Below are 53,239 nucleotides of genomic sequence, written 5' to 3'. Positions count from 1 at the left end.
GGGAGGGCGCCCACCGGATCGACCGGCACCTGACGCTGGAGCCGGCCCCCGGCCACACCCCGGGCTCGTCCGTGCTGCGGCTGGAGTCGGGGGGCGATCGGGCGGTGTTCGTCGGCGATCTCGTGCACAGCCCGGTGCAGATCCTCGCCCCGTCCTGCAACAGCTGCTTCTGCGTCGACCCGGCGCAGGCGGCGGCGAGCCGTCGCCGGATTCTCGAACAGGCCGCCGAGCGACGGGAGTTGGTGGTGCCGGCGCACTTCGGCGGGGCCGGGGTGGTGGAGGTCCGGCGGACGGCGGGCGGCGGGTTCGGGATCGAGCGGTGGGCGGCCGCGTTCGCCTGAGCGCGCCGTGGGCGACCGGCGGGGGTGGAGAAAGTTCTACTTCGCGGACGCCAGGGAATGCCAGTGTGCCGGGCGGCCCCCGTTCCTAGCGTTGGTGCTGTGTTCGCGCGGGGTGCGCGACCGGGGCGGGGCGGAGGCCGGCGATGCAGACGCAGGTGCGGGGGCGGACGGACGGGCAGCACGGGGTGGCTGTCCGGCTGGAGGCGGTGGGCAAGGTCTACGGGCGGGGCGACGGCGAGGTGGTGGCGCTGCGCGAGTTGAGCCTGGCGTTCGGGACGGGGAGCTTCACGGCGGTGATGGGCCCGTCGGGGTCGGGGAAGAGCACGTTCCTGCACTGCGCGGCGGGGTTGGTGCAGCCGACCTCGGGCCGGGTGCTGGTCGGGGGGACCGAGCTCGCGGGCCTGGACGAGGTGCGGTTGACGAAGCTGCGGCGGGACCGAATCGGCTTCGTGTTCCAGTCGTTCAACCTGCTTCCGGCGCTCACGGTGCTGCAGAACATCGAACTGCCGCTGCAGTTGGCGGGCCGCCGGCCGAACCGGAAGCAGCTGCTGGCGGTGGTCGAACGGGTCGGGCTGTCGGGCCGGTTGGACCATCTGCCGGGCCAGTTGTCGGGCGGCCAGCAGCAGCGGGTGGCGATCGCGCGGGCGCTGGTGACCAGGCCGGCGGTGGTGTTCGCGGACGAGCCGACGGGCGCGCTGGACACCCGGACGGCGGCGGCCGTGCTGGGGCTGCTGCGCGAGTCGGTGGACGCCGGCGGGCAGACCCTGGTGATGGTCACGCACGATCCGGTGGCCGCCTCCTGGGCGGACCGGGTGGTCTTCCTCGCGGACGGCCGCTTCGTCGGCGAGCTGCACCGGCCGAGCGCCGAGGCGGTGGCGGCGCGGATGACCCGGTTGGGTGCTTGGGAGGGCGAGGACGCGGCGCGGTCGGGGGGTGCCCGATGACGTGGGTGCTGGCGTTGCGCACGTTGAGGTTCCGCAGGGCGGCGTTCGCGGCGACGTTCGTGGCGATGTTCCTGGGCGCGGCGATCGTGATGGCGTGCGGGGGGCTGCTGGAGACCGGTGTCCGGATGTCCGCGCCGCCGCACCGCCTGGCGGGGTCGCCGATCGTGGTGGCTGGACAACAGACGTACGGTTCGGGGGCGTTGAGCGAGCGGCGGCGGCTGGACGCGGGGCTGGCGGCGGAGGTCGGGGCCGTCCCGGGCGTGGGGGCTGTGATCGGTGACCTGTCGTTCCCGGCGACGGTGCTCGACCAGGGCGGCCGGGCGCTCGACTCCGGTACGGGCGGCCACAGTTGGGGCAGCGCGGGGCTGACGCCGTTCGCGCTGACGGAGGGCGCGGCGCCGGGGGCCGGGCAGCTGGTGCTGGACGGGCGGCTGGCGGCCGAGGCGCGGGTGTCGGTCGGTTCGGGCGTGCGGGTGGTGGTGCGCGGTGCGGCGCGGACGTTCACGGTCGCCGGTCTGGCCCGGCCGGAGCGCCCGTCCGACGTCCGGCCGGGCCTGTTCTTCGCCGACGCCGAGGCGAACGAACTGGCGGACGCCGAAGGGCGGTTGGACGCCCTGGGGGTGGTGCCGAAGGACGGCGTGGAGGTCGCGGAGCTGGCCCGGGCGGTGCGCGGGGCGGTCGGCGACCGGGCGGAGGTGCTGACGGGCGAGCGGCGCGGGTCGGCGGAGTTGCCGGGGGTGCTGGCGGGCCGCGAGACGGTGACCGTCCTGGCGGCGATCTTCGGCAGCTGGGCGGTGCTGATCGTGATGTTCGGGGTGGCGTCCACGCTGGGGCTGTCGTTGCAGCAGCGGGCGCGGGAGATGGCGCTGCTGCGGGCGATCGGCGCCACCTCGCGGCAGGTGCGCCGGATGATCGTCGGGGAGACGGCGGTACTGGCGGTGCTGGCGACCGTACTGGCGGTCGCGCCGGGGTTCGCGGTGGGGAGGCTGCTGTTCGGGCAGTTGGCCGGGCACGGGGTGGTGTCGGAGCAGATCGTCTTCCGGCAGGGCTGGATCCCGGTCTCGGTCGGGGCGTTCGCGGCGGTGGCGGCCGCGGTCGGGGCGGCGCTGTTCGCGGGTCGCCGATCGGCCCGGACGGAGCCGGTGGCGGCGCTGGCCGAGAGTGCGGTGCAGTCCCGGTGGCTGACCGCGTCCCGGCTGGTGCTGGCGCTGTTCTTCCTGGTCAACGGCGTGACGCTGGCCGTGGTGACGGCGACGGTGATGGTGGACGGCCCGACCTTGGCGAGCACGGCGGGCCCGGCCTCGGTGCTGTTCGCGATCGGGCTGGCGCTGCTCGCCCCGGGGATCACGCGGGCCGTGGTGCGGGCGGTCGGCCGGCCGGTCCGGGCGGTGGCCGGGCTGTCCGGGTACCTGGCGGTGCGCAACGCGACCACCCAGCACGTCCGGACGGCGGGTGCGGTGGCGCCGATCGTGCTGCTGGTCGGGATCGCCACTGGCACGCTGTACATGCAGTCCACCGAGGACGCGGTGTCGGCCCGCAGCCGGGCGCACGGCGTGTCGGCGGAGTTCGCGCTGGACTCCTCGACGGGCGGCTTCGCGCCGGGCGCACTCGGCGCGGTCCGCGCGCTCCCCGGTGTGGCGAGCGCCTCCGAGCTGGTCGCCTCAAGCGGCTTCGTGGACGCCGCCGGCGGGGAGGGCGTGGAGCTGCGCGGCGTGTCGGCCGAGGGCGTCCGGCAGACCGTCGCGCTGGACGGCCTGGCCGGGGAGATCGGCGAGCTGCGGGGCGACGCGGTGGCGCTGTCGGAGCGGCAGGCGGCGAGCTTCGGCGTGCGGATCGGCGACACCCTGCCGATGCACTTCGGCGACGGCGCGGCGGCCGCGCCGAAGGTGGTGGCCACCTACGCCGGCAGCCCGCAGCAGGAGTACCTGCTGCTGCCCGCCGACGTGCTGGCCCCGCACACCACCGCCGGGCTGCCGACCCGCATCCTGGTCCGCGCCGCCGACCGGGCGGGCGATCAACTCCACGGAATGCTCGAAGAGTTGGCGGCAACCATGCCCGGCACCGCGGTCGTCGACGGCCCGACCTCGGCCGGGGCGGACAGCCGGATCCAGCAGATCCTGGTCTCCTCGAACTACACCGTCGTCGCGATGATCGTCGGCTACGCGGCCATCACCGTGGTCAACTCCCTGGTGGCGGTGACCCGCAGGCGGCAGGGCGAGTTCGGCCTCCAGCGGCTGACGGGCGCCACCCGGGCGCAGGTGCTGGGCATGCTGGGCGTCGAGGGCCTGCTGGTGGCCCTGGTCGCGACCGTGCTGGGCACGCTCGCGGCGGCGGCCACGATCGTCCCGTACAGCCTGGTGAAGGCCGACTCGGTGCTGCCGCGCGGGCCGCTCTGGCTCTACCCGGGGATCGTCGGCGGCGCGCTGGCGCTGGTCCTCGGCGCGACGCTGCTGCCGTCCTGGCGGGGGATGCGGATGCCGCCGGTCGAGACGGCCCGGCTGGGCGGCTGACGCCGCATCGGTCTCCGGCAACGGATCTTGACGGCATGACACTCGAAGGAACCACCCGTTAGCCTGGCCGAAGGTGCGCGCACGCGCGCCGGCCGGGCTCGCGGGGCCGCTGCTGCCAGGGATGGACGATCGCTCAGGTGCTTCGCTTGCCGCTCCCCCTCCGGCCCGCCGATCTGCGCCGGGCCGGCGCCGACCTGCTGGTCGGGGTGCTGATCGCGCTCGGCGCGATGCTCTCGGTCTGCCTGTTCCTGGTCACCGCGTACTTCGTGATCCTGTTCGTGATCGGCATCGGCGCGCTGATGCTGCCGATCGTCACCGCCTGGGTCCGCCGGCTGTGCGACGCCAACCGGCGGGCGGCGGCCCGGGTGGGCGTGCCGGTGGAGGTGCCCTACCGGCCCGCGCCGGCCGAGTTCGAGCGGGACATCGTCGGCTGGATGCGGCGCTGCAAGTGGATCCTGACCGATCCGGCCAGCTGGCGGGACCTGCTGTGGCTGCTGCTGAACTCGGTGGTCGGGATGATCGGGTTCCTGTCGGCGGCGGTGCTCTACTACGTCCTGGAGGGCCTGGCCCTGGCGTTCGGCCTGTGGCAGCCGGTGCTGCGGGCGCAGGGCGCCGGGCGGGAGTACTTCCTCGTCCCGATCGACAGCCCGTTGACGGCCGGGTGGGCCCTGGTGGCGGCGGCGGCGCTGTTCGTCGGCTGGGTCCGGTACGGCCGGGTCTTCCTCGTCGTGCACGCGCACTTCACCCGGCTGCTGCTCGGCCCCACCGAACGCTCCCGGCTGCTCCTGCGGGTGCGGCACCTGGCCGAGACCCGCTCCGGGGCGCTGGACGCGGCGGCCGCCGAGCTGCGCCGGATCGAACGCGACCTGCACGACGGCGCGCAGGCCCGGATGGTGGGCCTCGGCCTGACCCTGGGCGCGCTCGAACGCCACCTCGACAGCGACCCGGAGGAGGCCCGCCGCCTGCTGCGCGACGCCCGCGCCTCGTCCGTCACCGCGCTGCGCGAACTGCGCGACCTGGTGCGCGGCATCCACCCGCCGGTCCTCGCCGAACGCGGCCTGGCGGACGCGCTGCGGGCCCTCGGCCTGGCCAGCCCGCTGCGCGTCGAGGTGACGGTCGAGCTGCCGGGCGAGGTGCCGCCGCCGCTGGCGTCCGCGCTGTACTTCGCGGTGTCCGAGCTGCTCGCCAACGCGCTCAAGTACTCCGGCGCCGACCGGGTCGAGGTCGCCGTCCGGCACGACGGCGCCGTGCTGCACGCCCGGGTCGTCGACGACGGCCGCGGCGGCGCCGACCCCGCCGGGGGCACCGGCCTGCACGGCATCCGCCGGCGGCTGGCCACCTTCGACGGCGCCGTCGACATCACCAGCCCGCCGGGCGGCCCGACCGCCATCACGATGGAGATACCGTGCGCGTTGTCCTCGCCGAAGACCTCTTCCTGCTGAGGCAGGGGCTGATCCAACTCCTGGACGCCTACGGCTTCGAGACCGTCGCCGCCGTCGACAACGGCCCCGACCTGCTGGCGGCCGCCGCCGCGCACCGGCCCGACATCCTGCTGGTCGACGTCCGGCTGCCGCCCACCTTCACCACCGAGGGCCTGCGGGCCGCGCTCCAGGCCCGCCGCGAGATGCCCGGCCTGCCGATCCTGGTGCTCTCCCAGCACGTCGAGCAGATGTACGCTCGCGAGCTGCTCGCCGACGGCACCGGCGGCATCGGCTACCTGCTCAAGGACAGCGTCTTCGACAACGAGCAGTTCATCGGCGCCGTCCGCCGGGTCGCCGCCGGCGGCACGGCGATGGACCCGGCCGTGGTCTCCCAGCTGATGGTCAGCCACTCCCGCGACGAGCCGTTGGGCACGCTCAGCGCCCGCGAGCGCGAGGTGCTGGAGCTGATGGCGGAGGGCTGCTCCAACACCGCCATCGCGCAACGGCTGTTCGTCACCGAGGGCGCGGCGGCGAAGCACATCTCGAACATCTTCGTGAAGCTGCACCTGCCGCCGGACAGCGACAGCAACCGCCGGGTGCTGGCCGTGCTCGCCTACCTCAACGCGTAGGGCCTGTCCGGCCGATCTTGCCCTGCGCCGACCGGATGGGAACCGCCCGGTGCGCGGCCGCGCGCCGTTGTCGGGGCCGCGCGGCTGCGGCACGCTCGGACGTGGCACGTCGTCGACGACTGCTCGACCTGGAGGTGGGCCCCGCATGGAACCCGACGCCCGGCAGACCGCTCCCGCGATGCATCCCGCAGTGCGGGAGACGTACGGACCCGCCAACCTCGGCGCGGAGAAGATCTTCGCCGGAGGATTCATCAACTTCGGCTACTGGCAGGGCATCGACTTGACCGGCCCGCTCGACGAGAACGACCGGATCCGCAGCCAGCAGGACCTCTACCGGCACGTCCTGGACGCCGCCCGGCTGCCGGAGCGCGCACGGATCCTGGAGGTCGGCTGCGGCCTCGGGACGGGCTGCGCGCTGGCGCTGGCCGAACGCGACGCCGCCGCCGTGACCGGCCTGGACATCCACCCCGCCCAGCTGGAGCGGGCCCGGAACGCGCACGCCGGGACACTGGAGCGCGAGCCCGGGCGGCTGCGGTTCGTCCTCGGCGCGGCCGAGCAGATCCCGTTGGAGGACGGGCAGTTCGACACCGTCCTGAGCGTCGAGGCCGCCCAGCACTTCCCCGACCTGGCCGCCTTCGGCGCCGAGACCTTCCGGGTCCTGCGCCCCGGCGGGCGGGTCGCGATCGCGAGCTTCTTCACCCCCGACGACTCCCCCGGCCGTCCCGAGGAACTCGCCGCCCTGCTGGACACCTTCGCGGAGGGCCTCGACATCGCCCGCCCCGTCGGCGCGCTCACCGACGCCTTGGGGGCGGCCGGGCTGACCGGCCTGCGCGTCGAGTCGCTCGGAGCCGAGGTCTGGCCCGGCTGGGACCGGTGGCTCAGCCGGTGGTGGGCATCCGACTCCTGGCCGCGGAACTTCCTCCGCGCGTACGAACGACGCCTGCTGGACTACTACTTGGTGACCGCGGAGCGTCCGCAGCGGTAGCCGCCGGGGGCCTCGCCGTCACGGGTTGGCGGCGAGCAGGGCGTGCCCGAGGGGCGTCAGGGCGTGCTGGACGCGGCGGCCCTGCCGCTCGGTGCCGATCAGGCCGGCGGCGCGCAGCGCGTTGGTGTGCGGCGAGACGGAGGGCGGCGCGATGCCGAGTTCGGCCGCCAACTCCGTGGTGCTGCACGGGCCTTGGGCGATGGCCCGGAGCACCCGGGCGCGGGCCGGTCCGAGCAGCGGCCGCAGGCCGTCGCCCGCGCCGGCGGGGCGCTCGGCCGGGAGGACGGGGTGCAGGAGCGCCGTGGGCCGGTCGGGCCGGTGCAGCACAGCGCACTTGTCGAGGAACAGGTTGGGGTGCAGTCGCAGGCCCCGGCCGGCGAGGCGGTGGCGGACCGGCGGGCCGGGGTGCTCGACGGCGAGGGTGCCGGTGTCGCGCCAGGCGAGGCGCGGGTGCAGGCGGTCCAGCATCGCCGCCGGGCCGTCCGTGACGACGGTCCGGGCGTGCCGGCGGGCGTCGGCGTCGAGGGTGCGCCGGAGGTCCGGCCAGTCGGGCGCCAGGCACTCCCGGTGAAGCGCGGCGGCGGCGTCCAGCACGGGCCGCAGCGCCCGGGTCCCTTCGTCGCGCAGGCGCTGCACCACGCGCGGGCCGGTGCGGCCGTAGCAGCGGTCGAGTTCGGCGTGCAGGCGGTCGTCGGGGGTACTGAGCACGCTGTCCAGCTCGTCGTGGAAGCCGCGCAGGTAGGCGGTGCCGTCGGCGAACAGGAAGTCGGGGACGCCGCGCGGGCTGGCGGCGAGCAGGTCGAGGAGCGGCGCGGCACGGCGCGGGATGCGGGTGCGGATTCCGCGCCACCAGCGGCCCTTGGCGCCGGTGCGGCGGTGGTCGGAGACGGCGAGGGAGCCGATCAGGAGCTGTTCGAGCGGCGAGATGCCGAATCCGGCGCGGGCCAGGTCGGGGACGTCGAGGACGAGTTCGATCACGGGCGTCTCCCCCGAGGAGGCTCCGGCGGGCATTTTGTCGCTATGAGGCCCGGGGCCTCACAGCTCGCCCGGGGCCGGTCGGCGCTGCGACCGTTCAGCCGTGCTGATACACGATCATATGGCGAACTATGCGGCGGTTCCCGGCGGTTACCTGCACTACCGGACGGCCGGCGAGGGCCGCGACGTGGTGCTGTGCAACGCGGGCGCGGCGGACCTGAGGATGTGGGAGTCGACGCTGCCGTGGCTGGCCCGGGCGGCGCGGGTGACGACGTTCGACTACCGCGACACCGGCCTGTCGTCGGCGGGGACGGAGCCGTACAGCGAGATCGAGGACATCGCGGCGGTGTTCGACGCGGCGGCGGTGACGGACGCGCTGCTGGTGGGCGTCTCGGACGGGGCGCGGCGGGCGCTGGCGTTCGCGCACCGGCACCCGGGGCGGGTCCGCCGGGTGGTGGCGGTGGGCGGCACGTTCGGGGCGTTCCCGGACCCGACGCCGGAGGAGGCCGCGTCCCGGGCCCCGATGCCGGCGCTGTTCGACCGGATCGCGCGGGTCAGGGCGGCGGAGGGGCTGCACGCCGCGGCGGCGGTGGACGTCGACGCCTGGGGTTCGGCGCTCGGACCGGACCAGCGGCGGCTGATGATCGGGCTGGAGGTGGCGAACACGCACTGGGTCACGCTGCCCGACGCGGACTACCGCGGCTACGAGCTCGACCCGCCGGTCGCCCGGCGGTTCTCCGAACTCCCGGTGCCCGTCAGCGTGTTGGTCGGCGGCCACGACCTGGCGAGCACCCGGCTGTGGGCCCGGCGGCTGGCCGAGCAGGCGCCGGACGCGGAGCTGACGCTGCTCCCGGAGGCGGACCACTACCCGATGCTGTCCGCACCGGCCGCGTTCGAGCGGTTCCTGCGTCCCCTGCTCTGAGGTTCAGGCTCCGGCGGCCCAGGTCGGCGCCCAGGTGCCGGGCGCGTCGTGGACGGCCCCGGTGGCGGCCAGGTGGGCGCGCAGGGCGGCCAGTGCCGAGTGCGGGTTGTCGCGGTGCCAGACCAGGGAGTGCGGGTAGACCGGGGTCGGGTCGGTGAGCGGGATGCGGCGCAGGCCGTGGCTGGCCGGCCAGACCAGCCGGGTGCCGTCGCTCAGGAAGGTGGCCAGCGCCGGGGTGTCGGCGACGGTGTCGAGCAGGGCGTCGGAGCCGAAGTTGGGCCCGGTGGCCTCGACGGTGAGGCCGAACTCGGCGACCAGGTCGTCGTAGTAGGCCGCCCACTCGGAGCCGGGCAGGATGCCGGGCATCCAGATCCGGTGCCCGACCAGGTCGCGCGGCGTGAGCGAGCGGGCCCCGGCCAGGGCGTGGTCGGGGCCGGTGAGCAGTTCGAGCTTCTCGTCGACGACGCGGACCGAGCACAGGTCGTCGGGCAGCGGCCGGCCCGGGGCGGCGACGGCGCGGAAGGTGGCGTCGACGGCCCCGGAGCGGACGGCGCTCAGCGCCTCGTCGATGTCGAGCAGCTTCAGCACGTCCAGTTCGAGGTCGGGACGGGCCCGGTGGAAGCCGCGCAGCAGGCCGGACGCCGCGCCGCGCAGGTTGATCACGTCCACCCGCAGCGGGCGGCCGGTGGCCTGCACGGAGGCGGTGGCGCGTTCGGCGGCCCGCAGCAGCTCGCGGGCGTGCGGCAGGAACGCCCGGCCGTCGATGGTGGGCTCGACGCCGCGCGGGGTGCGGGTGAACAGCCGCACCCCGAGGTCGCGTTCGAGGGCGGCGACGCGCTTGGAGACGGCCTGCTGGGTGATCGCCAGGTCGGTGGCGGCCTTCTGGAACTGGCCCGCCTCGGCGACGGCGAGGCAGGTGCGTACGGCTTCGAGGTCCATGCCTCGTCACCTTAGTGAACAACCACGGGTTGTGCAGTTGGCATCCGACGGTTGTTTGACCTGCGATGGCGGGGCCCGGTTTGCTCTGCCGGGTCAACGGATGATTGTGCGACGCAGGGGGGCACGGTGGTCGGGCGGTCCTTGGGCCCGCAGTTCGGGTGGCTGTGGGCGGCGTACGCGGTGAGCGCGTACGGGTCGGGGGTGGGCTTCGGGGCGCTGCCGCTGATCGCGGTGCTGGTGCTGCACGCCGGCCCGGCCGAGGTGTCGGCGCTGTCGGCCGTCGGGCCTGCCGTGGGGGCGCTGCTGGCGGTGCCGCTCGCGCCGTGGGTGGAGTTCCGGCGCAAGCGGCCGGTGATGATCGCGGCCGACCTGGTCAGGTGCGGCGCGATGGCGTCGGTCCCGCTCGCGTACGCCTGCGGGGTGCTCGGGCTGCGGCAGCTGCTCGTGGTGTCGGCGGTGGTCTCGGCGGCGAAGATCGCGTTCGGCGCGGCGAGCGGCGCCTACCTGAAGGCGCTGGTCCGGCCAGCGGATCTGCTGGTCGCCAACTCCCGCTTCGAATCGACGAACTGGAGCTCCATCGCGATCGGCCCGCCGCTCGGCGGGGCTGCGATCGGCGCGTTCGGGCCGGTCGTCACCGTCCTCGCGGACGCGGGCAGCTACCTGCTGTCGGCGCTCGGCCTGGCGGCGATCCGCGGCCGCCCGGAGACCCCGCCGGCGCGCGGCGTCCCGGCGGGCCCGGCCGGGTCGCTGCTGGACGGCTGGCGGCACCTGTTCGGCGACCCCGGGCTGCGGCCGCTGTACCTCAACAACCTGCTGGTCTCCGGCCTGATCATGGCTACCGAGCCGGTGCTCGCCGTCCTGCTGCTGCGCCAACTGCACTTCCCCGCCTGGCAGTACGGCCTGGCGTTCGCCGCGCCCTGCCTCGGCGGGCTGGTCGGCTCCCGGCTGGCCCCGCGGGTGGTGGCGCGGTACGGCCGGACGCGGGTGTTCCGGACGGTCGGCACGCTGCGCGCCGTCTGGCTGGTCGGCCTGGCCTTCGTCCCGCCCGGGGCGATCGGCCTGGTCACGGTGATGGCCGTCGAGCTGGCGATCATCGTCCACATGAGCCTGTTCACGCCGGTGCTCGCCACCTACCGGCTGGAACGCATCCCGCCGCACCTGGTCGCCCGCACCCTGACGGCCTGGTCGATCGGCCAGCAGGCCGCCATCGCCGCCCTGACCGCGCTCGGCGGCCTGCTCGCCGCCCTGACCGGCCCCCGCCCCACGCTGGCCGCCGCGGGCCTGCTCGCCCTCGGCACCCCACTGCTGCTGCCCCGCCGCGAGGCCCCGCCGCTGGACGCCCGCACACCACCGACCCCGACGAGGACACCGTCATGAGGACCACCGCGCTGCTCCTGCTGGACTGCCAACCCACCGTCCTGGCCGCGCTGCCCGGGGACGCGCAGCCGTTGCTCGACCGGCTGGAGCGGGCCGTCGCCGCCGTCCGCGCGGCGGGCGGCGCGGTCGCCCACGTGCGCACCGCGTTCACCGAGGACGACTGGGCGGCCGTTCCCGCCGCGAACACGGTGTTCGCGGCGCTGGCCCGGCACCGCGCCCTGCACCACGAGGCCGCCGCGTTCCACCGACAACTCGCCCCGCGCAGTGGCGACTTGACGGCCCGCAAGACCTGTTTCTCCGCGCTGTCCAGCACCGACCTGGACCGGCGGCTGCGCGCCCGCGGCATCGACACCCTGATCCTCGCGGGCCTCAGCACCGGCGGCGCCGTGCTGTCCACCGCCCTGGACGCGGCCGACCGCGACTACCGCCTCCGGGTGCTGTCCGACGGTGTCGCGGACCCGGACCCGGAGGTCCACGCGCTGGTGCTCGACCGGCTGCTCCCGTCCCGTGCCGAGATCATCGACTGCGCGGATCTGCAAGGGAGTTGAGATCGGGCGACGGTGCTGTCGGCGTCATCGTCCCAGCCGCCGCCCAGCCTGACCCGGGCCCGGCCGGGCGGGGTGCCCGTGGGGCCGGCTCCTCAGTCGCTGCCGCCGTCGACCGCGTCCTCGGCGGCAGCGGCATTCCCTCCGGAGGTGGCGTACTGGATCTCCCGGGCCTCCTCGGCCAGCCGGAACAGACCGTCGGAGACGAAGCCCAGGAACCGCGCGATGCTGTCCAGCCGGTCGGAGGCGGGTGTGCCGGGGCCGAGCACCGAGACGCCCTGGCTGACGGCCTCGACCACGGCGGCGTTGGCCTGGGCGCTGGCGACGGTGGCCTGGTACCAGATGTCGTCGTCGAGCACGTAGCGCTCGCGCCGGCGCTCGTCGCGCTCGCGGCGGATCATGGCCTGCTCGTCCAGGAAGGCGACCGCCTTGGAGATGGACGCCGGACTGACCTGGAGCCGCTGGGCGAGCTCGACCGCCGACAGGCAGCCCTCGTCGGTGAGCATCAGCGCGGCCAGCACCCGGGCGGGCATCCGGCTCATGCCGGAGTGCATGAACACCGTGGTGACGGTCTCCGCGTAGGCCGCCACCGCCTCCGGGTCGCGCCCGTCGGCGGACCGGTCGGTGTACGGGTTGCGCGGCAGCGCCTGCCGGCGCTGCGCCCGGTGTTCGGTGGCGCGGTGGGCGAGATCGGCCCGGTAGCCGTTGGGGCCGCCGTTGCGCATGACCTCGCGGGTGACGGTCGAGGTCGGACGGTCGAGCCGGCGGGCGATCTCGGCGTACGCAAGGTCCTCGGCCAGTCCCAGCGCGATCTGCTGGCGCTCCTGCTGGGTGAGCCTGCCTCCCGGCATCACGGTCTCCTCGGTCGATCTTCCCGGTCCCGGCCAGCATAGCGTTCACGTACATTCCATTGCAACGAACCCTCCCTCTTCGTTGCGTTATCCACAGAACCATTGCAACGATTTATCCCTCCTGAGCTGTGACTCTTCACTTCGATTGCAACAAGCTAGTTGCCGACTCCATGAACGCAACGTAGCGTTTCCATCATCAGAAACGAAGCGCAGATGGAGTCAGCCATGCAGAAGTTCGCCACCCCCGCCGCGATCACCGCCGTCATCGACATCCCCGCCGGCCGGCTCCTGCTGACCGCCGCCGACCGCACCGACACCGTCGTCGAGGTGCTCCCCGCGAACCCGGCCAAGGGCCGCGACGTGCAGGCCGCCGAGCAGACCGAGGTGGTCTTCGCCGACGGGGTGCTGCGGATCGTCACCGCCACCGCCACCCACCGCCTGGTCGGTCCGACCGGCGCCCTGACGGTCACCGTCCAGCTGCCGGCCGGCTCCCGGATCGAGGCGAAGGCCGCCGACGCCGAACTGCGCGGCGAGGGCCGGCTCGGCGAGGTCGTCTTCGAGGTCGCCCGGGGCACCGTCAAGATCGACGAGGCGGCCGGCGGCCGGTTCGCCCTCCAGGACGGCAGCGTCGAGGTCGGCCGCCTCACCGGCTCGGCCAAGCTCGACACCCAGCGCGGCGACCTCACCGTCGACGAGGCCGAGCGCGGCGAACTGGTCCTCACCACCCAGTCCGGCTCGATCACCGTCGGCGCCGCCCGCGGCATCTCCGCCTCGCTGGACGCCGGCACCGGCCACGGCCGCATCCACAACGCCCTGCGCAACGCCGACGACGTGCCCGCCCTCGCCATCCACGCCACCACCATGCACGGCGACATCACCGCCCGCACCGTCTGAGCCCGCCAGCACACCGCCCGGCAGCACACCGCCCCGCACCGCACCGCACCGCCCGGCCGCCGCACACCGGCGGCGGCCGGACACCCGGCACCAACCCACCCCGCAGCAGAAGGAGTTCTCCCATGACCGGCCTGGCCATCGCGGCGCAGGGGCTGCGCAAGTCCTACGGGGACAAGACCGTCCTCGACGGCATCGACCTGTCCGTCCCGGAAGGCACGATCTTCGCCCTGCTCGGCCCGAACGGGGCCGGCAAGACCACCGCCGTCAAGATCCTCTCCACCCTCGTCCCCGCCGGCCCCGGCAGCGGCCCGATCCGGATCGGCGGCCACGACCTCGCCGCCGACCCGCAGCAGGTCCGCGCCCGGATCGGCGTCACCGGCCAGTTCTCGGCCGTCGACGGCCTGATCACCGGCGAGGAGAACATGCTGCTGATGGCCGACCTGCACCACCTGCCCAAGGCCGAGGGCCGCCGGGTCGCCGCCGACCTGCTGGCCCGCTTCGACCTCACCGAGGCCGCGAAGAAGCCCGCCTCCACCTACTCCGGCGGCATGAAGCGCCGCCTCGACATCGCGATGACCCTGGTCGGCGACCCGCGGATCATCTTCCTGGACGAGCCCACCACCGGCCTCGACCCCCGCAGCCGGCACGGCATGTGGCAGATCATCAGGGAGCTCGTCACCGGCGGCGTCACCGTCTTCCTCACCACCCAGTACCTGGACGAGGCCGACGAACTCGCCGACCGCATCGCCCTCCTGCACAACGGTGTGATCGCCGCCGAGGGCACCGCCGAGGAACTCAAGCGACTCGTCCCCGGCGGCCACGTCCGGCTCCGCTTCACCGACCCCGCCGCCTACCGCCGCGCCGCCGACGCCCTCCCCGAGGGCTCCCGCGACGAGGAGTCGCTGACCCTGCTGGTCCCCAGCGACGGCAGCCAGCGCGCCCTGCGCTCGGTCCTCGACCGGCTGGACGCCGCCGGCGTCGAGGCCGAGTCGCTGACCGTGCACACCCCCGACCTGGACGACGTGTTCTTCGCCCTCACCGGCGCGCCGGCCGTCCCTGCCCAGTCCGGCACCGACCAGCCCAAGGAGAACGCACGATGAGCTCGTTCGCCCTCGCCGTCCGCGACTCGTCCACCATGCTGCGGCGCAACCTGCTGCACGCCCGGCGCTACCCGTCGCTCACCCTGAACCTGCTGCTCACCCCGGTGATGCTGCTCCTGCTGTTCGTCTACATCTTCGGCGACGCGATGAGCGGCGGCGCCGGACGCGACGCCTACGTCGCCTACCTGGTGCCCGGCATCCTGATGATGACCATCGGCTCCACCGTGATCGGCACCGCCGTCTCGATGGCCACCGACATGAACGAGGGCATCGTCGCCCGGTTCCGCACCATGGCGATCCACCGCGGCTCGGTGCTGTTCGGCCGGGTGATCGGCAGCGTCCTGCAGTCCGTGCTCAGCGTGGTGCTGGTCGGCGCCGTCGGCGTCGCGGTCGGCTTCCGCTCGCACGACGCCGGCGCACTGGAGTGGCTGGCCGCGTTCGGCCTGCTGGTGCTGGTCGCGCTCGCCCTCACCTGGATCGCCGTCGGCATGGGCCTGGGCAGCCCCAACGCGGAGGCCGCGAGCAACAGCGCGCTGCCGCTGATCGTGCTGCCGCTGATCTCCAGCGCCTTCGTCCCGCTGCACTCGATGCCCGGCTGGTTCCAGCCCATCGCCCAGTACCAGCCGTTCACCCCCGCCATCGAGACCCTGCGCGGCCTGCTGCTCGGCACCCACATCGGCAACAACTGGTGGATCGCCCTGCTGTGGTGCGCCGCCCTCACCGTGCTCGGCTACGCCTGGTCCCGCGCCCAGTTCGACCGCGAGCCCAAGTAGCCGCCCGGACACCCCGACGCCGACCGGCGCACCGTCGAGGACTCTCCTCGACGGTGCGCCGTTCGGGTATCGGTGCGCCCCCCGGGGGCGCCGCTTCCCCAGGATCAGTGGAACTGGGCTTCGAGCTGGTCGACCACCTGCGTCCAGACCGGGTCCAGGGCGAGCGCCGCGAGCTGGTCCCCGTCGAGGATCGGCGGGAACACCGGGTCCTCCCCCATCTCCGGAGAGTTCCTCTCCCGGGCGGTGATCAGGCTGCCGTCGGTGCGGTAGAGGGTGGCCTCCCACCAGAAGATGTCATGCACCGCCGGAGACAGCGTGACCATCAGCACGCTGCCGTCGGGGCGGTGCGTGACCGTGCAGTTGGACGCCCCGCCGCAGCTCGGGTTCGGCTGGTACGTCGCCCCCTGCGGCATTCCCTGCACATGGGTGATCGCCATGCTGATGTCGCCGCCCCGCCGGTCCGAATCCCGGAACAGGCCCTCCGTCGCCACCACCCGGTACCGCACCCCCGACCCGGGCTCCGGGTCCGGATCGCTGAAGGCGTTCGTCAGCCGGTAACCGGCCGGCCTCCGCGCCGCCAGCAGCTCCTCCACCCGCGGGTTCAGCACGGGGCTGTTGCTGGTCTTGGTCGACGGCGTGCCGGACGGCTTGGGCTGGTCCTTGCCGGTCGGCGTGCCGGACGGTTTCGCCGACCCGGTGGGCTTGGTCGACGGCGTCCCCGACGGCTTCGCCGACCCCGTGGGCTTGTCCGACACGGTCGCGCCGGCCGCCGGCCCGATGCCGGCGGCGGTGTCCACCGGGGTGCCCGCGAACAGGCCCCCCAGGGCGACCGCGGCGACGGCCACCGCCGTGCCCGTCATGGCGGCGGAACGCACCAGCCGGCGGCGACGGCCGCGCCGCAGCAGATCCGCCGTCGGCGCGGAGCCGGGCGGCGGCTGCCGGTCGGCCAACTCCTCCAGCGCGTGCGACAGTTCCTCGTGCTCATCGGTGCTCATGGGCTGACAGCCTCCTGGCTCCTCGGCCGGCCCTCCGGCCGACTGTTCGACATGACGGTGCGCAGCCGGGCCATCGCCCGTGAGTGCTGGCTCTTGACGGTGCCGACCGAGCAACCGAGGATGTCGGCGGTCTCCTTCTCGGAGAGGTCCTCCAGGTGCCGCAGCACCACCACCGCCCGCTGCCTTGGCGCCAACGACCGCAGCGCGCGCCGGAGTTCGTCCGCGCTGTCGTACTCACCGCCGGCCCCGCCGGGCAGGTCCGGCAGGTCGTCGGTGAGCAGCTCCCGACGTCGGCGGCGCCACCAGCTGATGTGCCCGTTGACGAGCATCCGGCGCAGGTACGCGTGCGGATCGTCGGAGGTCACCCGTCGCCAGCGGACGTACAGCTTGACCAGGCAGTCCTGCAGCAGCTCCTCGCCGCGATGCCGGTCCCCGGTGATCAGGGTGGCCGTGCGCAGGTGCCTCGGCCAGGCGGTCGCGACGAAGGCCGCGTAGGCGTCGTCCTCGGTTTCTCGGCTCACACCGACCACACGCCCGAACACGACGAAAGGTTGTCAGACTTTTCCGCGCGCCTTCCGGTCAGTCGGTCCGGGTGCGCAGCCGGCGCGCCGCGAGGACGGCGGCGAGGGCGGTGAGCAGGGCGAACAGGGCGCTCTCGACGGCCTGGAAGGTCCAGTAGCGGTCGGCGGGCTGCTGGGTGATCTCCACGTGGATCCGGTGGTCGGCCAGGCACGCGGGCAGGTCGGTGAGCGAGCTGTGGTCCATGCAGTCCTGGAACCACGCGCTGTGCCCGACCGGTGCGCCGGACTCGTCGAGGATCGCGCTGGTGTCGACCACCCACGGCCCGCCGGGCACCCGCAGGCCGCCGATGTCGCCGTAGGTGCCGATCTTGCTGAGGTTGGCCACGATCGGCGCGGTCAGCTGCACACTCGTCCGCTCGGGCGCCCGGTAGTGCGGCCGGGCCAGGGCCGGGACGGCCAGCTGCACGGCGGTGAACACCGCGAGTGTGACGGCCATCGCGGGGACGGTGCGCCGCAGGTACAGGCCCAGCGTGGCGCCGAGCACGGACGCGAACGCGGCGTACCCGGCGGGCGCCACCCCGTGCGAGGCGAACGCGACGGGCTCGAAGCGCGCCCCCTGCACGGCGAGCACCGGGCCGGCCGCCCAGCCGAGCAGCAGTGCGGCCAGCGCCGTGGCCGCCGTGCAACTCCCGCCCACCACCGCGAACTTGACCGCCAGCCAGCGTCGCCGGGTGATGCTCTGGTTCCACACCAGCCGGTGCGTCCCCGCCTCGAACTCGCGGGCGACCAGCGGCGCCCCGCAGAACGCGCCGAGCACGGCCGGCAGCACCAGCAGCAGGTAGCCGAGCAGGTCGGTGCGCAGCCGGTAGCGGTCGGCGAACGCGGCCAGCGGGCCGGTGCAGTCGGCGCGGGCGGCGCAGTGCGCCAGGGTGTCCTGCTGGGCCCGGTGGATGTCGAGGCCGAGCAGCAGCAGGTAGCCGGTCAGCAGGAGCAGCGAGCCCAGACCGATCAGCGCCTGGGTGCGGAACTGGCGCCAGGTCAGCCAGATCATCGGCCGGCCTCCGTTCGGGCGGCCGGCGAACGGTCGGCGTCGGCGAGGTGGGCGAGGACGAGTTCCTCCAGGTCCGCCGGCCGGCCGGTCGCGCGGGCGTGATCGGCGAGCAACGGCCCGGTGTCGCCGTGCAGTTGGACCCGCCCCCGGGCCAGCACCACCAGGTGGTCGCAGACCCGGGCAACGTCGGGCAGCGCGTGCGAGGAGAGGACGGCGGTCGCGCCGAGCTCGGTGACGGACTCCATCAGGTGGTCCAGGAAGGCGTGCCGGGCCAGCGGGTCGAGCGCGGCGGCCGGCTCGTCGAGGATCAGCAGGTCCGGCCGCTTCGCCGCCGCCACGGTGAGCGCGAGCTGCGCCCGCTGCCCGCCGGACAGTCGGCCCGCCTTCTGCGCCGGGTCCAACTCCGCACGGGCGAGCCGCCGTTCGGCGAGCGCGGCGTCCCAGCGCGAGTTGAGCCGGGCGCCCAGCCGCAGGTGCTCGCCGACGGTCAGATCGGCGTAGACGGGGGTGTCCTGGGCGACGTACCCGACCCGCGCGAGGTGATCCGGACGCGTCCCCGGTTCCGCGCCGTGCACCCGGATCCGGCCCGCCGTCGGCGCGATCAGCCCGCACGCCAGCTGCAGCAACGTCGACTTGCCCGCACCGTTCGGCCCGACCAGGCCGACCACCCGTCCCGCCGGAACGCTCAACTCGACGTCCCGCAGCGCGACTCGGCGCCCGTACCGCTTGCCGAGCCCGACCGCCTCCAGCACCGGCGTCACCACTGCCCGTCCCCCTCGCCCGCCCGCCGCGCCCGCCAGGCCCGCACCAGACGCACCACACCCCACCCGATCCCGATCAACACACCCACCTGCAGCGCCCACCACGCGTACAGCAGCGGGCTGCGCTCGGTCTTCTCGGCCACCGCCGCCAACGCGGCCCCAACCATCGATCCACTCATGCACCCCACCCTCCCGCCGCCCCCACCCCCCACACAGCGGCCGAAGGTACGGTCCCCCCACCCCCCGGTCGTACTTTCGGCCGGTCCGCGGAAGCCTCAGGCCGCGTTGCGCAGATCGTGCTCGAACCCGGCCAGATCGGGGAGCCCGTACGCCGTGGCGAACAACCCGGCCCGACGGCGGGACACACCCTGAACCTGCGCCCGGAGAACGGCCCTGTGCCGCTCCCGTTCCTGTCGTTCCGCGACTGTGCTGGGGCAAGGGGTCCGCAGTGGTGCCGCCGGACCAGCGGCCGGCCCGAGGGGACGAGTAGGCCCGCCCGGCATCGCCCGAGTGAGCCGGGAACGCCTGCGGTAACCGCGTCAGCAGTGCAGCGCCGGTCCGCGCGAGACCGCAGCCGCTTTCCGAGGCTGGGAGCCGAGCAGGCCCAGGGCGGGTACGGGCGGTGCGGGATTCAGCAGGCGGTTCGGGTCCTCGCACATGATGCGGCCCCCGAGGAGCCCGTCCAACAGACCGGACTTGATGGCGTCGCACAGGTCGGCCCAGTGGTCCGCGTCGAGCACGAGGACGCGGTCCCGGTGGTCGTCGGCCACGGTCAGGGCCACGCCGTCCGTCGATTCGGCGATGAGCACACCGTCCGGGACCAGGATGCCGTCCGGGTCGGGCCGGACCGCCCGCCACACCAGGTCGCGGTGGCCGGGCGAGAAGTGCGGGACGGGAACGGGCAGGCGGGTCATGGCAGTGGCACCTCGACTTCTTCTTCGGAGGACGGACGGACCTCGGACCACACCCCGTTGCGGCGCGGAACCCGGTCATGTCCGAACGCGTCGCCCCCGGCGAGTACGCGCAGGACCGCCGTCGTCATCTCGGCCGTCATCTCCGACGGGTCCGTCCGGATCGCGACCTTGAGGCCCCCGCCCCTGACCGCCAGGGTGAGCGCGGGACGGCCGAACAACCCGCGCAGGCCATCCGAGATCCGCCGCGCACGCTCACGAACACTCTTCGAGCCGTGCGTCGTCCGAGCAGCTTTCCCGTCCATCACGCCGCGCGAGCGCCCACGGCCGTCACGGCCGGCTGCCGAGAGCCGACCGCAGAAGGCTCCGGCTCCAGCCGCGGACCCCGGCGAACCGCCCCTCGCGGGACGAACCCGAGATCCGCCAACGACTTCTCCGGCCACATGTGCCGGAACACCCGCCGGTAGACGTAGTACGGGCAGCGGATCTCCCCCGCCTCCACCCGCCCGACATAGCGCGCGTCGCACGCCACCTGCTCCCCGATCTCCCGCCCGGCCCTGCGAATCCTCATGGCGAACTCCCTCGGCGAGAGATCCCCACGCAACTCCCGCATCGCCACATTGGGCCCGCCCGGGCACCGGGGCGCATGCATGGTGGTCACTGCCTGTCTCCATCCTGTCGTCGATGTGCAACCAGGATCGGACCCGGGGACTACGATCACCAGCGCTGGAAATCCACAGTCCTGTTTGTTAGATAGGAATGGAACGCCCGTGCGGATCAACAAACTTGACCTAGCATCAGGACCGCTCGCCGCTTTCGGGTTCAAGGTGCGTGAGCTGCGGAAAGCCGCGAAGCTGACCCAGGACGAACTAGCGGCCCGAGCCAACTGCACCGGGACGTACGTCTCCATGATCGAGAACGGTCGGAGGCTCCCGCCTGTGAACTTCGTTCGAACGATGGACCGGGCGCTCGACGCGGACGGCGCGCTGGAGGGCGCTTGGTACCTCCTCGGCTCCACCTCTCTCCTCGAAGGCTTCAGGGAGTACATGGTCCTTGAGGCCCGGGCTCGCTTGATCCGGATCTTCAAGACCGGACTGGTTCACGGCCTGTTCCAAACCCGGGAGTACGCCGAAGAAGTTGAAGCCGGCTACGTCGGTCGAGGCAGCATCACAGCCGAGCAGGCCGAGGAGCGGGTCAACGTCATGATGGCCAGGCAGGCAGTACTCGACCAGTCGGCAGGCCCACGGCTTCAGGTCGTACTGGACGAAGGCTGTCTGCACTCCGTCATGGGCAACGCGCAGATCATGGTCAGGCAGCTGGATCATCTGCTCGCCCTTGCAGACCATCCGAGGGTGGTACTCCAGGTCATGCCGTTCACCTCCGGATCGCTCCGACCCTTCAGCCACCCGCTGACCCTGCTCACCCTGTCCGACAACCAGCTGGCGGCATACACCGAGACACCCGAACGCGGTTACCTGACAAGGAATCTCGCCCCCATCAATGACTGGCACACCGATTACGATCTCTTGCAGGCGAACGCCTTGTCCCAGGCGGACACGGTGGCCGCAATGCGCAAGATCCGGAGAGGATTCCAAAATGGTGGTGCCCATCCCCAGCATCGCGCACCTTCGCGACGCCGCATGGCACAAGTCGAGCTACAGCGGTGGCGGCGGCGACTGCGTTGAAGCCTGCCACGACTTCGAAGCGACCCATGGCCTTACCTTCGTGCGAGACAGCAAGGATCCGAGCGGACCTGTTCTGACCTTCGCCCCGGCCGCCTGGGCCGCCTTCACCGAAGCGGCGGGAAGCGGGAAGTTCCGCAGCTCCTGAAGCCAACTTGTCGAACCTGTACCGCAGTTGAGCCCCTGGCGAGATCGCCGGGGGCTTCGCTCTTCCGGTGCGATGAGCGCGAGCAACTCCACCGCCAGGGGCACGCCCGGCGGCAGACGTCAACGGCCCGGTGCCAATCAACCCGGCTGCACCGACGATCTCGCGCTCGTCCCAACCGCGAGGTCGCGACGCAGCGCACTCACCTGCACGTGGTCGCGACCCGGCTGACGTGCGTTCCTCTGCCCGCCCCTCGTACTTTCGGCCGGTCCACCGCCCCACCCCCGTCCCCTACCGTTGCCGCGTGAGACGAACCTCCCTCGTGGGAAACGCGGCCCTGGGCGCGGTCTTCGCCCTGGTGCTGCTGCTGATGGCAGCCCAGTACGCGTCGCAGGGCCGCGTGTGGGCCCTGGACGCGGCGACCGGCGCGGTGGTGTGCGCGCTGGCGCTGGGGCGGGCCCGCCGTCGCGGGCTCGCGGCGGCCCTGGGCCTGGCGGTGGCGGCGGCGGCAGCGGTGACCGCCCGTCTCGCGGGGCTTCCCGGCGAGCCGGGAGCGGCGGCGGTGCTCGGGCTGCTGGTGCTGGGCGGTTCCGCCGTGCGGACGCTGCCGTGGCGTCCGGCCGCGGCGCTCGCCGGGTCGGGGCTGGCGCTGATGACGGCGGGCCTGCTGGCGGCGCAGCCCCCGGCGACGCCGTTCCGGGTCGGCATCGAGGTGTGGGCGCTGGCGCTCGCCGCCGGTCTCGGGCTGCGGCTGCTGGACCACCGCCGCCGGGCCGCTGCCGAGGCCGCCCGCCGCGACGAACGCCTGGCGCTGGCACGGGAGTTGCACGATCTGGTGGCGCACCACATCACCGGTGTGGTGGTGCAGGCGCAGGCGGCCAGGATCGTCGCCCGCAAGCGCCCCGAGCAGTTGGACGACACCCTCGCCGGCATCGAGACGGCGGGCGCGGACGCGCTCTCCGCGATGCGCCGCGTCGTCGGCCTGCTGCGGGCCGTCGACGACACCCCGGGAACCGCTCCCGCCGCTCCCGGGCCGGCCGAACTCGCCGAGCTGGTACGGCGGTTCGACGGCCACGGCCCGGAGGTGCGGCTGCAGCTGCCGGACCGGGACGCGGCGGAGCCGTGGCCGCCGGAGGTCGCCACCACCGTGCACCGGATCGTCCAGGAGTCGCTGACCAACGTCGCCCGCCACGCCGCGCACGCCCGCACCGCCGAGGTGGCCGTCGCCCACGCGCCCGGCACGCTCACCGTCACCGTCACCGACGACGCCGCCCCCGCCCCCTCCCGTCACCGCCGACCGGCCGGCTTCGGCCTGCTCGGCATGCGCGAACGCGTCGAGGCCCTCGGCGGCGCCCTCAGCGCCGGCCCCGGACCGGCCGGCGGCTGGACCGTCCGCGCCGAACTCCCCGTCCCCGCCGACGGCCGGACCGCCCGCACCGGGCTCCCCGCCCCCGAAGGCACCGCATCCGAAGGCGCCGCCCGATGACCATCCGCGTCCTGCTCGCCGACGACCAGGCGATGATCCGCAGCGGCCTGCGGCTGATCCTGGAGGACCAGGACGACCTGACCGTCGTCGGCGAGGCCGCCGACGGACCCGAGGCGGTCGAACTGGCCCGCCGGCTGCGGCCCGACGTCTGCCTGGTCGACATCCGGATGCCCGGCCTGGACGGCATCGACGTCACCCGCGCCCTGGCCGGGCCGGGTGTCCCGGACCCGCTGCGGGTGGTCGTGGTCACCACCTTCGACCTCGACGAGTACGTGCACGGCGCGCTGCACGCGGGCGCGGTCGGCTTCGTCCTCAAGGGCGCGGCGCCGGCCCTGCTGATCGAGGCGGTCCGGGCCGCGCACGCCGGTGACGCGCTGATCTCCCCGTCCCTCACCCTCCGCCTGCTGCGCGGCCTCACCTCCGGGGCCCCGGCGCGCACCACCTCGGTCTCGCCGCCGGGCCGCCCGCTGTCCGCCCGCGAGACCGAGGTGGTGCGCGCCATCGCCCGGGGCCGCACCAATCAGGAGATCGCCGCCGACCTGTTCATCACCCTCAGCACCGTGAAGAGCCACCTGACCGCCGTCCAGCAGAAACTCGGCGCCCGCAACCGCGTCGAGATCGCCGCCTGGGCCTGGCAGCACCACCTGATGGACCCCCACCCGCGCTGACCGGCCCCGGCCCGCGCACACGCCGAGGGGCCCGCACCGCGATGCGCGCGGTACGGGCCCCTCTCGACGGTGGCACTCGCGGTGGCAGCTGGCCGTTTCAGCTCGCGGCGAGCAGCTCCAGCGTGTCGATGACGCGGTTCGAGAAGCCCCACTCGTTGTCGTACCAGGCGACCACCTTGACGTGGCGGCCGTCGACCCGGGTGAGCTCCGAGTCGAAGATCGAGGACGCCGGGTTGCCGGTGATGTCGGAGGACACCAGCGGGTCGTCCGAGTACTCCAGCACGCCCGCCAACTTGCCCGCGGCGGCCTCGCGGTAGGCGGCGAGCACCTCCTCGCGGGTGACGTCGCGGGAGACGGTGGTGTTCAGCTCGACGATCGAGCCGACCGGGATGGGCACCCGGATCGAGTCGCCGGACAGCTTGCCGTCGAGCTGCGGCAGCACCAGGCCGATCGCCTTCGCGGCGCCGGTGGTGGTCGGCACGATGTTGACGCCGGCGGCCCGGGCCCGGCGCGGGTCGCGGTGCGGGCCGTCCTGGAGGTTCTGCTCCTGGGTGTAGGCGTGCACGGTGGTCATGAACCCGTGCTCGATGCCGGCCAGTTCGTCGAGGACGGCGGCCAGCGGGGCCAGCGCGTTGGTGGTGCAGGACGCGTTGGAGACGATGGTGTGCGCGGCCGGGTCGTACGCGTCGGTGTTCACGCCGTAGGCGAGGGTGACGTCGGCGCCGTCGGAGGGCGCGGAGACCAGGACCTTCTTCGCACCGGCGGCCAGGTGCGCCCGGGCGGCCTCGGCGGAGGTGAACCGGCCGGTGGCCTCCAGCACGATGTCCACCCCGAGCTCGGCCCACGGCAGGTCGACGGGGTTGCGCTCGGCCAGCACCTTGATCCGGCGGCCGTCGACCACCAGGACATCGCCCTCGACGCTCACCGGACGGCCGAGCCGGCCCGAGGTGGTGTCGTAGGCCAGCAGCCGGCCGAGCGCGGTCGGCTCGGTGAGGTCGTTGACGGCGACGATCTCCAGCTTGCTGTCGCGCTCCAGCAGGGCGCGCAGCACGTTGCGTCCGATGCGGCCGAATCCGTTGACGGCGATGCGGGTCATGAGAGGTGCCCTTCTGTGCGCTGGGTGAACGCCTCCACTTTCGCTCGCACCGGCGGCCGGTGGCAGTGGCGTCCGTGCCACGGTTCGAAAGGATCGTGCCAACGCCGCACCCCGCCCGCACACCAACGGGAAAGCGCTTTCCGGCCCCAACCGGAAACCGCTTTCCAAGCCAGCGGGAAACCGCTTTCCCTCCGCTCCGTCACTCCCCCTTCGCGAAGGTCCGCCGGTACTCGCTCGGCGTCGTCCCGAGGATCTGCTGGAAGTGCGTGCGCAGGTTCGCGCCGGTGCCCAGGCCGGTCTCCGCCGCGATCCGCTCGACACTGTGCTCGGAGCGTTCCAGCAGCTCACGGGCCAGGTCGACGCGGGCCCGCAGCACCCACTGCATCGGCGTGTACCCGGTGTCCTCGACGAACCGCCGGGAGAAGGTGCGCGGCGAGACGGCGGCGTGCCGGGCCAGCGTCCGCACCGTCAGCGGCTCGTCCAGCCGGTGCAGCGCCCACTCCCGGGTGGCGGCGAACCGTTCGCCGACCGGCTCCGGCACGCTGCGCGGCACGTACTGCGCCTGGCCGCCGCTGCGGTACGGCGCGGCCACCAGCCGCCGCGCGGTGTGGTTGGACGCGGCCACCCCGAGGTCGCTGCGCAGCACGTGCAGGCACAGGTCGATGCCGGACGCCGCGCCCGCCGAGGTGAGCACGCTGCCCTCGTCCACGAACAGCACGTTCTCGTCCACCCGCACCCGCGGGTACTTGGCGGCCAGCGCCCGGGTGTAGTGCCAGTGCGTGGTGGCGCGGCGGCCGTCCAGCAGCCCGGTGGCGGCCAGCGCGAACGCCCCGGTGGAGATCGCCGCCAGCCGGGCCCCGCGGGCGTGCGCCGCGCACAGCGCCTCGACCACGGCGGCCGGCGGGTCGTCCCGGTCGGGGTGGCGGTAGCCGGGCACGAACACCGACTCCGCCCACTCCAACGCCTCCAGCCCGTGCGCCACGTGGTACGACAGCCCGTCCCCGCCGGCCACCAGCCCGGGCGCCGCCCCGCAGACCCGCACCTCGTACGGCATGCTCGCGCGGGTGGAGAACACCTGCGCCGGGATCCCGACGTCGAGCGGCTTGGCACCGTCCAGGACCAGCACGGCCACCCGGCGCAGACGAGGAGCAGACATCCCTTCAGCCTAGGCCCGCCCAACCCCCCGCCCCGCCGACCGCTCGCCCCGCCGACCGCTCGCCCGGCGCCCGCTCGCCCAGCCCCCTCCCGCCCCCTCCCGCCCGGCCCGGCCCGGTCAGTCCGCGATGCCGAGGATCTGCCCCACGGTCTCCGCCTCCCCCAGGCTGCGCAGCATGCAGTGCGCGACGTCCGCCCGGGAGACGGTGCCGCCGCCGCGCAGGTTGCGGCCGTAGGCGGTCCGGTAGTCGCGGGTGAGCGGCTTGTCGGTGAGCCGGGGCGGCCGGACCACCGTCCAGTCCAGGCCGCTGGCGCGCACCACGTCCTCCATCCGCGCCAGGTCCGCGTAGTGCGCCCGCAGCGCCCGCTTCACCAGCGGCGTCAGCACGTACCGCATCACCGGCCCCTCGCCGGGGTCGTGGCGCGGCGGGTGCGGCCGGTCCGGGGAGGGCACGGTGCCGATCGGCGCGGCGCTGACCACCACCAGCCGCCGCACTCCGGTCTGCCGCATCGCCCCGACGACGGCCCGGGTGCCGTGTTCGGCCACCCCGACCCCGGCCCTGCCGACCGCGCCGAGCCCGGACAGCACCGCGTCCGCGCCCTCCACCGCGGCCCGCAGCTCGTCCGGCCCGGCGGTGGCCAGGTCGGCCCGCACCACCCGCGCCCAGTGCTGTTCGCCCAGCTTGTCGGGGTTGCGCACCACCGCCGTGACGTCGTGCCCGGCCGCCAGCGCCTGCTCCAGCAGGTGTCGTCCGATGCCGCCGGTGGCGGCCAGTACGGTCAGTTTCATCGTGTCCCTCACTCCTCTTCCTCGCCCTGCCGGCGCCGGGCGCCGGTTCCTGACACGCCGTCCGCCCCGTCGACCCGGGCGAGCTTGTCGGGGTTGGTGACGAACCAGATGGCGGTGACCTGGTCGCCGTTTGGCGCCAGGTCGAGCACCAGCACCGCGAACGGCGCGCCGCCGACCAGCAGCACGGCCGACGGGTCGCCGTTGGCGGTGGCCCACCGCACCCGCAGGTCGCGGGGCGCGCGGGCGGCGTTGCCGACCAGCAGCCGGGCGACCTTGTCCCGCCCGCGCACGGCCCGCGAGCCCGCCGCCGCGGCCTTGCCGCCGCCGTCCGCCCACAGGGTGACCTCGGGGGCGAGCAGGCGCAGCAGTCCGTCGAGGTCGCCGTCGCCGACGGCGGTGGTGAACCGCTCGGTGGCCTTGCGGCGCAGGTCCGGGTCGGCGCGGAAGCGCGGCCGCCGGGCCTGGACGTGTTCGCGGGCGCGGTGGGCGAGTTGGCGGACGGCGGCGGGGCTGCGGCCGAGGATCGCGGCGGTCTCCGGGTGGCTGTGCCCGAACACCTCGTGCAGCACGAACACGGCCCGCTCCAGCGGGGTGAGCGTCTCCAGCACCACCAGCAGCGCGAAGGACACCGCCTCGGCCCGCTCCCCGTCGCTCTCCGACTCGACCGCGGTGACCAGGGGTTCGGGCAGCCAGGGCCCGAAGTAGCTCTCCCGCCGCCGGCTGATCTCGGCCTGCCGGGCGAGCGCGGTGTTGACGGCGGTGCGCACCAGGTAGGCGCGCGGGTGGACGACCGGCCCGGCGTCGGCGTTGCGGTGGCGGCCGGACCAGGCCAGCCAGGTCTCCTGCAGCACGTCCTCGGTGTCGGCGACGGTGCCCAGCAGGTTGTAGACCATCGAGAACAGCAGCTCCCGATGGCGGGTGAACACCTCCGTCACCTCCTCCGACTCCGAACCCGAAAGCGGCCCCGAAGGCAGCCCCGTAGTCGGCCCCGAAGGCGGCCCCGACATCGTCGGCGGCGGTCGGTCGGTCATCGCGTCTCTCCTCTCACGGTTGCACCCCGAGAGTGCCGACCGCACCCGGTTGTGACACGAACGCCGGAGAATCTCCCGGAACGCCGAGGGCCCGCGCGGCCGACTCGAAGTCAACCATGCGGGCCCACAAGGCAGTTCGCGGGCGTCAGCCCATGCTCTTGGCCCCGTCCAGCGCCTCCCGGACGATGTCGGCGTGCCCGGCGTGCTGGGTGGTCTCCGCGACGATGTGCAGCAGGGTGCGGCGCGCGGACCAGCTCTCGCCGGAGGTGAACCAGGGCGCGGCGGGCAGCGGGTGGGACGCGCCGAAGTCGGTCAGGTTCGCCACCAGCTGGTCGGTGGCGGCGGCCACGGCCTCGTAGGCGGCCAGCACGCCGGCCAGCGTCTCGTCGGGCAGCAGCCGGAAGTCGTCGGCGCGCGCCCGGTAGTCGGCCTCGGTGAAGTTCATGAAGTCCGGCAGCGCGGCCGGCCCGATCTCGATGAAGGCCGCCCAGAGCCGCTCGCCCGTGGTGACGTGCTTGATCAGGCCGCCGATGGTGAGCTCGCTGACGGTGGTGCGGCGCCGGGCCTGCTCGTCGTCCAGGCCGCGGGCGGTGAGCCGCATGAAGTGCCGGGCCGCTTGCAGCGCGGCCAGCATGTCGGCCTGCTCGCCGGTCAGCTGCTGGTCGGCGAGGGTCGCGGCGGGGTACTGGCCGGCGGTGATCTCAGTGGTCGCGGTCATCGTCTCGCCTCTCGGTAGCAACGTTCAACTGCACTGCCCTGCAAGCGAGTTCCGCACCTTTCCGGTGCGCTCTCCCGCTCTCGTGTTCCACACTAGGGGCCATTGCGGCCAGTTTCCGTCCGCAATAGGAGGAGGATCCGACCATGGCCGACACCAGTGCCCGCACCCTGCGGCTGCTCACCCTGCTCCAGTCCCACCGCTACTGGCCCGGCGAGGAGCTCTCCTCCCGGCTCGGCGTCTCCGCCCGCACCCTGCGGCGCGACGTCGACCGGCTGCGCGAGCTCGGCTACCCGGTGGAGGCGCGTCGCGGCGTGGACGGCGGCTACCAGCTGGCCGCCGGCGCCGCCCTGCCGCCGCTGGTGATCGACGACGAGGAGGCGGTGGCGCTGGCGGTCGGGCTCCAGGCGGCGGCGGACGGCGTGGTCGAGGGCCTGGCCGAGGCCTCGGTGCGGGCGCTGGCGAAGGTGGTGCAGGTGATGCCGGCCCGGCTGCGCCGCCGGGTGGACGCGCTGCGCACCGTCACCGTCCCGGCCGGCTGGCGCGGCAGCAACGGCGGCGGCGACACCGGCGCCCGGATCGACCCCGACACCCTCACCGCCGTCGCCCTGGCCTGCCGCGACACCGAACGGCTGCGCTTCCAGTACGGCACCGCGGACGGCCGCAACGGCGAACGCCACACCGAGCCGCACCACCTCGTCCGGCTCGGCCGCCGCTGGTACCTGGTGGCCTACGACCTCACCCGGCAGGACTGGCGCACCTTCCGCCTGGACCGGCTCACCGCGCCCGCCCAGACCGGCGCCCACTTCCGCCCGCGCACCCTCCCGGCCGCCGACGCCGCCGAGTTCGTCCGCGCCGGCCTCACCGGCCAGTCCCGCCCGCACCGGGTCGAGGTCCTGATCGACGCCCCCGCGGAAGCCGTCCGGCAGCGGATCGGCTTCTGGGTCGAGATCGAGGAGGTGGACGCGGGCCGCTGCCGCCTCCTGATGAACGCCGAGGCCCTCGACTGGCCCGCGATGGCGATCGGCTCCCTGGACGCCGACTTCCGGATCGTCTCCCCGCCCGAACTCACCGCCCTGATGGCCGCCTGGGGCGAACGCTTCACCCGCTGCGCCACGCCGAACCAGCAGGCACAATCGCCGTCGTGACGACTCAACAGCTGCTCACCCCCGCCGAGGCCGCCGAACGCTCGGGCTTCACCCTGGACACCCTGCGCTACTACGAGCGCATCGGCCTGCTCACCTCCATCACCCGCGCCACCAGCGGCCACCGCCGCTTCACCCCCGACGACCTGAGCTGGCTGGGCATCCTGCGCTGCCTGCGCGACACCGGCATGCCGATCGCCGACATGCGCCGCTACGCCGAACTCGCCCGCACCGAGGGCCCGGACAGCCTGCGCGACCGGATCGCCCTGCTGGAGAAGCACGACACCGCCGTCAACGACCAGATCGCCCTGCTGGAGCGCCGGCGTACCCACCTGCGCGACAAGATCGACTACTACCGCAGCGTCCTCGACGCCGACTGACCCTCCCGGCGGGCCCGCTCAGGCCCGCAGCCCGCTCAGGCCCGCAGCCCGTCCAGCACCAGCCGGAACAGGTGCTCGCGCCGCTGGGCCAGCGACGGCGCCTGGTCGGCGATCCAGCTGACGGCGTTCGCCAGCGCGAACAGGTCGGTGCCGGTGACGTCCGCCCGGATCCGCCCGGCCCGCTGCGCGGCGGCCAGCAGCCCGCCCCCGGCCTCCCGCATCGCCGTGCAACTGCCGTGCAGCGGCGAGGCCGGGTCGCGCAGCGTGGCCATCAGCGTCTCCGGCAGCCCCTGGTACGCGCCCGCGCCCCGGCAGAACTCCCGCAGCCAGTCGGTCAGCGCCGCCTCCGGATCGCCGCCCGCCGCCAACTCCTCGGCCAGACCCGCCAGTTGCTCGAACCGCTGGGCGAGCAGCGCCTCCAGCAGCGCCTCCCGGCTCGGGAAGTGCCGGTACAGCGTGCCGAGTCCGACGCCGGCCCGCCGGGCGACGTCCCGCAGCGAGGCCTGCGCGCCCTGTTCGGCGACCACCTCGGCGGCGGTCTCCAGCAGTCGGTCCCGGTTGCGCCGGGCGTCCGCCCGCGGCGCCCGGGCGGTCGGCTCAACGGCCATGTCGATTCCCGTCGTTGACATCTGGAGCAGTGCTCCGCTTAGCTTTCCGGAGCAGCGCTCCGCATCCTACGGCAGCGCTCCTCGGCCTGCGGAGGGGGAACTCCATGAACGACCCGACGACCATGTGGGCGGTGCGCATGCACGCCTTCGGCGACCCGGAGGTGCTGGTGCCGGAACGGGTGCCGCGCCCGGTGCCCGGCCCCGGCGAGGTGCTGGTCCGGGTGCACGCGGCGGGCGTCAACCCGCCCGACTGGTACGCCCGCCGCAACTTCCCGGCCGTCCCCGCCGAGCACCGCCCCCGGCTGTCCCTCCCGCTGATCCTCGGCAGCGACATCTCCGGCACCGTCGCCGCCCTCGGCCCCGACCCCGAGCCCCGGTGGCGGATCGGCGACCGGGTCCACGGCCTGGTCAACTTCCCGGGCCGGGGCGCGGGTTACGCCGAATACGTCGCCGCGCCCGCCCACCACCTGGCCGCCCTGCCCGACGCCCTCGACCACCTCACCGGCGCGGCCCTCCCGATGGCCGGCCTCACCGCCCACCAGTACATCGACCACCACCTGCGCCCCGAACCCGGCACCACCGCCCTGGTCGTCGGCGCGGCCGGCGGCGTCGGCCACCTCGCCGTCCAACTCCTGCACGCCGCCGGCGTCCGGGTGATCGCCGTCGCCTCCGGCCGCCACGAAGCATTCCTCCGCGGCCTCGGCGTCCACCGCTTCGTCGACTACACCACCACCCGCGTCGAGGACGCCGTCCGCGACGCCGACCTCCTGCTCGACACCGTCGGCGGCCCCGACGCCCACCGCCTCCTCCCCACCCTCCGCCGGGGCGGCCGCATCGCCCCCCTCTTCCTCGGCGACTACCGCCCCGCCCGGGCCGCCCGCCTCGGCCTGATCACCACCGACTTCTGGCAGGTCCGCTCCAGCGGCCCCGACCTCACCACCCTCGACACCCTGGTCACCACCGGCGCCCTCCACGTCACCATCGACTCCGTCTACCCCCTCCCCCAGGCCCCCGCCGCCCACCACCACGCCGAACAGGGCCACCTCCGCGGCAAACTGGTCCTCCAGGTCGCCGACTGAGTCAGCCCATGGTCCGCTGCCCGTCCAGCGTCTCGCGGAGGATGTCGGCGTGCCCGGCGTGCTGGGCGGTCTCCGCGACGATGTGCAGCAGGACGCGGCGGACGCTCCACACCGCGCCGGGTTCGAACCAGGGGGCGGACGGCAGGGGGTGGGCGCTGTCCAGGTCGAGGGTGGTGACCAGGCCGTCGGTGTGTTCGGCGACCGCCCGGTAGCGTTCCAGCAGGACGTCCAGGGTCTCGCCGGGCGCCATCCGGAACTGCGCCGCCCAGCCCTCCGCATCGTGCGGCGGCGCGCCCTCGGAGCGCATCGCCTCCGCCCCGCCGAGCGCGAACCGCATCCAGCGCTCCTCGACGGCCGCGACGTGCTTGATCAGCCCGCCGAGGGTGAGTTCGCTGACGGTGGTGCGCTGCTGCGCCTGCTCGTCCGTGAGGCCGCGCACGGTGTACCGCAGGAAGCCCCGGTGCTTGTCGAGCGCGGCGAGCAGGTCCGAGCGCTCGCCGGTGAGTTCGGGCAGGTGCGTGACCATCAGGCCACCTCCACCGTGACCGGCTGCTCGCCCTCCGCGGTGGCCGGGTCGATCAGCGAGAACGCCGCGCCCTGCGGGTCCACGAAGGACGCGAACCGCCCGAACGGCGTGGTGAGCGGCCCGAACACCAGCCGCCCGCCCGCCCCGGCGACCCTGGCGGCCGCGGCGTCGCAGTCCTCCACCACGAAGTACACGCTGATGAACGACGGTACCTGCGAGGGCACTTCGGGCGTCATGCCCATCGAGCCGAGCACCGGCGTGTCCGCGAGGGTGAAGACGCTGTAGTCGACGTTGTCGTCGACCATCCTGCGCACCCCGTACGAGAACACCTGCGGGAAGAAGGAGTTGGCGGCCGCGGTGTCCCTGGTGAACACCTCCGCCCAGCCGTAGGAGCCGGGCGCGTCGCGCAGTTCGAAGCCGGTGTGCTGCTCGCCCTGCCAGATGCCGAACACCACCCCGGCCGGGTCGGTGGCGAGCGCCATCGACCCGAAGCTGCCGACCCGCATGGGCTCCAGCAGCAGGGTGCCGCCGGCCGCCCGGATCCGTTCGGCGGTGGCCCCGACGTCCACCGAGGCCAGGTAGAGCACCCAGGCCGACTGCCCGGAGCCCTGCCCGGGCATCGGCGGGACGATCGCGGCGACCGCCTTGCCGTCCCGGTACGCCTGCGTGTAGTCGCCGTACTCGGTGGAGGACTCGCCGAACGTCCAGCCCAGCACCTCGCCGTAGAAGCTCTTCGCGCCCTCCAGGTCGGTGAACATCGCGTCCGCCCAGACCGGGGTGCCTTCGGGTTGCGCAGCCATGGTGCCTCTCGCTCCGCTGTCGGGGGTCGGGGACCCGCGGCCCGGCGATGGGCCCGGCCGCGGGCAAGAACCACTGCCCAGCCACGCTAACCAGCGACGCCCGCGGCCGCCCGGCGAAGCGCAGCCGGCCGAAGCCCGCCGTCGCACCCGACAGGGCCCGCGCCGCGCCTGTTGCACGGCGGTGACAGCGCCCGCACCCCGCGCGGACGACCGGCTGCCAGGCTGGTCCCGTCGCCCGGGGCAGCGTCCCGCCCCGTCCACCCACCCAGGGAGTAGTCATTCATGTCCGCGCGCGCCCGCCTCCGCCGTACCGCCGCCGTCGCCGTGGTGTCCGCCGTCACCGCCGGCAGCGCCCTGCTGCTGACCGCCTGCGACCCTGACGGCGCCACCGCCCGGGCCGCCGCCCCGAGCTCTCCGGCCGCCGCCCGGCCGTCCCCCACCACCGGCAGCACCGCCGGCAGCACCACCGCCGCCCCGAGCACCCCGGCCGCCGCCCCGCCGTCCCCCACCCCCGCCCCGAGCACCCCGGCCGGCAGCACCGCGCCCGCCCCGACCCGGAGCACCCTCAACCGGACCGCCGGCACCAAGCTGACCGTCAGCACCGGCACCAACATCGTGCTGATGGACGGCAAGTCCGTCGACTTCGGCACCGTCGTCCGCGACCTCGCCTGGTCCCCCGACGGCAAGCACGCCGCGTTCGTCGACGGCAACGGCAACCTGCAGACCTCCGACCCGGACGGCGGCCACAAGGTGCTGATCGCCCGCGCCCCGTCCGGCCAGACCTGGTCCCACCCGACCTGGCAGGTCACCACCCCGGACGCGTACGACAAGGGCCGCGAGAACATCGTCTTCGCCGCCGAGGACAAAGGCGTCCTGCGCCTGCTGTCCGTCCCCGCGAAGGCCGGCGGCACCCCGGCGGCGCTCAGCCTGAACCCGTACTCCGACGAGAACCCGGCGGTGCCCCCGCAGACCGGCAACCTGTGGCCGAGCTCGACCGGCGCGCACGGCACGATCGTGTACGCCAACAAGGACGACGGCCAGGTGTACCACCGGGACGACTACCTGCGGCAGCAGGGCGGCGCCACCACCAAGGGCTCGCAGCCCGCCGCCGACGACGAGGGCGACCTGGTCTTCGTCCGCTCGATCGGCGGGCACGACCACATCTTCGAGCGGACCAACGACGACGCCCAGCAGGAGCGCGACCTCACCCCGGACGCCACCGTCGACTTCACCGAGCCCGTCATCTCCCGCGACGGCGCGACCGTCGCCTTCCGCGGCCCGGACGGCATCTGGACGGTGCCCGCCAAAGGCGGCAAGCCGCAGAAGGTCACCGACGCGGTCGGCCTGCCCGCCTTCCGGGGCTGATCCGGACACCCGCCCGCCCCGACCGTCCCCCCGGTTCGCGCATTCAGGGTCCGCGAACCGGCCCTGACGCGCCGACACCCTTGCGCGGTCCCCACCGCCCGGGCCATCGGCGCTTGCTGACAGGATGTGCACGAGGCACACTCTGTCGTCGCGGCGGCGGCCCGGCCGTCCTCGACCGGGCCGCCGCCACCGTAGAGATCCGTTTCCATGGGGGGAATCCGATGAGCGAACGCACCCGCCTGCGCCGGTCCGCCGCCGCCCTGCTGGTGGCCGCGGTCACCACCGGGTCGGCGCTGCTGCTGACCGCCTGCGACCCGGAGGGCGGCGACACCGGCACGGCCACCGCCACCGGCAAGGCCGCCGAGAGCCCGGCCGCCGACGCCCCGAGCGACGCGCCCGCCGCCTCCTCCTCCGCGCCCGCCGCCGGCGGCAAGCTGAACAAGACCGCCGGCACCAAGCTGACCATCAGCACCGGCACCAACACCGTGCTGATGGACGGCAAGTCCGTCGACTTCGGCACCGTCGTCCGCGACCTCGCCTGGTCCCCCGACGGCAAGCACGCCGCGTTCGTCGACGGCAACGGCAACCTGGAGATCTCCGACCCGGACGGCGGCCACAAGACCGTGGTCGCCAAGGCCCCGTCCGGCACCACCTGGTCCCATCCGACCTGGCAGGTGTTCGGCCCGGACGAGCCGCACGGCGCCGGCACCTACCTGCTGTTCACCGCGGACGACAAGAAGGCGCTGCGCCTGCTGTCCGTCGAGGCCAAGGCCAACGCCAAGCCGGAGCAGCTGCACACCGGCGACTCCGAGAGCCAGGCGCCCTTCCCGGAGACCGGCAACCTGTGGGCGAACTCGGCCGGCAAGGCCGGCTCGACGGTGTACGCCAACAAGAACGACGGCCAGGTCTACTTCCACGACGTGCTGTCCCGCACCAACGGCGCGGTGATCGCCAAGGGTTCGCAGCCCGCGATCTCCGACGACGGCGAGGTGGTGTTCGTCCGCTCGCAGAACGGCCACAGCCACATCTTCGCCAAGCCGATCGAGGAGGGCTCCAAGGAGGTCGACCTGACCCCGGACGCCACCGTGGACTACACCCAGCCGGTGATCTCGCACGACGGCAAAACGGTGGCGTTCCGCGGCCCGGACGGCATCTACACCGTGCCCGCCAAGGGCGGCAAGCCCGACAAGGTGGCCGACACGGTCGGCCTGCCCGCCTACCGCTCCTGATCCTGCCGGGCCAACTCCTCCTGCAGGTGCGGGAGTTGCTGGTCCGCGAGGTCGTACGGCAGCCACTCCACCGGGTCGATGAAGCGGAACAGCACCCGGCTCGGAGTGATCGCGAACTCGTAGTCCTCGAAGCCCACCACGGCGCCCAGCTCGCCCCGGGCGGCCCCCCGCACCACGTGCGCGGTCAGGCCGTCCGGGGCCGCCTCCTGATCGGCGGTCAGGTGCCGGCGGGCGTTCGGGCGGCCCAGGTACGGGCAGACCATCGTCGCGTACAGCATGCACGCCCGGTGCCCGGGAGCCTCCATGGTCGGCGCCATGTTCCGGTACGGCCGGCCCGCCGCCAGCGCCTCGCCGATCGCCGCGGCCTCCTCGCCGCCGACCACCCGCCACACCGGCCCGCGCGGCATCAGCGTGTTGCACACCGAGCACAGCCGCTCCCGCGCGCAGGTCGCGGACCGCTCGTAGTCGGTCAGCCCGAACTGCGGGCTCCCGCCGTCCCACGGCGTGATCGCGGGCACCGGGTAGCCGCGCCCGTCCTGCGGACGGACGGCCACGGCGGGCGGCTTGGGCACGGAGTCGAAGCGCATGCCCCATGCCTATCACGCCCGACAACTCACCCGCGCGGCACCGCGTACTCGGTCAACTCGGCACTTCCCGGCACGAGTTGACCCCATTCCCCGGGCACCTCCAGGACGGCGATCCCGGCCGTGGAGAACTTCTCCCGCAGCCGCCGCAGCGGCTCGCTCTCCCGCTCCCCGGCCAGCGCCAGCACCAGTTCCTGCACCTCCGGCCGGTGCCCGATCAGCATCGCGGTGCGCACCATCGGCGGCAACGCCCGCACCAGGTCCATCAGTTGGTCCGCGTCGGCGTCGTAGGCCCGGGGCTCCAGGACGAGTTCGGGTGCGCCACCGAGCGCGGGCTCGGCCAGCTCCCAGGTCTGCCGGGTGCGCACCGCCGTCGAACACAGCACCCGGTCCGGCACCAGCGCGTGCGCGGCCAGCCAGCGCCCGGCCGCCGCCGCGTCGGCCCGCCCGCGCTCGGCCAGCGGGCGCAGCTCGTCCGGCACGTCCGGCCAGTCCGCCTTGGCGTGCCGCAGCACGATCAACCGCCGCTGTTGGGTCATTCCCCCAGTGTGGCCCGCCCGCCGGTGGTGTGTTGCGGGACGCGCCGCCGGACGCCGGCTGCCAGGATGGGAATCCCTATCCCTGGAGCACGCCATGGCCCCCGCCGTCCACCTCGCCCAGCAGGACGACGCCGACGCCCTGCTCGGCCGCAGTCCGCTGGCCGCCCTGACGGGCATGCTGCTGGACCAGCAGGTGCCGATGGAGAAGGCGTTCAGCGGCCCGTGGGTGATCGCCCGGCGGATGGGCGCGGACGACCTGGACGCGCACGCCATCGCCGCCGCCGACCCGGAGGCCTTCGCCGCGCTGTTCGCCGAGAAGCCCGCGGTGCACCGTTTCCCCGGCTCGATGGCCAAGCGGGTCCAGCAGCTGTGCGCCCACCTGGTCGAGCACTACGACGGCGACGCCGAGGCGGTCTGGCGCGACGCCCCCACCGGCAAGGAGCTGCTGGCCCGGCTCAAGGACCTGCCCGGCTTCGGCACCCAGAAGGCGCAGATCTTCCTGGCCCTGCTCGGCAAGCAGTACGGCGTCCGCCCGACCGGCTGGCGCGAGGCGGCCGGCCCGTACGGCGAGGAGGGCAGCCACCGCTCGGTCGCGGACATCACCGGTCCGGAGTCGCTGCTGAAGGTCCGCGCCGCCAAGCAGGAGGCCAAGCGCGCGGCGAAGGCCGCCAAGAGCTGATACCGGCGAAAAACCGGACGACACGCCCGGGGCGTCTCGGCTAGCGTCGGGCCCATGCGTGCCTTGACCGAGCCCGAGATCCGTGCGTCCTTCGTCAACTGCTCGAAGGGCGAGGCCAAGCGCCTGCCCGTCCCCCGCGAGCTCGCCGAACAGCGGTGGGACGACCTGGACTTCCTCGGCTGGCGCGACCTCGGCGCCCCCGACCGGGCGTACCTGGTCGCCGAGCTCGACGGCGATCTCGTCGGCGTGACGCTCCGCTCGCCGAACGTCCGGCGCAGCCTGACCCGCACCAACGTCTGCTCGCTGTGCATCACCGCCCACCAGGGCAGCGGCGTCTCGCTGCTCACCGCGCCCCGGGCGGGCGTGCGCGGCCGCGAGGGGAATTCGGTCGGCACCTACATCTGCGCCGACCTGGCCTGCTCGCTGTACGTGCGCGGCATCCGCCGCCCGGCGACGGTGAGCCGCCCGAACGAATCGCTCCCGCTGGAGGACCAGATCGCCCGGACGGTCGCCAACCTCGACGTCTTCCTCCGCCAGATCCTGGCGGCCTGAGGCGCCCCGCGGCTACGCGGACCTGTACTCCACGGTCAGCAGGGCGCGGCCCAGCGCGTGCGCGGTCAGGTGGAAGCCGACCTGCGCGGCGGGGGTGTCGCGGTCCACGCCGAGGGTCGGCACGTCCAGGGCGTGCACCACGAAGACGTAGCGGTGGGCCGGCCCGGGCGGCGGGGCCGCGCCGTCGTACCGGTGGCCGGGGAAGTCGTTGCGGACGTGGAACGCCCCGCCGGGCAGCGTGCCGTCCTCCGCGCCCGCGCCGCTGGGCAGTTCGGTGGTGTCGGCGGGCAGGTCGACGGCCAGCCAGTGCCACCAGCCGGCGCCGGTCGGCGCGTCCGGGTCGTAGCAGGTCACCGCGAAGGACCGGGTGCCCTCCGGGAAGCCCGACCAGGACAGCTGCGGCGAGCGGTTGCCCGCCGCGTGCGTGTGCGCGTCCGGCATGGTCGTCCCGTCCGCCAGGTCGGTGCTGTGCAGCTCGAACCTCGGCACCGGCGGCAGGAAGTCGTACGGAAGCGGGATGCGGCCGGTCATCGGTGTCCTCTCGCAGGGTTTCGGGGTACGCCGGGCAGTCTACGGAGCGTCAGCGGCCCAGGGCGTCGACTGCGGTGCCGAGCACCGTGTCGGTCCGGCCCAGGTCGAAGACCAGGTCGAAGTGGTTGCGCCCGCCGACCAGCAGTTCCCGCACGGGCACTCCGGCGTCCCGCGCGGCGTGCGCGAACTCGGCCTGCTGGCGGGCGAATTCGCCGGTCTCGTACTCGCCGAGCGCCAGCACCAGCGGCGGCAGCGCCGACAGGTCGGCGAACAGCGGGCTGAGCGCCCGGGCCCGCTCGGCGTCCAGTCCGAGCGGCTCGTTGACGTAGCTGAGGGCCACCGGCTCCAGGTCGTACACCCCGCTGAGCAGCGCCGCCCCGGCAATCCGGCCGCGCAGCCGCCCGTCCAGCAGCGCGGTGGCCGCCAGGTGCGCGCCGGCCGAGCTGCCGCTGAGCACGATCCGCTCCGGGTCCACGTCGAGTTCGGCGGCGTGCTCGACCAGCCACACCACCGCCTCGGTGGCCTGCGCGGCGATCTGCTCCACCGTCCAGGCCGGCGCCAGGCCGTAGCCGACGGCGGCGTACGCGGTGCCCCGGGCCACGAAGTCCAGTGCGGGGAAGACCGAGTCCTCCTTGCCGAGCTCCTGCCAGAAGCCGCCGTGCACGAACACGTGCAGCGGTGCGCCCGGCACCGCCGGGAAGAAGTCGATCAGCTCCGGCCCGTCGGCCCCGTACCGCAGCTCCCGGTGTCCGGGCAGCTCGCGCAGGGCCCGCCCGCTCTCCCGGGCATAGGCGGCCAGCTCCGCGTCGAAGTCCGCCACCCGGCTGCTGGGCGAGTACTCCCGATCGAGTTCCCGCTGGTCGAACCCCCGGTAGACCGCCATCGCGCCGCTCCCCTCACCCAACCAGGTATAGACCAATACAGGAGGCCGCGGTTAGCGTGGTCACTCCCCGTACTTCCTTCTCCGGAGTTGCCCTGTGGAGACGTCCGTCCTCGCCTTCGCCACCGACCTGCTCGACGAAGGGGCCGACACATTCTTCGGCAACCTTACCGACCGGGCGGGCGTCGGCGGCGTCACGCTGGCGTCCGTCTACCACGCGGCCCGCGACGTCTTCCCGCACCACCCGCACCGCGTGGTGCGCTACCTCGAACCCGGCGCCGCCTACTTCCGCCCCGACGCCGCCCGCTGGGCCGGCCGCCGCCTCGCCCCGCTGCCGTCCACCGCGATCGGCGAGCGCGACCCGTTCGCCGAGGCCGCCGACGAGACCCGCCGGCGCGGCCTCAAACTGCACGCCTGGACGGTGTTCTGCCACAACGACCGGCTCGGCTTCGCCCACCCCGACTGCGCCCCCGCCAACGCCTTCGGCGACCGCCACCTCACCGAGCTCTGCCCCGCCAACCCCGAGGTCCGCGCCTACTGCCACACCCTGGTCGAGGAACTCGCCCGCTACGGCGTGGACGCGATCCGCGCCGAGTCCCTGCACTTCCACGGCCTGGCCCACGGCTACCACCACGAGCGCTACTTCGAACAGCTCGGCCCCGTCACCGAGGCCCTGCTGTCGATCTGCTTCTGCCCGCACTGCCTGGCCGCCGCCACCGCCGCGGGCGTCCCCGCCGAGCACGTCCGCGACACCGTCCGCACCGAGATCCGCGCGCGCCTCGCCGACGAGACCCGCGCCCTCGCGCCCGCCCCCCTCGACGAGATCGCCGACGGCGCCCTCGCCGCCTACCTGGACGCGGGCGCCCGCACCGTCACCACCCTGGCCGCCGAACTCGCCGCCACCGCGGCCGCCCACGGCATGCGGCTGACCTTCATGGACGGCGGCGGCCCCGGCACCGGCTGGCTCGCCGGCATCGACCTCCCCGCCCTGGCCGGCGCCGCCCACCAGATCGAGACCCTCGGCTACGCCAGGACCCCCGAGGCGGTCCGCGAGAAGGTCGCCGCCTTCGCCCTGCACGGCGTCCGCCCCCAGGACATGGCCGTCATCCTCCGCCCGATGTCCTCCGACTGCGACAGCCCCGCCAACCTCGCCGCCAAGATCCGCACCCTGCGCGAGCTCGGCGTCCCCGAGGTCGAGTTCTACAACTACGGCCTGATGCGGCTCGATTCGCTCGACCGGATCGGGTCCGCACTGCGCTGAAATGGAAAGTCACCCGGCGTTGGTCCCGCTTGCTGCGCCCGCCATGCCCCAAACGGTAGGCTTTCCGTGTGATCTTCAAGCGCATCGGTAACGGGCGGCCGTACCCGGATCACGGCCGGACCAGCACCCGCCAGTGGGCGGACGTCGCGCCGCGTCCGGTGCGGCTCGACCAGTTGGTGACCACCAAGGGCCAGTTGGACCTGGAGACCCTCCTCGCGGAGGACTCCACCTTCTACGGGGACCTCTTCGCCCACGTGGTGAAGTGGCACGGTGACCTCTACCTGGAGGACGGGCTGCACCGCGCGGTGCGCGCCGCCCTCCAGCAGCGGCAGGTGTTGCACGCCCGCGTGCTGGAAATGGACTGACGGACCGCCACCCGTTGTCGGCTGCAACCGATGGTCGGTGTCGGTACGTCCTTTCGAGTGCCGTCGTCCCCCGGATGATGATCATCCAGTACCTGTGCCGCGGTAGTCGGATTAATCTGCTGACTACCGCGGTTCACGCGGCCCTTTTCCACGGCCGCAGCGCGGTCACCGGCACCCCACCCTGGCACCTATGGGGAGACAGACCATGAGCATGTTGACTCCCCGGGGGTTGAAGGGGAAGCAGTACCGGGTCACCGGCAACAGTTACCCCCGCCTCGGACGTCCCCCGCGGCGCGGCCGCAAGGTCGTCGCCGCCGTCGGCGGAGTCCTCGTCCTGGGCCTGGTCTCGGTCGGCGGGGTCCAGCTCTACGACGTCTTCACCGGCAAGAACAAGCACGGCGCCGCGCAGGCCTGCGCCTCGCCCGACCCGTCCGGCAAGCCGCTGGCCGCCCCGGAGGGCTCCCCCTCCGCCGCGCCCGGCAACACCGCCGTGCCGCAGCCCGAGACCGTCACCGTCAACGTGTACAACGCCACCGACAAGTCCGGCCTGGCCGCCCGCACCGCCGACGAGCTGAAGAAGCGCGGCTTCCAGGTCGGCAAGGTCGGCAACGCGCCGTCCGCGCTGGACCGGAAGGTCCCCGGCACCGCACAGGTGCTCAGCGGCCCCGGCGGCATGGGCGCCGCCACCCTGCTGGTCTCCCAGGTGGCCTCCGGCACCAGCACCCAGGACGACCGCGGCGACGCCACCGTCGACTTCGTCATCGGCGACGCCTTCACCGCGCTCGCCGACCCGACCCAGGCCGCCGCCACGCTCGCCGAACTCACCAAGCCCTCGCCCACCCCGGAGCCCGGCCACTGCTGAGCGCACCCCCGGACGCACGAGATCCGGCCGGAAACGGACGCCCCGTTTCCGGCCGGATCTCCACGTTTCGAACGGCCCGCGCCCGGTCTCAGCCGGCGGTGCCGTACAGGCGGTCGCCCGCGTCGCCGAGGCCCGGCACGATGTAGCCGTTCTCGTTCAGACGCTCGTCCACGGCGGCGGTCACCACGGTGACGGGCTGGCCGGCCAGCTCGCGCTCCATCACGGCGACGCCCTCGGGCGAGGCCAGCAGCACCACGGCGGTGACGTCGGTGGCGCCGCGGTCGAGCAGCATCCGGATCGCCGCGACCAGGGTGCCGCCGGTGGCCAGCATCGGGTCGAGGACGTAGACCTGCCGGCCGGAGAGGTCGTCCGGCATCCGGGTCGCGTAGGTGGAGGCCTCCAGGGTCTCCTCGTTGCGGACCATGCCGAGGAAGCCGACCTCGGCGGTCGGCAGCAGCCGGGTCATGCCGTCGAGCATGCCGAGGCCGGCCCGCAGGATCGGCACCACCAGCGGGCGCGGGTAGGACAGCCGGGTGCCCTGGGTGACGGCGACCGGCGTGGTGATCTCGACCGTTTCGGTGCGGACGTCCCGGGTCGCCTCGTACGCGAGCAGGGTCACCAGCTCGTCGGTGAGCCGACGGAAGGTCGGCGAGTCCGTGCGCTCGTCGCGGAGGGTGGACAGCTTGTGGGCGACCAGCGGGTGGTCGACGACGTGGAGACGCATGACAACGACGATAACGGCCGTCGGCACATCTGTACGACTTCGCCCGTTCCGCGACCACCCGTCGTGACCAGCCCGGAGACCCCGAAAATCCCCGAATCCCGGCCGCCGCTGTGGTATCGGCGGGTGACATCTGGGAAAGTCGGAACCTATGAAGAGCAACCCGACGCGGGCATCCACCGCCGGCGCGGGCGGGTCCGGCTCGACAGACGAGTCCCGTCCGGAGTCAGAGGACGTCGAGAAGACCGACGCGGAGACCGGCGAGGAGACCGACGCGGAGCGGCGCAGACGCCGCGCCGTCTTCCTCCGCGAACTGGCCGAGGCGCGCGAACTGCGCGCCCGGGTCCAGCCCAGACGCACCAAGGAACGCCGGATGCGCGAGGCGATGCGGATGCGAACGTTCCGGATCTGAGCCGTCCGGGGCCGCGCCCCGGCCCGCGGTCGCGCCCCGCGAGCCCCCGTCCGCCCCCTGCCCGGGGGCGTTCGAGGGGCATGATCCACGCCCGGAGCGGCCGGAGTCCGGCCATTCCGACACGACCTGCGAAGACGCGCTGCCGAACACCCCCCGCAGCGGCGGGCTTTCTGTCACGATGCGGTGGGACGGTCCGAACAGCGGACCGCCTTCTGGCGCGGGGGCGGCCGGACCGCACCCGCCCGAGATCGCCGACAGCCGAGACCAATCTTGGGAGTGTCCCTGGTGGCGTACTTCGCTGCAGTGCTTGCTCGCACCGGTGCCGGGTGGGACGTGAGCGAGACCGAACTCGACGACGTAGAGACCCTGGCCGACCTGACCGACCTGGCCCGCGAGACGGCCGAGGACGACGACACGGTGCTGGTCTTCATCGAGCAGGAGGACGCCTGGTTCGCCGTCCTGCGGATCGACGGTGAGGACGACCCGAGGATCTTCGTCTCGGACGCGGCCGCCGCGGCGCGCAGTTCGTACGGGTCGGTGCTCACCGACGAGTTGATCGAACAGGACGGGGAAGCCGACTTCGACGACCTCGACGGCCTGGTGGCCGAGCTCGAGGAGGACGACGAGGCCACCGGCGAAGCGGCCGACGACGAGGACGACGAGCCGGCCGGCGGCCGGGGCGCGACCCCGGTCGGGCCGATCGGCGACTCCGAGCTGCTGAGCGAGTTCGGCCTCGGCCAGGCCGCGCTGCTGGAGCTGGCCGGCGAGGGCGCCGCTCCGGGCGACGCGCTCGGCGAGATCGCCGAGGCGCTCGGCTGCGGCGAGGTCCTGGAGGCCGTTCGGTAGCGGCGGGCCCGGTGCCGGACACTGGGTCCATGCAGTCCGTCCCCCTCTCCACCGACACCCTGGGCGAACGGCCGCGGATCGCCCCGCTGCCCGCCCCCGAACGCCCCGATCCGGTCCGCGACCGGTGGCGGGAGCCGATGCGCCGCGCCATCGCCGAGGCGGCACTGGCCACCGCGACCGGAGACGTCCCGGTCGGGGCGTTCGTCCTGGGCCCGGACGGATCGGTGCTGGGCCGCGGCCACAACGTCCGCGAGGCGGTCGGCGACCCGACGGGGCACGCGGAGGTGGTGGCGATCCGTCAGGCCGCGGAGGCCGTCGGGGAGTGGCGGCTCACCGGCTGCACCCTCGTCGTCACCCTGGAACCCTGCACCATGTGCGCGGGCGCGATCGTGCTGTCCCGCCTCGACCGGGTCGTCTACGGCGCCCTCGACCCGAAGGCCGGCGCGGCCGGCTCGCTCTTCGACGTGCTGCGCGACAACCGGCTCAACCACCGCCCCGAGGTCGTCCCGGGCGTCCTCGCCGACGAGTGCACCGCCCAGCTGCGGGCCTTCTTCGACACCCAGCGCTGAACCTCTCCCCGGAACGGATTTTCATCCGTCCCCACCCATCCGGTAGAGTTCCCCTCGGTAGCGTGTCCGAGCGGCCAAAGGAGCACGCCTCGAAAGCGTGTGTGGGGGCAACTCCACCGTGGGTTCGAATCCCACCGCTACCGCTTCGCACGAAGGGCGCCCAGCCACGGGCTGGGCGCCCTTCGTCGTACCCGGCGCACGACGCACAGGCCCGCGACGCCCAGTCCGGCCGAGAGCAGCATCGGCAGCAGCGGGGCGCGGTGGGCCCCGGGCGGCTCGAAGGCGATGCCCCGGACCACGATCTCCTGCTCGTCGGGCGGCGAGGTGACGGCCCGTTCGGGCGTGCTGCCGGTGGCGTGCGCGGCGCTGCGGAGCGTTCCGGCTCCGGCGTCGGCCGCGGTGACGGGGTGCGAGCCGGTGCAGGTGGTGACGGCGCCGGGGGTGTCGCGCGGGGAGAGCGTGGTGGACGCGCACCGCGCCCCGGTGGGCCGGTCGTCGAGCACGGCGAGCCGGGTGACCGTCCGGTCGGTGGTGTTGGTGACGGTGTACGTGTAGCGCGCGCTCTCCCCGGCCAGGTAGACCCGGTCCTCGTCGATGTGCTTCTCCAGCAGCAGCCCGTAGCCGTCGTTCAGCGGCAGGACGTGGTGCGCCTCCGGGGAGACGACGGGCCCACGGTCCGAGTCGCCGTCGGCGACGGCCAGGTCGGCGACGAAGCCGCGCCGCACGTCCGCCGCGGTGACGGTGTAGCTGCCCGCGCAGGTGAGGGTCTCGTCGGCGGGCAGCGTGGTGGTCGGGCAGACCACCGCGCCGAGCAGCGGGTCGCTGACCACCAGGTCGCGGATCTCGGCGCCGCCCGCGTTGGTGACCGCGAACCGGTAGGGCAGCACGGTGCCGGCGGTGACCGGGTCGGGCAGCGGCGCGCCGGGGTCGATCCGCCCGACCAGGCGCAGCGGCGGCGACGGGCGGGCCTCGGCGGAGGCATGTGCGGGGGCGGCCGGTGGCAGCGCGGCCAGGGCGCAGAGCGCGCCCGCCAGGAGTGGGCGGCCGGGCCGCCGGGTGGTGCGCACTTCTTCCTCCGCCTTCCGCCGGGTCCTCGCCCCCGTCGCAGTCGACCCGCCCGCACGGGGCGCCGGGGCCCGGACACGCGCGCGACCGCCGGTAAGCACCCGCCCGGTCCAGTCGCCGGCGGGCCGGCCGGTCGCGCACTGGCGACCCATTTCCGGTTGCCGGGGCCGCAGTTGAGGGGATGATGCCCGCATGGGGAGTTCGCGGTGGCGATGGTCGGTGTGGGTCGGGGCCGGGATCTCGGTGGCGGGGCTGGCGTTCTTCCTGTGGGGAGAGGGCCTGGACCGGGCGAACCAGTGGGCGGGCGTGCTGGGCCTGTTCGTCGGGCTGGCGGGCCTGGTGCTGTCGGTGACCGGCGGGATACGCGGCCGCGGCGGCGGCCAGTCGGCGGACGGCGCGTCGGCCGGCGGCTCGGTGCGGATGGTGCGGAACGTGCAGGGCGACGTGGTGATCGGCGGCGCCGCCGCCCCGCCCGGCCCCGTCCCGGACGCGGCCGCGCCCCCCGCCGCCGCCGACGCGGCCGGTGACGGCCAGTCGGCGCGCGGCGTGCGCGCGGGCGGCGACGTGAACCTGGTGGACGGGGTGGAAGGCTCGGTGCGGTTCGGCGAGCAGCAGCCGTGAGCGGCTTCTGGCAGCGCCTGTTCGGTGCGCCGGGCGGCGGCCAGTCCGCGGACGGCGCCGCTGTCGGCCACGACCTGACGATGATCCAGCACGCGCAGAGCGTGCAGATCACGGTGGGCGCCGCCCTGCCGCCCCCGGGCGACCTGGAGGGGGCCCGCAGCCGGCACGCGGTGCGGCTGCGCGAGCGCTACCACCGGCTGGACCTGGAGGTGCTGACCCCGCTGTCCGAGCAGGACGAGCACCCGGCGGTGCACCTGCGCGAGGTGTTCGTCCCGCAGTTGGTGCGCGCCGACCCGCCGCCGGTGGAACTGCCCCGGGAGCTGCTCAAACGTTTGACGGAGAGCGGCGAACTGGACCCGGGCCGCCTGCCGCCCGGCGTGGAGCGGGAGACCGTGCGCCGGGTGCAGGAGGCCTACCGGCGGCGCCCGGCCGTCCCGGTGCTGCCGCTGCTGGCCGGTCCGGACGGCCACCGGGCCGTGCTGCTGGGCGACCCCGGCTCCGGCAAGTCCACGCTGGCCCGGTTCCTCGGCCTGGCGCTCACCGAGCCGCTGGTGCACACCGGCGCCACCGTCCCGGAGGAGGTCGCGGCGCTCGCCGGCCGGCTGCCGCTGATCGTCGAACTGCGCCGCTACGCCGACCCGGAGTGGCGCGAGCGCACCTTCGAGGACTTCCTGGCGCACCTGCACGGCACCGAGGGCCTCGGCCTGCCCGCCGACCTGCTGGAGCGCCAGCTGACCGAGCATCCGGCGGCCACCCTGGTGGTGTTCGACGGCCTGGACGAGCTGTTCGACCCGCAGGTCCGGGAGACCGCGAGCCGCCGGATCGCCGCCTTCGCGGCCCGCTACCCGCAGGTCCGGGTGCTGGTGACGTCCCGGGTGATCGGCTACCGGCGCGAGCCGCTGGACGCCGCCGGCTTCGGCCACTACATGCTGCAGGACCTCGACGACCGGCAGATCGACGCCTTCGCGTCCCGCTGGTACGCCACCGCCGTTCCGGGCGACCCGGTGGAGGCGCAGCGCCTGCGCCGGCGGGTGACCGCGGCCGTGGCCTCCTCCGCCCCGGTGCGCGAACTGGCCGGCAACCCGCTGATCCTGACCATCCTGGCGATCATCGGCCGCCGCCGGGAGCTGCCCCGGGACCGCCGCACCGTGTACGAGCACGCGGTGGCGGTGCTGGTCGAGCACTGGGACCCGAGCAAGTACCTCCAGGACCGGCGGGTGGACGGCGGCATGCCGTACCTGGCCTCCGAGGACCGGCTGGAGCTGCTGCGGCTGGTGGCCCGCCGGATGCAGGAGGGCGGCGACGGCATCGCCGGGAACCACATCCCGGGCCGGGTGCTGCTGGCCTCCTTCGAGGGCTACCTGCGCGAGCGCTACGAACTGCCCGCCGACCGGGCCGCCCCGGTGGCGCGGGCGATGCTGCAGCAGTTCCGGGAGCGGAACTTCATCCTGAGCCGCTTCGGCGGCGAGGTGTACGGCTTCGTCCACCGGGCGTTCCTGGAGTACCTGGCGGCGTCCGACATCGCCTACCGCTTCAACCGGGAGCGCTCGCTGACGGAGGAGCAGCTGCTGGAGGGCGTGTTCGCGGCCCGCTGGCGGGATCCGGCCTGGCGGGAGGTGCTGCTCCTGCTGGCGGGCGAGCTGGACGAGCGCTTCGTCGGCGAGGCGGTGTCGCGGCTGCTGGCGGCGGCGCCGGCCCTGCCGGGGGCGGGCGACCCGGCGCCGGAGTGGCTGGTGCTGGCGGTCCGCTGCCTGGGCGAGGTCCGCAAGCTCGGCCTGGTCACGGCGCAGAGCGAGGCCGTGGTGGACGCGCTGGTGGCGCTGTTCGAGGCGTACGCGGCGGAGGGTTCGACGGTGCTGTCCGGCGACACCGTGGAGGCGCTGGACGGGCTGCGGCCGGTGCTGACCGGGCTGGGCCCGCACTGGGTGGGCCGGGAGCGGTTCCTGCGCTGGTACCTGGTCCACGGCCATCACGCGCAGCGCGAGTCGCCGCTGCTGGCGGTCGGCGCGGTGACGGCCCGGCTGGCCTGCGCGCTGCTGCTGAACGACCCGCGCGGCCCGGCGGTGCTGCGCGCCTGGGCCGAGCACGGCTGGTCGCCGGCGCAGCGCGCGGCGGCGTTCGCGGCGCTCGCGGAGGGCTGGGCTGGCGATCCGCAGGTCGGGGCGTTCGTGCGCCGCCGGATCGAGGAGGATCCGGACCCGCTGACCCAGGAGGCGGCGGTCGCGGCGCTCGCGGACGGCTGGGCGGGCGAGGCGGCCAGCGGCGCGTTCCTGCGCGCCCGGGTGGCGGGCGCGCGCGGCGAGAACCGGCTGAACGAGATGCTGGCGCTCGGCAAGGGCTGGGCGTGCGACGGTCCGGCGCAGCAGTTGCTGCGGGAGATCGCGGCGGCCGACGCCCAACCGGAGCTGCGCGGGCTGGCGGTGTTCGCGCTGACCGTCAACGAGCGGGTGGGCGGTCCGCTGGCGGAGTTCCTGCGCGAGCGGGTGCGCACCGACCGGGATCCGGGGGTGCGCGGCCTGGCCCTGCAGGCGATCTGCCTGCAGCCGGCCGAGGACCCCCGCAATGCCGCGTTCCTGCGGCTGCTGGCGGGCGTGGACAAGGACCCGCGGGTGCGGATGGCGGCGCTGGCCGGGCTGGCCCGCGGTTGGGCGGGGGATCCGGAGGTGGCGGAGTTCCTGCGCCGGCGGGTGGCCGAGGACCCGGACCCGATCGTGCGCCGCCGGACCCTGGCGGTGCTGGCCCACCGCTGGGCGGGCGACCGGCAGGTGGCGGAGCAGCTGCGCGGCTTCGTGGCCGGGGACGGCCTGCCGGAGGTGCGGGCGTTCGCGCTGACGCTGCTCGGCCAGGGCTGGGCGGGTGACCCGGAGGTCGCGGAGTTCCTGTTCGAACGGGCCCGGGCCGCCGACGGCCACGGCCGGGCGCAGGCCACCGGTGAACTGGCCGCGCACTTCGCGGACGACCCGGAGCTGGACGCGTTCGTCCGCCACGAGGCGGTGCACTCGCCGGACCCGCTGGTGCGGGGCGCGGTGCTGACGGCGCTCGCCGACCGCCGCTCGCCGAGCGCGCACGCCCGCGCGCTGTTCCTGGAACGGGCGGTCGCCGATCCGGACCCGCGCACCCGGGACTTGGCGCTGGCGGCGGTGGTGCGCTGCTACGACGGCGAGGAGCGGGCCGGGATGCTGCTGCTGGCCCGCGCCGCGCACCTGCGCGACGCGGCCGTGCGGCTGTCGGTGCTGCGGGCGCTGCTGGCGCACCGTCCGGACGACCCGGCGGTGCGGTCGCTGCTGCGTGAGCGGGCGGTGGCCGACACCTCCGCCCCGATCCGGGCGATCGCGCTGCACGCCCTGGCCCGCGACCGCGTGGCGCGCCCGGCCGGCCTGTTGCGCGAACGGGCGGTCGCCGACCCCGACCCGCTGCCGCGCCGGGTCGCGCTGCGGGCGCTGGCCGCCGACCCCGACGTGGCGGAGTTCCTGCGGCTGCGGGCGGTGGCGGACGGCGACGAGGAGGCCCGGATCGCGGCGCTGCGGGCGCTGGCGTTCGCCTTCCCCGGCGCGTCGACGGTCGAGCTGCTGGCGGCCCGGGCGCGGGCCGAGCGGCTGCCGGCGGTCGCGGTGGAGGCGGCCCGGCTGGGCGAGGCGCTGCGTTCGGAGGGGGCTCCCTGGACGGCGAACGGCTCCGCACTCCCGGGCGGTTGACCACCGTGCCTCGGGAGTGCGGAGCCGGAACGAACCTCTCGGTCCGCGGAGGGGGCAGCAGCTCCGGGGGGACGAGCTGCTGCCCCGGGCGGAGGTCCCACAACCGGGTCCGCGTCGGGGGGAAGCCGCGGTGCCCGGTCCCACAGCGGGGACCTCCGGATCGCCGTACCGCGGATTCCTGCCAGATCCTCGGTACATCAACCATCCTGCCGTGCCACCGCCAGGGACACACCCGGAGAAAGCCCCGTCCGCGCAGGACCTTCGTCCTGGCGGGTGAACACGACCCTCACGCCTTGCGCCGTCCGGTGGATAAGCTGCGGGTGGCAGGGCCGTGCGGGGAGAGGACGGCGGCCCGACTCAGGGAGGCAGGCCCGTTCGATGGCTCAGGCGAAGAAGGTGGCCATGTGGATTCTGGTCATCTTCGTCATCTACACGATCATCACCTCGCCGGTGCGCGCCGCCGAGCTGGTGCAGTCCGGCTTCGTCGGAATCTCGGACGCCGCCAAGGCGGTCGGCTCCTTCATGACCGGCCTGGTCCGCTAGCGCCGTCGCCATCGGGCGGGCCCTGTACCGTTTGCGAGGTTCGTCCTTCGGGGGCGCTCCCCGGCCGGGGCGTGCCCTCCTGATCCGCGAGGAGCGGCATCGTGATCCGGCACCTGGTCCTGTTCAAGCTCAACGACGGCGTCGGCAAGGACGACCCGCGGGCCCTGGCGGGCGCGAAGGCGTTCGAGGAGCTGGGCGCGCTGATCCCGGAGCTGCGCGAGTGGGAGTGCGGCTGGAACATCACCGAGCGGGACATCGCCCACGACTTCGCGATCAACAGCCTGGTCGAGGACCGCGAGGCCCTCGCCGCCTACCTCGGCCACCCGGCCCACCAGGCCGCCGCCGCGCAGTGGCGCGCCTTCGCCACCTGGGTGATCGCCGACCTGGAGGTCTGACCTCCCGACATCCCGCGCCACGCCGACGGCCCCCGGCCCGCCCACCGGACCGGGGGTCGCGGCGCGCTCCGCCGAATGCTGGACGGGCCGTCAACACGCCTCCGCCGGGTGCTTGCCCGGCCACAGAACAACTTGTGATGCTATGACCGGTTTTGCCGGAAATTTTGGCGAGGTGGTTCACAAGGGAGGGGTGACGTGTCCGTGCGGACGCAGGGCAGCAGTGCGCCGGAGGACCGCGCCGAGGAACTGCCGGACCCGGTCGAGCTCGCCGCCCGCCGCCCCGGCGGCCGCGGCGCCGTCGACGTCCGGACGCTCACCCGCGTGCTCTTCGAACGACTCGCCGAGCTCCAGGCCGACGCCCCCGAGCGCTCCCGGGTCCGGGCCGCCCTGATCGAGATCAACATCCCGCTGGTCCGCTACGCCGCCACCCGCTTCCGCAGCCGCAGCGAACCGATGGAGGACATCGTCCAGGTCGGCACCATCGGCCTGATCAACGCCATCGACCGCTTCGACCCCACCCGCGGCGTGCAGTTCCCCACCTACGCGCTGCCCACCATCCTCGGCGAGATCAAGCGCTACTTCCGCGACAACGTCCGCACCATGCACGTCCCGCGCCGGCTCCAGGAACTCTGGGTCCAGGTCAGCGGTGCCATGGAGGAGCTGACGGTCACCCACGGCCGGGTCCCCAAGGTCCCCGAGATCGCCGCCAACCTGCGCATCCCCGAGGAGGACGTCCGGGCCTGCCTGGACGCCGGCCGCGCCTACAACGCCGCCTCGCTGGAAGCCGCCCAGGAGCACGAGGGCGGCCTCGCCCTGCTGGACCGGCTCGGCTACGAGGACTCCGCCCTCACCGACGTCGAGCACCGCGACATGGTCCGCCACCTGCTGGTCCAACTCCCCGAGCGGGAACGGCGGATCATCATGCTGCGGTTCTTCGCCAACCTCACCCAGTCGCAGATCTCCACCGAACTCGGCATGTCCCAGATGCACGTCTCCCGCCTGCTGTCGCGGATCCTCACCCGGCTGCGCACCGGCAACTCCTGGGAGGAGTAGGCCCGCTGTTCGGGTTTGCCGGGCCCGGTGATCCGGTATTGAGCAGGAGGACACGTCAGTCGGGTCCGCCGACCGCGGCACCCGTTGGACAGGCAGTCACAAGGGGGTGGGCGCGTGTTCACAGAACAGGGCAGTGCGGTCATCGAGTCCGTCGTCGTACCGATCCCGGCCCAGGCCGGACCCGCCGAGGCCCCGGACCGGGCACTCGACACCCGAACGCTGTCCCGATCGCTGTTCCGCAGGCTCGCCGCCCTGGAGCCCGACAGCGCCGAGCACGGCTACGTCCGCGACACCCTGATCGAGCTCAACCTGCCGCTGGTCCGGTACGCCTCCGCGCGTTTCCGCAGCCGCAACGAGCCGATGGAGGACATCGTCCAGGTCGGCACCATCGGCCTGATCAAGGCCATCGACCGCTTCGACCCCGACCGCGGCGTCGAGTTCCCCACCTTCGCCATGCCCACCGTGGTCGGCGAGATCAAGCGGTTCTTCCGCGACACCAGCTGGTCGGTCCGCGTCCCGCGCCGCCTGCAGGAGCTCCGCCTCGCCCTCACCAAGGCCGGCGACGAGCTCTCCCAGCGCCTCGACCGCTCCCCCACCGTCCCCGAACTCGCCGCCTACCTCGGCGTCTCCGAGGACGACGTGGTCGAGGGCCTCGCGGTCGGCAACGCGTACACCGCCAGCTCCCTCGACTCCAGCCCCGCCGAGGACGAGAGCGGCGACGGCCCGCTCGCCGACCGCCTCGGCTACGAGGACCTCGCGCTCGAAGGCGTCGAGTACCGCGAGTCCCTCAAGCCCCTGCTCGCCAAGCTCCCGCCCCGCGAACGCCGCATCATCATGCTGCGCTTCTTCGGCAACCTGACCCAGTCCCAGATCGGCGAGGAGATCGGCATCTCCCAGATGCACGTCTCCCGCCTGCTGACGAAGACCCTCGCGCACCTCCGGGAAGGACTGACCGCGGAGTAGCCGCCCCGGGCCCGCAGGTCCGGCGGGCCTGCGGGCGCGCCCCTAGGACTTGTCCGGTCGATCATGTGCGGAGCCAGATGACCAGGGCTGCTGCGGTGACGGTTCCGAGGTAGACGTATCCGCGTTTGTCGTAGCGGGTGGCGACGGCTCGGGCGTGCTTGAGCCTGTTGATGGCCCGTTCGACGGTGTTGCGTTTCCTGTACCGCTGCTCGTCGAAGCCGGGTGGCCGTCCGCCGCGTGAGCCCTTGCGCAGCCGGGCGGCCCGGCTGTCGGTCTTCTCCGGGACGGTGTGCCGGATACCGCGCCTGCGCAGGTAGGCGCGGCACGGCCCGTTGCTGTACGCCTTGTCGCAGGCCACGCTGTCGGGTCTCTTCCGAGGCCTGCCCGGACCGGTCCGCGGGACGCGGATCTTCTCCAGCACGGGCTCGAACTGCGTGCAGTCCGCCCGCTGCCCCGCGGTGACGATCAGGGACAGCGGGCGGCAGCGGCCGTCCGCACTCAGGTGGACCTTGCTGGTGAAGCCGCCGCGCGAGCGGCCCAGGCCCTCGCCTCCAGCACCACCTCCACCAGGCGGGCGACGAGACTCTGCCACGGCTTCTCGTCCTGGTGTTCCCCTGGCCCAGCCCCCTTTGACGCAAGGGCCGGCGGCGGGTCGGTGCGGGCGCCGGCCGCGTGCTGGTGGGCGCGGACGATCGTGGAGTCGACCGAGATGTCCCAGTCGATGTCGTCGGCCGCGTCCGCTTCGGCCTGAACCTGCT

58 protein-coding genes, 1 tRNA gene and 2 pseudogenes (1 of these 61 cut by a window edge) are annotated in these 53,239 nt (G+C 74.1%); 36 read left to right on the top strand and 25 right to left on the bottom strand.

Annotated elements, in window-relative coordinates; all coding sequences use genetic code 11:
- From ACWEMJ_RS05465 to ACWEMJ_RS05440, 6 genes are all read left to right on the top strand, one after another.
- Positions 1 to 341: the final stretch of an MBL fold metallo-hydrolase gene (locus tag ACWEMJ_RS05465; protein WP_452135644.1), read on the top strand. 571 nt of this gene lie to the left of the window's left edge; only the last 341 of its 912 coding nucleotides appear in the window; its start codon lies beyond the left edge, outside the window; its stop codon occupies positions 339 to 341.
- Between the two features lie 143 nt (positions 342 to 484).
- Positions 485 to 1,285: an ABC transporter ATP-binding protein gene (locus ACWEMJ_RS05460; RefSeq protein ID WP_452135643.1), complete on the top strand. Its 801-nt coding sequence runs from the start codon at positions 485 to 487 to the stop codon at positions 1,283 to 1,285.
- Positions 1,282 to 3,795 (top strand): FtsX-like permease family protein, encoded by a 2,514-nt coding sequence (locus tag ACWEMJ_RS05455; protein WP_452135642.1) that lies wholly within the window; start codon positions 1,282 to 1,284, stop codon positions 3,793 to 3,795. Before ACWEMJ_RS05460 ends, ACWEMJ_RS05455 begins: the two co-directional genes overlap by 4 nt.
- Before the next feature lie 146 nt (positions 3,796 to 3,941).
- Positions 3,942 to 5,237, top strand: a complete 1,296-nt coding sequence (locus tag ACWEMJ_RS05450) for a sensor histidine kinase (RefSeq protein ID WP_452135641.1) — start codon at positions 3,942 to 3,944, stop codon at positions 5,235 to 5,237.
- Positions 5,201 to 5,845, top strand: coding sequence for a response regulator (locus ACWEMJ_RS05445; RefSeq protein WP_452135640.1), 645 nt, complete (start codon positions 5,201 to 5,203; stop codon positions 5,843 to 5,845). The genes ACWEMJ_RS05450 and ACWEMJ_RS05445 overlap by 37 nt, the downstream gene beginning before the upstream one ends.
- Positions 5,846 to 5,990: 145 nt before the next feature.
- Positions 5,991 to 6,830 (top strand): class I SAM-dependent methyltransferase, encoded by an 840-nt coding sequence (locus ACWEMJ_RS05440; protein ID WP_452135639.1) that lies wholly within the window; start codon positions 5,991 to 5,993, stop codon positions 6,828 to 6,830.
- 18 nt (positions 6,831 to 6,848) lie between these two features.
- Here the strand turns inward: ACWEMJ_RS05440 and ACWEMJ_RS05435 are convergent, their stop codons facing one another.
- A complete protein-coding gene (locus ACWEMJ_RS05435; protein ID WP_452135638.1) occupies positions 6,849 to 7,808 on the bottom strand; it encodes an ArsR/SmtB family transcription factor in 960 nt (319 codons plus the stop codon).
- Between the two features lie 118 nt (positions 7,809 to 7,926).
- Here ACWEMJ_RS05435 and ACWEMJ_RS05430 point away from each other — a divergent pair, with 118 nt between their 5' ends.
- Positions 7,927 to 8,727, top strand: a complete 801-nt coding sequence (locus ACWEMJ_RS05430) for an alpha/beta fold hydrolase (protein ID WP_452135637.1) — start codon at positions 7,927 to 7,929, stop codon at positions 8,725 to 8,727.
- 3 nt (positions 8,728 to 8,730) lie between these two features.
- On the opposite strand, the gene ACWEMJ_RS05425 is transcribed toward ACWEMJ_RS05430, so the two are convergent.
- Positions 8,731 to 9,666 (bottom strand): LysR family transcriptional regulator, encoded by a 936-nt coding sequence (locus tag ACWEMJ_RS05425; protein WP_452135636.1) that lies wholly within the window; start codon positions 9,664 to 9,666, stop codon positions 8,731 to 8,733.
- Between the two features lie 141 nt (positions 9,667 to 9,807).
- Between ACWEMJ_RS05425 and ACWEMJ_RS05420 the strand changes: the two genes are divergently transcribed.
- Together ACWEMJ_RS05420 and ACWEMJ_RS05415 are read left to right on the top strand one after the other, a co-directional pair.
- The gene (locus ACWEMJ_RS05420) at positions 9,808 to 11,043 is read left to right on the top strand and encodes an MFS transporter (RefSeq protein ID WP_452135635.1); all 1,236 of its coding nucleotides are present in this window, start codon (positions 9,808 to 9,810) and stop codon (positions 11,041 to 11,043) included.
- Positions 11,040 to 11,591, top strand: coding sequence for a cysteine hydrolase family protein (locus ACWEMJ_RS05415; RefSeq protein WP_452135634.1), 552 nt, complete (start codon positions 11,040 to 11,042; stop codon positions 11,589 to 11,591). Before ACWEMJ_RS05420 ends, ACWEMJ_RS05415 begins: the two co-directional genes overlap by 4 nt.
- A 92-nt stretch (positions 11,592 to 11,683) precedes the next feature.
- Here ACWEMJ_RS05415 and ACWEMJ_RS05410 read toward each other — a convergent pair whose 3' ends face one another.
- Positions 11,684 to 12,439 (bottom strand): helix-turn-helix domain-containing protein, encoded by a 756-nt coding sequence (locus ACWEMJ_RS05410; protein ID WP_452135633.1) that lies wholly within the window; start codon positions 12,437 to 12,439, stop codon positions 11,684 to 11,686.
- A gap of 225 nt (positions 12,440 to 12,664) precedes the next feature.
- On the opposite strand from ACWEMJ_RS05410, the gene ACWEMJ_RS05405 reads away from it, so the two are divergent.
- From ACWEMJ_RS05405 to ACWEMJ_RS05395, 3 genes are all read left to right on the top strand, one after another.
- Entirely contained in the window at positions 12,665 to 13,333 is a 669-nt protein-coding gene (locus ACWEMJ_RS05405; protein ID WP_452135632.1) for a DUF4097 family beta strand repeat-containing protein, read from the top strand.
- 122 nt (positions 13,334 to 13,455) lie between these two features.
- Entirely contained in the window at positions 13,456 to 14,433 is a 978-nt protein-coding gene (locus ACWEMJ_RS05400; RefSeq protein ID WP_452135631.1) for an ATP-binding cassette domain-containing protein, read from the top strand.
- Positions 14,430 to 15,206 carry an ABC transporter permease gene (locus ACWEMJ_RS05395; protein WP_452135630.1) on the top strand — a complete coding sequence of 259 codons (777 nt, stop codon included), beginning with the start codon at positions 14,430 to 14,432 and terminating at the stop codon, positions 15,204 to 15,206. The genes ACWEMJ_RS05400 and ACWEMJ_RS05395 overlap by 4 nt, the downstream gene beginning before the upstream one ends.
- 104 nt (positions 15,207 to 15,310) lie before the next feature.
- On the opposite strand, the gene ACWEMJ_RS05390 is transcribed toward ACWEMJ_RS05395, so the two are convergent.
- The 7 genes and pseudogenes from ACWEMJ_RS05390 to ACWEMJ_RS05360 form a co-directional block, all read right to left on the bottom strand.
- A complete protein-coding gene (locus ACWEMJ_RS05390) occupies positions 15,311 to 16,201 on the bottom strand; it encodes a hypothetical protein (RefSeq protein ID WP_452135629.1) in 891 nt (296 codons plus the stop codon).
- Positions 16,198 to 16,722, bottom strand: a complete 525-nt coding sequence (locus ACWEMJ_RS05385) for a SigE family RNA polymerase sigma factor (protein WP_452135628.1) — start codon at positions 16,720 to 16,722, stop codon at positions 16,198 to 16,200. The genes ACWEMJ_RS05390 and ACWEMJ_RS05385 overlap by 4 nt, the downstream gene beginning before the upstream one ends.
- 58 nt (positions 16,723 to 16,780) lie before the next feature.
- Positions 16,781 to 17,773 carry a hypothetical protein gene (locus ACWEMJ_RS05380; protein ID WP_452135627.1) on the bottom strand — a complete coding sequence of 331 codons (993 nt, stop codon included), beginning with the start codon at positions 17,771 to 17,773 and terminating at the stop codon, positions 16,781 to 16,783.
- Positions 17,770 to 18,537, bottom strand: coding sequence for an ABC transporter ATP-binding protein (locus tag ACWEMJ_RS05375; protein ID WP_452135626.1), 768 nt, complete (start codon positions 18,535 to 18,537; stop codon positions 17,770 to 17,772). Before ACWEMJ_RS05375 ends, ACWEMJ_RS05380 begins: the two co-directional genes overlap by 4 nt.
- Positions 18,531 to 18,713: a hypothetical protein gene (locus ACWEMJ_RS05370; protein WP_452135625.1), complete on the bottom strand. Its 183-nt coding sequence runs from the start codon at positions 18,711 to 18,713 to the stop codon at positions 18,531 to 18,533. The genes ACWEMJ_RS05375 and ACWEMJ_RS05370 overlap by 7 nt, the downstream gene beginning before the upstream one ends.
- Positions 18,714 to 19,073: 360 nt before the next feature.
- The gene (locus tag ACWEMJ_RS05365) at positions 19,074 to 19,448 is read right to left on the bottom strand and encodes a hypothetical protein (RefSeq protein WP_452135624.1); all 375 of its coding nucleotides are present in this window, start codon (positions 19,446 to 19,448) and stop codon (positions 19,074 to 19,076) included.
- Positions 19,449 to 19,812: 364 nt separating this feature from the next.
- Positions 19,813 to 20,097 (bottom strand): annotated as a pseudogene (locus tag ACWEMJ_RS05360) (tetratricopeptide repeat protein); the annotation flags it as partial.
- A 118-nt stretch (positions 20,098 to 20,215) separates the two neighbouring features.
- Between ACWEMJ_RS05360 and ACWEMJ_RS05355 the strand changes: the two are divergent.
- From ACWEMJ_RS05355 to ACWEMJ_RS05340, 4 genes are all read left to right on the top strand, one after another.
- Positions 20,216 to 21,130 carry a helix-turn-helix domain-containing protein gene (locus ACWEMJ_RS05355; protein ID WP_452135623.1) on the top strand — a complete coding sequence of 305 codons (915 nt, stop codon included), beginning with the start codon at positions 20,216 to 20,218 and terminating at the stop codon, positions 21,128 to 21,130.
- Complete coding sequence (locus tag ACWEMJ_RS05350; protein ID WP_452135622.1) at positions 21,042 to 21,275, top strand: DUF397 domain-containing protein; 234 nt, start codon at positions 21,042 to 21,044, stop codon at positions 21,273 to 21,275. The genes ACWEMJ_RS05355 and ACWEMJ_RS05350 overlap by 89 nt, the downstream gene beginning before the upstream one ends.
- A gap of 301 nt (positions 21,276 to 21,576) precedes the next feature.
- Positions 21,577 to 22,758: a sensor histidine kinase gene (locus ACWEMJ_RS05345; RefSeq protein ID WP_452135621.1), complete on the top strand. Its 1,182-nt coding sequence runs from the start codon at positions 21,577 to 21,579 to the stop codon at positions 22,756 to 22,758.
- Positions 22,755 to 23,426 (top strand): response regulator, encoded by a 672-nt coding sequence (locus ACWEMJ_RS05340; RefSeq protein WP_452135620.1) that lies wholly within the window; start codon positions 22,755 to 22,757, stop codon positions 23,424 to 23,426. Before ACWEMJ_RS05345 ends, ACWEMJ_RS05340 begins: the two co-directional genes overlap by 4 nt.
- A 97-nt stretch (positions 23,427 to 23,523) precedes the next feature.
- Here ACWEMJ_RS05340 and gap read toward each other — a convergent pair whose 3' ends face one another.
- The 5 genes from gap to ACWEMJ_RS05315 form a co-directional block, all read right to left on the bottom strand.
- On the bottom strand, positions 23,524 to 24,522 hold the full coding sequence (gene gap, locus ACWEMJ_RS05335) for a type I glyceraldehyde-3-phosphate dehydrogenase (protein ID WP_452135619.1): 999 nt from the start codon (positions 24,520 to 24,522) through the stop codon (positions 23,524 to 23,526).
- Between the two features lie 199 nt (positions 24,523 to 24,721).
- The gene (locus ACWEMJ_RS05330) at positions 24,722 to 25,678 is read right to left on the bottom strand and encodes a GlxA family transcriptional regulator (RefSeq protein WP_452135618.1); all 957 of its coding nucleotides are present in this window, start codon (positions 25,676 to 25,678) and stop codon (positions 24,722 to 24,724) included.
- A gap of 117 nt (positions 25,679 to 25,795) precedes the next feature.
- On the bottom strand, positions 25,796 to 26,467 hold the full coding sequence (locus tag ACWEMJ_RS05325) for an NAD(P)-dependent oxidoreductase (RefSeq protein WP_452135617.1): 672 nt from the start codon (positions 26,465 to 26,467) through the stop codon (positions 25,796 to 25,798).
- 8 nt (positions 26,468 to 26,475) lie between these two features.
- A complete protein-coding gene (locus tag ACWEMJ_RS05320; protein ID WP_452135720.1) occupies positions 26,476 to 27,474 on the bottom strand; it encodes a sigma-70 family RNA polymerase sigma factor in 999 nt (332 codons plus the stop codon).
- A gap of 169 nt (positions 27,475 to 27,643) precedes the next feature.
- A complete protein-coding gene (locus ACWEMJ_RS05315; protein ID WP_452135616.1) occupies positions 27,644 to 28,216 on the bottom strand; it encodes a DinB family protein in 573 nt (190 codons plus the stop codon).
- 143 nt (positions 28,217 to 28,359) lie between these two features.
- On the opposite strand from ACWEMJ_RS05315, the gene ACWEMJ_RS05310 reads away from it, so the two are divergent.
- Together ACWEMJ_RS05310 and ACWEMJ_RS05305 are read left to right on the top strand one after the other, a co-directional pair.
- A complete protein-coding gene (locus ACWEMJ_RS05310) occupies positions 28,360 to 29,361 on the top strand; it encodes a helix-turn-helix transcriptional regulator (protein ID WP_452135615.1) in 1,002 nt (333 codons plus the stop codon).
- Positions 29,358 to 29,738 (top strand): MerR family transcriptional regulator, encoded by a 381-nt coding sequence (locus tag ACWEMJ_RS05305; protein WP_452135614.1) that lies wholly within the window; start codon positions 29,358 to 29,360, stop codon positions 29,736 to 29,738. The genes ACWEMJ_RS05310 and ACWEMJ_RS05305 overlap by 4 nt, the downstream gene beginning before the upstream one ends.
- Positions 29,739 to 29,773: 35 nt before the next feature.
- On the opposite strand, the gene ACWEMJ_RS05300 is transcribed toward ACWEMJ_RS05305, so the two are convergent.
- Positions 29,774 to 30,346: a TetR/AcrR family transcriptional regulator gene (locus ACWEMJ_RS05300; RefSeq protein WP_452135613.1), complete on the bottom strand. Its 573-nt coding sequence runs from the start codon at positions 30,344 to 30,346 to the stop codon at positions 29,774 to 29,776.
- Between the two features lie 104 nt (positions 30,347 to 30,450).
- Between ACWEMJ_RS05300 and ACWEMJ_RS05295 the strand changes: the two genes are divergently transcribed.
- A complete protein-coding gene (locus tag ACWEMJ_RS05295; RefSeq protein WP_452135612.1) occupies positions 30,451 to 31,425 on the top strand; it encodes an NADP-dependent oxidoreductase in 975 nt (324 codons plus the stop codon).
- Between the two features lies 1 nt (position 31,426).
- Here the strand turns inward: ACWEMJ_RS05295 and ACWEMJ_RS05290 are convergent, their stop codons facing one another.
- Entirely contained in the window at positions 31,427 to 31,951 is a 525-nt protein-coding gene (locus tag ACWEMJ_RS05290) for a DinB family protein (RefSeq protein ID WP_452135611.1), read from the bottom strand.
- Positions 31,951 to 32,751, bottom strand: coding sequence for a VOC family protein (locus ACWEMJ_RS05285; protein WP_452135610.1), 801 nt, complete (start codon positions 32,749 to 32,751; stop codon positions 31,951 to 31,953). The genes ACWEMJ_RS05290 and ACWEMJ_RS05285 overlap by 1 nt, the downstream gene beginning before the upstream one ends.
- A 282-nt stretch (positions 32,752 to 33,033) precedes the next feature.
- On the opposite strand from ACWEMJ_RS05285, the gene ACWEMJ_RS05280 reads away from it, so the two are divergent.
- Entirely contained in the window at positions 33,034 to 34,116 is a 1,083-nt protein-coding gene (locus ACWEMJ_RS05280) for a hypothetical protein (RefSeq protein WP_452135609.1), read from the top strand.
- Between the two features lie 221 nt (positions 34,117 to 34,337).
- Positions 34,338 to 35,345, top strand: a complete 1,008-nt coding sequence (locus ACWEMJ_RS05275) for a hypothetical protein (protein WP_452135608.1) — start codon at positions 34,338 to 34,340, stop codon at positions 35,343 to 35,345.
- Here ACWEMJ_RS05275 and ACWEMJ_RS05270 read toward each other — a convergent pair.
- Together ACWEMJ_RS05270 and ACWEMJ_RS05265 are read right to left on the bottom strand one after the other, a co-directional pair.
- Entirely contained in the window at positions 35,333 to 35,932 is a 600-nt protein-coding gene (locus ACWEMJ_RS05270; protein ID WP_452135607.1) for a hypothetical protein, read from the bottom strand. The two genes, ACWEMJ_RS05275 and ACWEMJ_RS05270, sit on opposite strands and share 13 nt — an antisense overlap.
- Positions 35,933 to 35,958: 26 nt before the next feature.
- Entirely contained in the window at positions 35,959 to 36,468 is a 510-nt protein-coding gene (locus tag ACWEMJ_RS05265; protein ID WP_452135606.1) for a SixA phosphatase family protein, read from the bottom strand.
- A gap of 94 nt (positions 36,469 to 36,562) precedes the next feature.
- Here ACWEMJ_RS05265 and ACWEMJ_RS05260 point away from each other — a divergent pair, with 94 nt between their 5' ends.
- Both ACWEMJ_RS05260 and ACWEMJ_RS05255 read left to right on the top strand, forming a co-directional pair.
- Entirely contained in the window at positions 36,563 to 37,147 is a 585-nt protein-coding gene (locus tag ACWEMJ_RS05260) for an HhH-GPD-type base excision DNA repair protein (RefSeq protein ID WP_452135605.1), read from the top strand.
- Between the two features lie 54 nt (positions 37,148 to 37,201).
- Complete coding sequence (locus tag ACWEMJ_RS05255) at positions 37,202 to 37,699, top strand: FBP domain-containing protein (RefSeq protein ID WP_452135604.1); 498 nt, start codon at positions 37,202 to 37,204, stop codon at positions 37,697 to 37,699.
- Positions 37,700 to 37,711: 12 nt separating this feature from the next.
- On the opposite strand, the gene ACWEMJ_RS05250 is transcribed toward ACWEMJ_RS05255, so the two are convergent.
- Together ACWEMJ_RS05250 and ACWEMJ_RS05245 are read right to left on the bottom strand one after the other, a co-directional pair.
- Positions 37,712 to 38,230, bottom strand: a complete 519-nt coding sequence (locus ACWEMJ_RS05250; protein ID WP_452135603.1) for a YbhB/YbcL family Raf kinase inhibitor-like protein — start codon at positions 38,228 to 38,230, stop codon at positions 37,712 to 37,714.
- A gap of 49 nt (positions 38,231 to 38,279) precedes the next feature.
- A complete protein-coding gene (locus tag ACWEMJ_RS05245; RefSeq protein ID WP_452135602.1) occupies positions 38,280 to 39,113 on the bottom strand; it encodes an alpha/beta hydrolase in 834 nt (277 codons plus the stop codon).
- A gap of 94 nt (positions 39,114 to 39,207) precedes the next feature.
- On the opposite strand from ACWEMJ_RS05245, the gene ACWEMJ_RS05240 reads away from it, so the two are divergent.
- From ACWEMJ_RS05240 to ACWEMJ_RS05230, 3 genes are all read left to right on the top strand, one after another.
- Entirely contained in the window at positions 39,208 to 40,371 is a 1,164-nt protein-coding gene (locus ACWEMJ_RS05240) for a hypothetical protein (RefSeq protein WP_452135601.1), read from the top strand.
- Positions 40,372 to 40,439: 68 nt separating this feature from the next.
- A complete protein-coding gene (locus ACWEMJ_RS05235) occupies positions 40,440 to 40,736 on the top strand; it encodes a type II toxin-antitoxin system VapB family antitoxin (RefSeq protein ID WP_030273186.1) in 297 nt (98 codons plus the stop codon).
- A gap of 205 nt (positions 40,737 to 40,941) precedes the next feature.
- Entirely contained in the window at positions 40,942 to 41,598 is a 657-nt protein-coding gene (locus ACWEMJ_RS05230; RefSeq protein WP_452135600.1) for a LytR C-terminal domain-containing protein, read from the top strand.
- An 88-nt stretch (positions 41,599 to 41,686) separates the two neighbouring features.
- On the opposite strand, the gene upp is transcribed toward ACWEMJ_RS05230, so the two are convergent.
- Positions 41,687 to 42,322: a uracil phosphoribosyltransferase gene (upp, locus tag ACWEMJ_RS05225; protein WP_452135599.1), complete on the bottom strand. Its 636-nt coding sequence runs from the start codon at positions 42,320 to 42,322 to the stop codon at positions 41,687 to 41,689.
- A 148-nt stretch (positions 42,323 to 42,470) separates the two neighbouring features.
- Between upp and ACWEMJ_RS05220 the strand changes: the two genes are divergently transcribed.
- From ACWEMJ_RS05220 to ACWEMJ_RS05205, 4 genes are all read left to right on the top strand, one after another.
- Complete coding sequence (locus ACWEMJ_RS05220) at positions 42,471 to 42,731, top strand: hypothetical protein (protein ID WP_452135598.1); 261 nt, start codon at positions 42,471 to 42,473, stop codon at positions 42,729 to 42,731.
- Positions 42,732 to 43,016: 285 nt separating this feature from the next.
- On the top strand, positions 43,017 to 43,577 hold the full coding sequence (locus ACWEMJ_RS05215; protein ID WP_452135597.1) for a tRNA adenosine deaminase-associated protein: 561 nt from the start codon (positions 43,017 to 43,019) through the stop codon (positions 43,575 to 43,577).
- Between the two features lie 29 nt (positions 43,578 to 43,606).
- Positions 43,607 to 44,146: a tRNA adenosine(34) deaminase TadA gene (tadA, locus tag ACWEMJ_RS05210; protein WP_452135596.1), complete on the top strand. Its 540-nt coding sequence runs from the start codon at positions 43,607 to 43,609 to the stop codon at positions 44,144 to 44,146.
- Positions 44,147 to 44,202: 56 nt separating this feature from the next.
- Positions 44,203 to 44,289 (top strand) — tRNA-Ser (locus ACWEMJ_RS05205).
- Here the strand turns inward: ACWEMJ_RS05205 and ACWEMJ_RS05200 are convergent.
- Positions 44,284 to 45,213, bottom strand: coding sequence for a DUF7507 domain-containing protein (locus ACWEMJ_RS05200; RefSeq protein WP_452135595.1), 930 nt, complete (start codon positions 45,211 to 45,213; stop codon positions 44,284 to 44,286). The genes ACWEMJ_RS05205 and ACWEMJ_RS05200 overlap by 6 nt on opposite strands.
- A 190-nt stretch (positions 45,214 to 45,403) precedes the next feature.
- On the opposite strand from ACWEMJ_RS05200, the gene ACWEMJ_RS05195 reads away from it, so the two are divergent.
- The 6 genes from ACWEMJ_RS05195 to ACWEMJ_RS05170 all read left to right on the top strand — a co-directional run bounded on the left by ACWEMJ_RS05195 (position 45,404) and on the right by ACWEMJ_RS05170 (position 52,481).
- Entirely contained in the window at positions 45,404 to 45,832 is a 429-nt protein-coding gene (locus ACWEMJ_RS05195) for a hypothetical protein (RefSeq protein ID WP_452135594.1), read from the top strand.
- Entirely contained in the window at positions 45,829 to 49,527 is a 3,699-nt protein-coding gene (locus ACWEMJ_RS05190) for a HEAT repeat domain-containing protein (RefSeq protein ID WP_452135593.1), read from the top strand. Before ACWEMJ_RS05195 ends, ACWEMJ_RS05190 begins: the two co-directional genes overlap by 4 nt.
- Before the next feature lie 402 nt (positions 49,528 to 49,929).
- Positions 49,930 to 50,070 carry a hypothetical protein gene (locus ACWEMJ_RS05185; protein WP_198953198.1) on the top strand — a complete coding sequence of 47 codons (141 nt, stop codon included), beginning with the start codon at positions 49,930 to 49,932 and terminating at the stop codon, positions 50,068 to 50,070.
- 101 nt (positions 50,071 to 50,171) lie between these two features.
- Positions 50,172 to 50,465 carry a Dabb family protein gene (locus tag ACWEMJ_RS05180; RefSeq protein ID WP_452135592.1) on the top strand — a complete coding sequence of 98 codons (294 nt, stop codon included), beginning with the start codon at positions 50,172 to 50,174 and terminating at the stop codon, positions 50,463 to 50,465.
- Positions 50,466 to 50,660: 195 nt separating this feature from the next.
- The gene (locus tag ACWEMJ_RS05175; RefSeq protein WP_452135591.1) at positions 50,661 to 51,518 is read left to right on the top strand and encodes an RNA polymerase sigma factor SigF; all 858 of its coding nucleotides are present in this window, start codon (positions 50,661 to 50,663) and stop codon (positions 51,516 to 51,518) included.
- 141 nt (positions 51,519 to 51,659) lie between these two features.
- Positions 51,660 to 52,481 (top strand): RNA polymerase sigma factor SigF, encoded by an 822-nt coding sequence (locus tag ACWEMJ_RS05170; protein WP_452135719.1) that lies wholly within the window; start codon positions 51,660 to 51,662, stop codon positions 52,479 to 52,481.
- A gap of 61 nt (positions 52,482 to 52,542) precedes the next feature.
- On the opposite strand, the pseudogene ACWEMJ_RS05165 reads toward ACWEMJ_RS05170, so the two are convergent.
- Positions 52,543 to 53,239 (bottom strand): annotated as a pseudogene (locus ACWEMJ_RS05165) (IS5 family transposase); the annotation flags it as partial.

This window comes from Kitasatospora sp. NPDC004531 (assembly GCF_053602195.1).
The sequence above is the reverse complement of the archived record's forward strand: the minus strand, read 5'-3'. Positions and strand labels throughout refer to the sequence as shown.

What these genes read in the sequence shown, in the direction of transcription:
- ACWEMJ_RS05255 (WP_452135604.1), top strand. Translation starts at nt 37,202, where the DNA reads ATGCGTGCCTTGACCGAGCCCGAGATCCGTGCGTCCTTCGTCAACTGC.
- ACWEMJ_RS05390 (WP_452135629.1), bottom strand. Translation starts at nt 16,201, where the DNA reads ATGAGCACCGATGAGCACGAGGAACTGTCGCACGCGCTGGAGGAGTTG.
- ACWEMJ_RS05410 (WP_452135633.1), bottom strand. Translation starts at nt 12,439, where the DNA reads ATGCCGGGAGGCAGGCTCACCCAGCAGGAGCGCCAGCAGATCGCGCTG.
- ACWEMJ_RS05260 (WP_452135605.1), top strand. Translation starts at nt 36,563, where the DNA reads ATGGCCCCCGCCGTCCACCTCGCCCAGCAGGACGACGCCGACGCCCTG.
- ACWEMJ_RS05310 (WP_452135615.1), top strand. Translation starts at nt 28,360, where the DNA reads ATGGCCGACACCAGTGCCCGCACCCTGCGGCTGCTCACCCTGCTCCAG.
- ACWEMJ_RS05415 (WP_452135634.1), top strand. Translation starts at nt 11,040, where the DNA reads ATGAGGACCACCGCGCTGCTCCTGCTGGACTGCCAACCCACCGTCCTG.
- ACWEMJ_RS05380 (WP_452135627.1), bottom strand. Translation starts at nt 17,773, where the DNA reads ATGATCTGGCTGACCTGGCGCCAGTTCCGCACCCAGGCGCTGATCGGT.
- ACWEMJ_RS05325 (WP_452135617.1), bottom strand. Translation starts at nt 26,467, where the DNA reads ATGAAACTGACCGTACTGGCCGCCACCGGCGGCATCGGACGACACCTG.
- ACWEMJ_RS05370 (WP_452135625.1), bottom strand. Translation starts at nt 18,713, where the DNA reads ATGAGTGGATCGATGGTTGGGGCCGCGTTGGCGGCGGTGGCCGAGAAG.
- upp (WP_452135599.1), bottom strand. Translation starts at nt 42,322, where the DNA reads ATGCGTCTCCACGTCGTCGACCACCCGCTGGTCGCCCACAAGCTGTCC.
- ACWEMJ_RS05230 (WP_452135600.1), top strand. Translation starts at nt 40,942, where the DNA reads ATGAGCATGTTGACTCCCCGGGGGTTGAAGGGGAAGCAGTACCGGGTC.
- ACWEMJ_RS05425 (WP_452135636.1), bottom strand. Translation starts at nt 9,666, where the DNA reads ATGGACCTCGAAGCCGTACGCACCTGCCTCGCCGTCGCCGAGGCGGGC.
- ACWEMJ_RS05340 (WP_452135620.1), top strand. Translation starts at nt 22,755, where the DNA reads ATGACCATCCGCGTCCTGCTCGCCGACGACCAGGCGATGATCCGCAGC.
- ACWEMJ_RS05185 (WP_198953198.1), top strand. Translation starts at nt 49,930, where the DNA reads ATGTGGATTCTGGTCATCTTCGTCATCTACACGATCATCACCTCGCCG.
- ACWEMJ_RS05460 (WP_452135643.1), top strand. Translation starts at nt 485, where the DNA reads ATGCAGACGCAGGTGCGGGGGCGGACGGACGGGCAGCACGGGGTGGCT.
- ACWEMJ_RS05320 (WP_452135720.1), bottom strand. Translation starts at nt 27,474, where the DNA reads ATGTCGGGGCCGCCTTCGGGGCCGACTACGGGGCTGCCTTCGGGGCCG.
- ACWEMJ_RS05295 (WP_452135612.1), top strand. Translation starts at nt 30,451, where the DNA reads ATGAACGACCCGACGACCATGTGGGCGGTGCGCATGCACGCCTTCGGC.
- ACWEMJ_RS05330 (WP_452135618.1), bottom strand. Translation starts at nt 25,678, where the DNA reads ATGTCTGCTCCTCGTCTGCGCCGGGTGGCCGTGCTGGTCCTGGACGGT.
- ACWEMJ_RS05455 (WP_452135642.1), top strand. Translation starts at nt 1,282, where the DNA reads ATGACGTGGGTGCTGGCGTTGCGCACGTTGAGGTTCCGCAGGGCGGCG.
- ACWEMJ_RS05290 (WP_452135611.1), bottom strand. Translation starts at nt 31,951, where the DNA reads ATGGTCACGCACCTGCCCGAACTCACCGGCGAGCGCTCGGACCTGCTC.
- ACWEMJ_RS05400 (WP_452135631.1), top strand. Translation starts at nt 13,456, where the DNA reads ATGACCGGCCTGGCCATCGCGGCGCAGGGGCTGCGCAAGTCCTACGGG.
- ACWEMJ_RS05280 (WP_452135609.1), top strand. Translation starts at nt 33,034, where the DNA reads ATGTCCGCGCGCGCCCGCCTCCGCCGTACCGCCGCCGTCGCCGTGGTG.
- ACWEMJ_RS05195 (WP_452135594.1), top strand. Translation starts at nt 45,404, where the DNA reads ATGGGGAGTTCGCGGTGGCGATGGTCGGTGTGGGTCGGGGCCGGGATC.
- ACWEMJ_RS05365 (WP_452135624.1), bottom strand. Translation starts at nt 19,448, where the DNA reads ATGACCCGCCTGCCCGTTCCCGTCCCGCACTTCTCGCCCGGCCACCGC.
- ACWEMJ_RS05265 (WP_452135606.1), bottom strand. Translation starts at nt 36,468, where the DNA reads ATGACCCAACAGCGGCGGTTGATCGTGCTGCGGCACGCCAAGGCGGAC.
- ACWEMJ_RS05405 (WP_452135632.1), top strand. Translation starts at nt 12,665, where the DNA reads ATGCAGAAGTTCGCCACCCCCGCCGCGATCACCGCCGTCATCGACATC.
- ACWEMJ_RS05285 (WP_452135610.1), bottom strand. Translation starts at nt 32,751, where the DNA reads ATGGCTGCGCAACCCGAAGGCACCCCGGTCTGGGCGGACGCGATGTTC.
- ACWEMJ_RS05395 (WP_452135630.1), top strand. Translation starts at nt 14,430, where the DNA reads ATGAGCTCGTTCGCCCTCGCCGTCCGCGACTCGTCCACCATGCTGCGG.
- ACWEMJ_RS05300 (WP_452135613.1), bottom strand. Translation starts at nt 30,346, where the DNA reads ATGGCCGTTGAGCCGACCGCCCGGGCGCCGCGGGCGGACGCCCGGCGC.
- ACWEMJ_RS05275 (WP_452135608.1), top strand. Translation starts at nt 34,338, where the DNA reads ATGAGCGAACGCACCCGCCTGCGCCGGTCCGCCGCCGCCCTGCTGGTG.
- tadA (WP_452135596.1), top strand. Translation starts at nt 43,607, where the DNA reads ATGCAGTCCGTCCCCCTCTCCACCGACACCCTGGGCGAACGGCCGCGG.
- ACWEMJ_RS05250 (WP_452135603.1), bottom strand. Translation starts at nt 38,230, where the DNA reads ATGACCGGCCGCATCCCGCTTCCGTACGACTTCCTGCCGCCGGTGCCG.
- ACWEMJ_RS05270 (WP_452135607.1), bottom strand. Translation starts at nt 35,932, where the DNA reads ATGCGCTTCGACTCCGTGCCCAAGCCGCCCGCCGTGGCCGTCCGTCCG.
- gap (WP_452135619.1), bottom strand. Translation starts at nt 24,522, where the DNA reads ATGACCCGCATCGCCGTCAACGGATTCGGCCGCATCGGACGCAACGTG.
- ACWEMJ_RS05245 (WP_452135602.1), bottom strand. Translation starts at nt 39,113, where the DNA reads ATGGCGGTCTACCGGGGGTTCGACCAGCGGGAACTCGATCGGGAGTAC.
- ACWEMJ_RS05440 (WP_452135639.1), top strand. Translation starts at nt 5,991, where the DNA reads ATGGAACCCGACGCCCGGCAGACCGCTCCCGCGATGCATCCCGCAGTG.
- ACWEMJ_RS05315 (WP_452135616.1), bottom strand. Translation starts at nt 28,216, where the DNA reads ATGACCGCGACCACTGAGATCACCGCCGGCCAGTACCCCGCCGCGACC.
- ACWEMJ_RS05350 (WP_452135622.1), top strand. Translation starts at nt 21,042, where the DNA reads ATGGTGGTGCCCATCCCCAGCATCGCGCACCTTCGCGACGCCGCATGG.
- ACWEMJ_RS05220 (WP_452135598.1), top strand. Translation starts at nt 42,471, where the DNA reads ATGAAGAGCAACCCGACGCGGGCATCCACCGCCGGCGCGGGCGGGTCC.
- ACWEMJ_RS05430 (WP_452135637.1), top strand. Translation starts at nt 7,927, where the DNA reads ATGGCGAACTATGCGGCGGTTCCCGGCGGTTACCTGCACTACCGGACG.